At 49.3% G+C, this 57671-nt stretch carries 54 protein-coding genes and 1 pseudogene (2 of these 55 cut by a window edge); 30 read left to right on the plus strand and 25 right to left on the minus strand.

The genetic code is table 11. The features are described from left to right. Nucleotides 1-99, minus strand: the beginning of a protein-coding gene (locus tag RIF25_RS01100) for a branched-chain amino acid ABC transporter permease (RefSeq protein WP_407682292.1). Its footprint begins 843 nt before the window's first position; 99 of the gene's 942 nt are visible here — the first part of the coding sequence; the start codon lies at nucleotides 97-99; the stop codon falls past the left edge of the window. 190 nt (nucleotides 100-289) lie between these two features. Here RIF25_RS01100 and glyA point away from each other — a divergent pair, with 190 nt between their 5' ends. Beyond that, complete coding sequence (glyA, locus tag RIF25_RS01105; RefSeq protein WP_322876726.1) at nucleotides 290-1573, plus strand: serine hydroxymethyltransferase; 1284 nt, start codon at nucleotides 290-292, stop codon at nucleotides 1571-1573. Between the two features lie 133 nt (nucleotides 1574-1706). Here glyA and RIF25_RS01110 read toward each other — a convergent pair whose 3' ends face one another. Further along, a complete protein-coding gene (locus tag RIF25_RS01110) occupies nucleotides 1707-5576 on the minus strand; it encodes a DUF4114 domain-containing protein (RefSeq protein WP_322876727.1) in 3870 nt (1289 codons plus the stop codon). A gap of 372 nt (nucleotides 5577-5948) precedes the next feature. Between RIF25_RS01110 and RIF25_RS01115 the strand changes: the two genes are divergently transcribed. Beyond that, nucleotides 5949-6995: a glycosyltransferase family 4 protein gene (locus tag RIF25_RS01115; RefSeq protein WP_322876728.1), complete on the plus strand. Its 1047-nt coding sequence runs from the start codon at nucleotides 5949-5951 to the stop codon at nucleotides 6993-6995. Then, complete coding sequence (locus RIF25_RS01120; RefSeq protein ID WP_407682293.1) at nucleotides 6992-8263, plus strand: competence/damage-inducible protein A; 1272 nt, start codon at nucleotides 6992-6994, stop codon at nucleotides 8261-8263. Before RIF25_RS01115 ends, RIF25_RS01120 begins: the two co-directional genes overlap by 4 nt. A 21-nt stretch (nucleotides 8264-8284) precedes the next feature. Here the strand turns inward: RIF25_RS01120 and RIF25_RS01125 are convergent, their stop codons facing one another. Further along, nucleotides 8285-9478, minus strand: coding sequence for a glycosyltransferase (locus tag RIF25_RS01125; protein ID WP_322876730.1), 1194 nt, complete (start codon nucleotides 9476-9478; stop codon nucleotides 8285-8287). Between the two features lie 19 nt (nucleotides 9479-9497). Continuing rightward, the gene (gene cruF, locus RIF25_RS01130; RefSeq protein ID WP_322876731.1) at nucleotides 9498-10433 is read right to left on the minus strand and encodes a gamma-carotene 1'-hydroxylase CruF; all 936 of its coding nucleotides are present in this window, start codon (nucleotides 10431-10433) and stop codon (nucleotides 9498-9500) included. 305 nt (nucleotides 10434-10738) lie between these two features. Here cruF and RIF25_RS01135 point away from each other — a divergent pair, with 305 nt between their 5' ends. Both RIF25_RS01135 and hppD read left to right on the plus strand, forming a co-directional pair. After that, entirely contained in the window at nucleotides 10739-11992 is a 1254-nt protein-coding gene (locus RIF25_RS01135; RefSeq protein ID WP_322876732.1) for a F420-0:Gamma-glutamyl ligase, read from the plus strand. 95 nt (nucleotides 11993-12087) lie between these two features. Next, entirely contained in the window at nucleotides 12088-13146 is a 1059-nt protein-coding gene (gene hppD, locus RIF25_RS01140) for a 4-hydroxyphenylpyruvate dioxygenase (protein ID WP_322876733.1), read from the plus strand. On the opposite strand, the gene RIF25_RS01145 is transcribed toward hppD, so the two are convergent. The 5 genes from RIF25_RS01145 to RIF25_RS01165 form a co-directional block, all read right to left on the minus strand. Then, the gene (locus tag RIF25_RS01145; RefSeq protein WP_322876734.1) at nucleotides 13138-13644 is read right to left on the minus strand and encodes a YfbM family protein; all 507 of its coding nucleotides are present in this window, start codon (nucleotides 13642-13644) and stop codon (nucleotides 13138-13140) included. The genes hppD and RIF25_RS01145 overlap by 9 nt on opposite strands. Nucleotides 13645-13725: 81 nt before the next feature. Next, nucleotides 13726-14559, minus strand: coding sequence for a helix-turn-helix domain-containing protein (locus RIF25_RS01150; protein WP_322876735.1), 834 nt, complete (start codon nucleotides 14557-14559; stop codon nucleotides 13726-13728). 179 nt (nucleotides 14560-14738) lie between these two features. Beyond that, entirely contained in the window at nucleotides 14739-15524 is a 786-nt protein-coding gene (locus RIF25_RS01155; protein ID WP_322876736.1) for a pseudouridine synthase, read from the minus strand. 24 nt (nucleotides 15525-15548) lie between these two features. Next, nucleotides 15549-17003: a PAS domain-containing sensor histidine kinase gene (locus RIF25_RS01160; protein ID WP_322876737.1), complete on the minus strand. Its 1455-nt coding sequence runs from the start codon at nucleotides 17001-17003 to the stop codon at nucleotides 15549-15551. Then, a complete protein-coding gene (locus RIF25_RS01165; protein WP_322876738.1) occupies nucleotides 16919-17704 on the minus strand; it encodes a response regulator transcription factor in 786 nt (261 codons plus the stop codon). Before RIF25_RS01165 ends, RIF25_RS01160 begins: the two co-directional genes overlap by 85 nt. A 65-nt stretch (nucleotides 17705-17769) precedes the next feature. Here RIF25_RS01165 and RIF25_RS01170 point away from each other — a divergent pair, with 65 nt between their 5' ends. Both RIF25_RS01170 and ilvN read left to right on the plus strand, forming a co-directional pair. After that, nucleotides 17770-18450, plus strand: a complete 681-nt coding sequence (locus tag RIF25_RS01170) for a hypothetical protein (protein ID WP_322876739.1) — start codon at nucleotides 17770-17772, stop codon at nucleotides 18448-18450. 104 nt (nucleotides 18451-18554) lie between these two features. Then, nucleotides 18555-19073 (plus strand): acetolactate synthase small subunit, encoded by a 519-nt coding sequence (gene ilvN / locus RIF25_RS01175; RefSeq protein WP_322876740.1) that lies wholly within the window; start codon nucleotides 18555-18557, stop codon nucleotides 19071-19073. Between the two features lie 286 nt (nucleotides 19074-19359). Here the strand turns inward: ilvN and RIF25_RS01180 are convergent, their stop codons facing one another. From RIF25_RS01180 to RIF25_RS01190, 3 genes are all read right to left on the minus strand, one after another. Beyond that, complete coding sequence (locus RIF25_RS01180; protein ID WP_322876741.1) at nucleotides 19360-20211, minus strand: metal ABC transporter permease; 852 nt, start codon at nucleotides 20209-20211, stop codon at nucleotides 19360-19362. 72 nt (nucleotides 20212-20283) lie between these two features. Continuing rightward, on the minus strand, nucleotides 20284-21024 hold the full coding sequence (locus RIF25_RS01185) for a metal ABC transporter ATP-binding protein (RefSeq protein WP_322876742.1): 741 nt from the start codon (nucleotides 21022-21024) through the stop codon (nucleotides 20284-20286). Then, a complete protein-coding gene (locus RIF25_RS01190) occupies nucleotides 21021-22007 on the minus strand; it encodes a metal ABC transporter substrate-binding protein (RefSeq protein WP_322876743.1) in 987 nt (328 codons plus the stop codon). Before RIF25_RS01190 ends, RIF25_RS01185 begins: the two co-directional genes overlap by 4 nt. Nucleotides 22008-22269: 262 nt before the next feature. Between RIF25_RS01190 and RIF25_RS01195 the strand changes: the two genes are divergently transcribed. The 4 genes from RIF25_RS01195 to RIF25_RS01210 are packed head-to-tail and all read left to right on the plus strand — an operon-like array spanning nucleotide 22270 to nucleotide 25786. Beyond that, entirely contained in the window at nucleotides 22270-23598 is a 1329-nt protein-coding gene (locus RIF25_RS01195; RefSeq protein WP_322876744.1) for a sensor histidine kinase, read from the plus strand. 20 nt (nucleotides 23599-23618) lie between these two features. Next, nucleotides 23619-24158 (plus strand): GIY-YIG nuclease family protein, encoded by a 540-nt coding sequence (locus tag RIF25_RS01200; RefSeq protein ID WP_322876745.1) that lies wholly within the window; start codon nucleotides 23619-23621, stop codon nucleotides 24156-24158. After that, nucleotides 24155-25006, plus strand: a complete 852-nt coding sequence (locus tag RIF25_RS01205) for a 3'(2'),5'-bisphosphate nucleotidase CysQ family protein (protein WP_322876746.1) — start codon at nucleotides 24155-24157, stop codon at nucleotides 25004-25006. The genes RIF25_RS01200 and RIF25_RS01205 overlap by 4 nt, the downstream gene beginning before the upstream one ends. Nucleotides 25007-25021: 15 nt before the next feature. Further along, nucleotides 25022-25786: a uracil-DNA glycosylase gene (locus RIF25_RS01210; protein ID WP_322876747.1), complete on the plus strand. Its 765-nt coding sequence runs from the start codon at nucleotides 25022-25024 to the stop codon at nucleotides 25784-25786. 12 nt (nucleotides 25787-25798) lie between these two features. Here RIF25_RS01210 and RIF25_RS01215 read toward each other — a convergent pair whose 3' ends face one another. From RIF25_RS01215 to RIF25_RS17045, 6 genes and pseudogenes are all read right to left on the minus strand, one after another. Then, complete coding sequence (locus tag RIF25_RS01215) at nucleotides 25799-26176, minus strand: PadR family transcriptional regulator (protein ID WP_015125821.1); 378 nt, start codon at nucleotides 26174-26176, stop codon at nucleotides 25799-25801. 396 nt (nucleotides 26177-26572) lie between these two features. After that, the gene (locus tag RIF25_RS01220) at nucleotides 26573-26710 is read right to left on the minus strand and encodes a hypothetical protein (RefSeq protein ID WP_322876748.1); all 138 of its coding nucleotides are present in this window, start codon (nucleotides 26708-26710) and stop codon (nucleotides 26573-26575) included. A 60-nt stretch (nucleotides 26711-26770) separates the two neighbouring features. After that, on the minus strand, nucleotides 26771-27307 hold the full coding sequence (locus RIF25_RS01225) for an RDD family protein (RefSeq protein WP_322876749.1): 537 nt from the start codon (nucleotides 27305-27307) through the stop codon (nucleotides 26771-26773). A gap of 408 nt (nucleotides 27308-27715) precedes the next feature. Further along, nucleotides 27716-29272 (minus strand): B12-binding domain-containing radical SAM protein, encoded by a 1557-nt coding sequence (locus tag RIF25_RS01230; RefSeq protein ID WP_322876750.1) that lies wholly within the window; start codon nucleotides 29270-29272, stop codon nucleotides 27716-27718. Between the two features lie 172 nt (nucleotides 29273-29444). Beyond that, complete coding sequence (locus tag RIF25_RS01235; RefSeq protein ID WP_322876751.1) at nucleotides 29445-29666, minus strand: hypothetical protein; 222 nt, start codon at nucleotides 29664-29666, stop codon at nucleotides 29445-29447. A gap of 414 nt (nucleotides 29667-30080) precedes the next feature. Then, nucleotides 30081-30323, minus strand: a pseudogene (locus RIF25_RS17045) (hypothetical protein); the annotation flags it as partial. Between the two features lie 620 nt (nucleotides 30324-30943). Here RIF25_RS17045 and RIF25_RS01245 point away from each other — a divergent pair. From RIF25_RS01245 to RIF25_RS01275, 7 genes are all read left to right on the plus strand, one after another. Continuing rightward, nucleotides 30944-31984 (plus strand): hypothetical protein, encoded by a 1041-nt coding sequence (locus RIF25_RS01245; protein ID WP_322876753.1) that lies wholly within the window; start codon nucleotides 30944-30946, stop codon nucleotides 31982-31984. A gap of 32 nt (nucleotides 31985-32016) precedes the next feature. Further along, the gene (locus RIF25_RS01250; RefSeq protein ID WP_322876754.1) at nucleotides 32017-32598 is read left to right on the plus strand and encodes a thioredoxin family protein; all 582 of its coding nucleotides are present in this window, start codon (nucleotides 32017-32019) and stop codon (nucleotides 32596-32598) included. A 46-nt stretch (nucleotides 32599-32644) separates the two neighbouring features. Next, nucleotides 32645-32815 (plus strand): twin-arginine translocase TatA/TatE family subunit, encoded by a 171-nt coding sequence (locus RIF25_RS01255; RefSeq protein WP_322876755.1) that lies wholly within the window; start codon nucleotides 32645-32647, stop codon nucleotides 32813-32815. Nucleotides 32816-32836: 21 nt separating this feature from the next. Continuing rightward, entirely contained in the window at nucleotides 32837-33607 is a 771-nt protein-coding gene (gene larB / locus RIF25_RS01260) for a nickel pincer cofactor biosynthesis protein LarB (protein ID WP_322876756.1), read from the plus strand. A 191-nt stretch (nucleotides 33608-33798) separates the two neighbouring features. Then, on the plus strand, nucleotides 33799-35673 hold the full coding sequence (locus tag RIF25_RS01265; protein WP_322876757.1) for a tetratricopeptide repeat protein: 1875 nt from the start codon (nucleotides 33799-33801) through the stop codon (nucleotides 35671-35673). A 25-nt stretch (nucleotides 35674-35698) separates the two neighbouring features. Continuing rightward, on the plus strand, nucleotides 35699-36322 hold the full coding sequence (locus RIF25_RS01270; protein WP_322876758.1) for a TMEM165/GDT1 family protein: 624 nt from the start codon (nucleotides 35699-35701) through the stop codon (nucleotides 36320-36322). A 48-nt stretch (nucleotides 36323-36370) separates the two neighbouring features. Further along, nucleotides 36371-37450, plus strand: a complete 1080-nt coding sequence (locus RIF25_RS01275; protein WP_322876759.1) for an energy transducer TonB — start codon at nucleotides 36371-36373, stop codon at nucleotides 37448-37450. 20 nt (nucleotides 37451-37470) lie between these two features. Here the strand turns inward: RIF25_RS01275 and era are convergent, their stop codons facing one another. Continuing rightward, nucleotides 37471-38385 carry a GTPase Era gene (era, locus tag RIF25_RS01280; RefSeq protein WP_322876760.1) on the minus strand — a complete coding sequence of 305 codons (915 nt, stop codon included), beginning with the start codon at nucleotides 38383-38385 and terminating at the stop codon, nucleotides 37471-37473. Between the two features lie 116 nt (nucleotides 38386-38501). On the opposite strand from era, the gene RIF25_RS01285 reads away from it, so the two are divergent. From RIF25_RS01285 to RIF25_RS01320, 8 genes are all read left to right on the plus strand, one after another. Next, a complete protein-coding gene (locus tag RIF25_RS01285; protein WP_322876761.1) occupies nucleotides 38502-39314 on the plus strand; it encodes an ABC transporter permease in 813 nt (270 codons plus the stop codon). 9 nt (nucleotides 39315-39323) lie between these two features. Further along, a complete protein-coding gene (locus RIF25_RS01290; protein ID WP_322876762.1) occupies nucleotides 39324-40676 on the plus strand; it encodes an ABC transporter ATP-binding protein in 1353 nt (450 codons plus the stop codon). A gap of 17 nt (nucleotides 40677-40693) precedes the next feature. Continuing rightward, nucleotides 40694-41356 carry a TylF/MycF/NovP-related O-methyltransferase gene (locus RIF25_RS01295; RefSeq protein ID WP_322876763.1) on the plus strand — a complete coding sequence of 221 codons (663 nt, stop codon included), beginning with the start codon at nucleotides 40694-40696 and terminating at the stop codon, nucleotides 41354-41356. Then, nucleotides 41356-42255 carry a class I SAM-dependent methyltransferase gene (locus tag RIF25_RS01300; RefSeq protein ID WP_322876764.1) on the plus strand — a complete coding sequence of 300 codons (900 nt, stop codon included), beginning with the start codon at nucleotides 41356-41358 and terminating at the stop codon, nucleotides 42253-42255. The genes RIF25_RS01295 and RIF25_RS01300 overlap by 1 nt, the downstream gene beginning before the upstream one ends. 389 nt (nucleotides 42256-42644) lie before the next feature. Continuing rightward, nucleotides 42645-45164, plus strand: a complete 2520-nt coding sequence (locus RIF25_RS01305) for a glycosyltransferase (protein ID WP_322876765.1) — start codon at nucleotides 42645-42647, stop codon at nucleotides 45162-45164. Nucleotides 45165-45230: 66 nt separating this feature from the next. Beyond that, the gene (locus RIF25_RS01310) at nucleotides 45231-46622 is read left to right on the plus strand and encodes a hypothetical protein (protein WP_322876766.1); all 1392 of its coding nucleotides are present in this window, start codon (nucleotides 45231-45233) and stop codon (nucleotides 46620-46622) included. Nucleotides 46623-46787: 165 nt separating this feature from the next. Continuing rightward, nucleotides 46788-47432, plus strand: a complete 645-nt coding sequence (gene msrA, locus RIF25_RS01315; protein ID WP_322876767.1) for a peptide-methionine (S)-S-oxide reductase MsrA — start codon at nucleotides 46788-46790, stop codon at nucleotides 47430-47432. A gap of 4 nt (nucleotides 47433-47436) precedes the next feature. After that, nucleotides 47437-47646 carry a hypothetical protein gene (locus RIF25_RS01320; RefSeq protein WP_322876768.1) on the plus strand — a complete coding sequence of 70 codons (210 nt, stop codon included), beginning with the start codon at nucleotides 47437-47439 and terminating at the stop codon, nucleotides 47644-47646. A 46-nt stretch (nucleotides 47647-47692) separates the two neighbouring features. On the opposite strand, the gene alr is transcribed toward RIF25_RS01320, so the two are convergent. Then, nucleotides 47693-48844 (minus strand): alanine racemase, encoded by a 1152-nt coding sequence (gene alr / locus RIF25_RS01325; RefSeq protein WP_322876769.1) that lies wholly within the window; start codon nucleotides 48842-48844, stop codon nucleotides 47693-47695. 174 nt (nucleotides 48845-49018) lie between these two features. Between alr and RIF25_RS01330 the strand changes: the two genes are divergently transcribed. Further along, the gene (locus tag RIF25_RS01330; RefSeq protein WP_015125798.1) at nucleotides 49019-49516 is read left to right on the plus strand and encodes an HNH endonuclease; all 498 of its coding nucleotides are present in this window, start codon (nucleotides 49019-49021) and stop codon (nucleotides 49514-49516) included. Between the two features lie 44 nt (nucleotides 49517-49560). Here RIF25_RS01330 and RIF25_RS01335 read toward each other — a convergent pair whose 3' ends face one another. The 3 genes from RIF25_RS01335 to RIF25_RS01345 form a co-directional block, all read right to left on the minus strand. Next, nucleotides 49561-51282 carry an ABC transporter substrate-binding protein gene (locus RIF25_RS01335; protein WP_322876770.1) on the minus strand — a complete coding sequence of 574 codons (1722 nt, stop codon included), beginning with the start codon at nucleotides 51280-51282 and terminating at the stop codon, nucleotides 49561-49563. A gap of 114 nt (nucleotides 51283-51396) precedes the next feature. Further along, nucleotides 51397-53148 (minus strand): RDD family protein, encoded by a 1752-nt coding sequence (locus tag RIF25_RS01340; RefSeq protein ID WP_322876771.1) that lies wholly within the window; start codon nucleotides 53146-53148, stop codon nucleotides 51397-51399. Between the two features lie 12 nt (nucleotides 53149-53160). Next, on the minus strand, nucleotides 53161-54048 hold the full coding sequence (locus RIF25_RS01345) for a DUF2092 domain-containing protein (RefSeq protein WP_322876772.1): 888 nt from the start codon (nucleotides 54046-54048) through the stop codon (nucleotides 53161-53163). Between the two features lie 268 nt (nucleotides 54049-54316). On the opposite strand from RIF25_RS01345, the gene RIF25_RS01350 reads away from it, so the two are divergent. Together RIF25_RS01350 and RIF25_RS01355 are read left to right on the plus strand one after the other, a co-directional pair. Further along, the gene (locus RIF25_RS01350; RefSeq protein ID WP_322876773.1) at nucleotides 54317-54649 is read left to right on the plus strand and encodes a Mo-dependent nitrogenase C-terminal domain-containing protein; all 333 of its coding nucleotides are present in this window, start codon (nucleotides 54317-54319) and stop codon (nucleotides 54647-54649) included. 58 nt (nucleotides 54650-54707) lie between these two features. Then, on the plus strand, nucleotides 54708-54956 hold the full coding sequence (locus tag RIF25_RS01355) for a hypothetical protein (protein WP_322876774.1): 249 nt from the start codon (nucleotides 54708-54710) through the stop codon (nucleotides 54954-54956). 22 nt (nucleotides 54957-54978) lie between these two features. Here RIF25_RS01355 and RIF25_RS01360 read toward each other — a convergent pair whose 3' ends face one another. Together RIF25_RS01360 and RIF25_RS01365 are read right to left on the minus strand one after the other, a co-directional pair. Continuing rightward, the gene (locus RIF25_RS01360; RefSeq protein ID WP_322876775.1) at nucleotides 54979-55749 is read right to left on the minus strand and encodes a potassium channel family protein; all 771 of its coding nucleotides are present in this window, start codon (nucleotides 55747-55749) and stop codon (nucleotides 54979-54981) included. Between the two features lie 2 nt (nucleotides 55750-55751). Next, on the minus strand, nucleotides 55752-56834 hold the full coding sequence (locus tag RIF25_RS01365; protein ID WP_322876776.1) for a potassium channel family protein: 1083 nt from the start codon (nucleotides 56832-56834) through the stop codon (nucleotides 55752-55754). Nucleotides 56835-57105: 271 nt separating this feature from the next. Between RIF25_RS01365 and pdxH the strand changes: the two genes are divergently transcribed. Next, nucleotides 57106-57671 carry the 5' portion of a pyridoxamine 5'-phosphate oxidase gene (gene pdxH, locus RIF25_RS01370; protein ID WP_322876777.1) on the plus strand. Its footprint extends 82 nt past the window's final position, so only the first 566 of its 648 coding nucleotides appear in the window; it begins with the start codon at nucleotides 57106-57108; its stop codon lies beyond the right edge, outside the window.

Genomic DNA, 57671 nt, shown 5'->3' on the forward strand with positions numbered 1-57671 from the left:
GTAGCCCCCCAAGGCATAGAAGCCGGGACTGGCGAGAGATAACTGCCCGGCCATGAGGGGAATATACAGGGATAAGCCCAGTAACGCCCCGAGGGTCATAGATACCAATAAAAAGCCGTAGGTCTCTAAGAGCAATTTTTTGATTCCTAAAATACTATGTCTTGCGGAAATGATATAAGATCTGGTTAAAAACCTGGCAGAGTTATGGGGACAATCCCAGAGATAGCTTGCCCTGGTTATTGCCCCTCTCCCTTGCTCTCCTGTAAGACTATTAGACTAGGATAACTCTGTGACCAAAACTAATTGGGATTACCTCCTTGCTTCAGATCCGGCAGTTACGGCAATTTTGGATCGGGAACTTCACCGGCAACAAAACCACTTGGAATTGATTGCTAGCGAAAACTTCACCTCCGCCGCCGTCATGGCCGCCCAAGGCTCAGTGTTAACTAATAAATATGCCGAAGGGTTGCCGGGAAAACGCTATTACGGCGGTTGTGACTATATTGATCAAGTTGAGCAGTTGGCCATCGAGCGGGCCAAAGAACTGTTCGGAGCAGCCCATGCCAATGTACAACCCCATTCCGGTGCCCAGGCCAACTTTGCGGTCTTTTTAGCTCTCCTCAACCCTGGCGATACGATCTTAGGGATGGATTTATCCCACGGTGGACATTTAACCCACGGCTCGCCGGTCAATGTTTCCGGGAAATGGTTCAACGTGATCCACTACGGGGTAAGTCCAGACACCGAGCAATTAGATTTTGAGCAGATTCGGACATTAGCACTGGCGCACAAACCAAAATTAATCATTTGTGGTTATTCTGCCTATCCACGGGTGATTCCATTTGAGAAATTCCGGGCCATTGCTGATGAAGTTGGTGCTTATTTACTGGCAGATATGGCCCACATTGCTGGCCTGGTGGCCTCTGGACATCACCCCAATCCAGTCCCAATTTGCGATGTCGTCACAACCACTACCCATAAAACCCTGCGCGGGCCAAGGGGCGGCTTAATTCTGACCAAAGATGCAGAACTGGGTAAGAAATTTGATAAGGCGGTCTTTCCCGGAACCCAGGGTGGCCCCCTTGAGCACGTCATTGCCGCCAAAGCGGTGGCCTTTGGAGAAGCCCTCAAGCCCGACTTCAAAGCCTACTCAGCCCAAGTCATCCGCAATGCCCAGGCCCTAGCCAGTGGTTTACAAGCGCGCAACTTACGAATTGTTTCCGGGGGAACAGATAATCATCTCCTCCTAATTGATTTACGCTCTGTGGGGTTAACAGGCAAAGTCGCCGATCAACTCATGGCCGACATCAACATCACCACCAACAAAAACACAATCCCCTTTGATCCGGCCTCCCCTTTTGTCACCAGTGGCCTTCGGTTGGGTTCGCCGGCCTTAACCACCAGGGGCATGACGGAAATTGAATTCCGGGAAATTGCCGAAATTATTGCTGACCGTTTACAACACCCTGAGGATGAAACCATTGCCCAGGCCTGTCGTGATCGGGTAGCCCAACTCTGTAGCAAATTTCCCCTCTATCCCCACTTGTCAATACCAGCCCCCCTACTCGTTTAAGGTGACCTATTTCCTTTCATCTCAGGCCTGGTTCATTGCTCAACTTTTTCCAGAAAATTTAGTCCAGGCCTGGGGGTGAGATTTTAGCCCTGTCGGTGGTTTAAGAGATGGGATTAGATGGACTGTACCAAGCCTAAACGGGACTGAGCCGCACAACCATATCGTTAAAGTCAAAGTCACTAGTGCTGCCACCGGGTAAGTCCTCGATCCCAAAAACCCCATCTCCAAATAAGCGGAAGTGGGCTTGGTTGCCAGGATTTGCATTGCTACCGATGAAGAAGATGTTGCCTTGGGATGTTTCCAGGAAGGGGGCATAGTAGCCAGCGGTTTGAATCGCTAAATTTTGGGTGATATCAAATTTATCCCCTGTGCCTCCCCCTATGAGGGTAAAGTTTAGGGCATTTTCCTTGAGGGCATTGCGAAATTCAGCGGTATCTGCGGCCACCACACCCCCGACCCGCTTTTGTCCAGTCAAGGGATCAAGCTCTAGGGGGGCCCACTTGAGGGTATTAGTGAGGGCGCAACTACCCGAAGCTCCAATTTGGATGGTTGAGTTGGCCTGGAAAAAGTAAATCGGTTGATCCTGTTGTAGTTGGGCCGTAGCAAGCCAGTTCATAGAGCTGAGGGTATGGGTAAGTTTGCCCTGGAGAATGAATTCTTCGGTACTTAAGAAGGCAACATCCTCTTCACCATCCGCCACAACTTTGTTATCAACAGGCAAATCTTCAATCACCGTGCCATCACCGGCGAGAACAGCAAGACGTAAAAACTGTCCAGTGCGTAAATAGACTGAGGCTTGGCCTTCTTGTATTAAGGTGCCATTGTCCGTGACCACAACTCCAATTTTGGCTAAGGTGGCTTCGGTGAGGGTAACAGTGCCGCCAACTTTCGTTTGATCCCGACTGATTAATTCTCCAGCGGCGTTGGTAGCGTAGAGCACAAAGGTAGAATTGTCAGATTTTTGCCAACTGTCAATCGTTATATTCAACCATTGCCCAGATGCCGTGGAGCCTGACGGGGGGACAAGGGTCAACCCTGGAGAACTGGCCTGGAACTGAAGGTTAGTGGTTTGATTAACAGTAAATGTGGTGCTGTAGCTACTGCTGAGATTTCCGGCATAACCTACGGTTAAAGAGTTACCTTGAGGATCTGTCAGGGCCTGGGTGAAGTTAATGGTGTAGGTTCCGTTGGGCAGCGGCGTGGAGGGATTGGTTTTGACGGCCCACTGTCCATCAATGTCGGACTGGAAGGGTAGCGGGGTGATGCCATTGGGGGCGTTGATAAATTGAATATTCCCCGACGCTAAAGCAAAGGTTTTGTTGTTAGTCCCAGAAAGGTTACTAATGAATGCACCTGGGAGAGTATAGACACCACCAAGGGAATTGGGGCCACCTAACCAACTAAAAGTGAGATCGCCTGAGGTTAATGGGGTGGCCAGGGTGTAATTGGCGGGGCTTGGGGCTGTGGTACTGTAGTCGCTGGGTAAGACATAGCTGGTGCTGTTTTGTATCCAGACGATAGGGGCCCAGGGTTGGGACAAGTTAGGGTTGTTGCCTAAGACCGAGCTATTGTAATCCCAGAGTTGGGGCGGAAGTTGCGGCGCGCTACTGGCAATTGGGGTGAGGGTGAGGGCGTTGAGGTAGTTGCCATAGACCATGTTTGAATTACTAGGGGTGGTTGGTGATGTCCCAAAATCGCTGCTGGTCAAGGCAGATTGGGTATAGGGGACTGAGGCGGCCAGGTTATTTGCGGCGGCAGTGGGGCTTTGAGTCAGGGGAAAATAACGCTGTTGAATTTGTTGCCCTGATCCGGAGCCGACTGTGGCGTTGTAGTAGTTGCCATCACCAGTTAGGAAGAACTTGGTTTCATAGAGAGGTTTTTGATCCTGATCAAGGAATTTAAGAGTATAACCTGTGGTTCCGGCTGCATTGGGTAGGGGAAAGTTGACAAGGTTAAATACACCATTGGGTTGGCTGGCCTGGTTGTAGCTGGGGTTTGGCTGGCCTGGGATATATTGATAGTTGCCCCACCCTTGAAACGTCTCGGCTGTCCCGGTAAAGCGGCCATCGGAGGACTGCAAGCTGACAAATTTAATCTGATCCGAATTCAGACTAATCATCTGGCCGCTAAAGTCAACGGTTACGCCGAAGCTGGAGAAGTTATTGGCCGCAGGTGGCGTGGCAAAGCTGGTTGTGGGTAATTGGGATGGGGCCGGTTGGACTGGGGGTTGATAGCCATTCCAGGCAAAGTTACCGAAGCTTGTGCTGATGTCGGTGCTGGGGGGTGTTGTACCGGTGGGTAGATTATTAATATCTAACAGAGAAACATAGATGGCATTATCGGTATTGGCTTCACCCACAGTTAAAAGCGGCGCACCCAGGCCAAGGCTTTTTTCCAAATTGTCGGTATAGTTACCGCCGTAGCTGTTGCTGTTGTTGGCAAAGAGTTTAGAGTAGGGATCAAAGAAGCCCGCGGTAGTGTTGCTAAAGGCTTTGGGTGTGCCATCCGCGTTAAAGAAAGACCAGAAGTTTGAATTGTTAAATACAGCCGTATTTTGGACTGAATCATTTTGCCGCCAATACCCCGCCACAAACCCCGTCGCTAAGTTGGCAAAGACTGGCCCCCACTGATTATTTGAGCCAGTATTGATCGTGGTGCTAGTGGTGGCTGCGTTGGGCGTGCTACCAGAGGGAAATTGAGTGGTGTAATTGTAGGGGGTATTGTTGGCGTAGTCGCTCAGGCTGGCATAGACCGAATAGGTTCCGTTAGTGGCAATAATACTGTTTTCTAAGTTTGTAGTGCTAATGGCCAGAATCCCTTGGACTTGACTCACGCCAGCATTGGTGATCTGGGTGCCAGGAATCAGAACAACATTTTGCTTAGTGGAGTCGTAGTAAATTTGATAGTTATAAAATCCACCATTATGCCAAATCTGCTGACCAGCATCATCACTCGGAGCTCCATTGAAATAGCCTGAAATGGAGTAGGGAGATTCGGTGGAGATGCTGTTGCCGGTAGGTAATGCCGGGAGCCAACTAATAAAGTCGTTGACGTAGGTTTGAAAGCTGCCATAGACCTCAGTGGGATAGTCGGGGGTGGTGATGGTAACAGTTAGGCTTGGGGCATTACTGCCAGTGCTTGTGTATTCGATCGGCGCGCCCCCCAGGGAATCAGAAACCTGTAAGACCCCGGTGGAATTGTTGTAGCTGAGGACATAGTAGTTGGTGTTCGGTTTCAGAGGATCGGGGAGGGTACCGCCAGTGTTTTGGGCGAATTGGACGATCTGGTTGGGGTAGTAATTGAGATTTTTGGCGACGGTAATTTCTGTGGTGCTGGCAGCAGGGAGAGATATCCAAGCAAAGCTTTGATTTGAAAAGGGTGTGGTGGTGGGAGAGGCTGCAATCAGAAAGTTTCCGGCGGCATCTTTAAACACATTTGAGCCATTGGGCACCAGGCCTTGGAGGGCTTCTACCCAGTTTTGTTGATTCGGCGAGGCTTGAAACCCGCTCTGATTACCGCTGGTGGTATTGCCGGGAACCCACATCCGCATTGGAATACTAAACCAGTTGACTGAGGTGAGGTTAGCCGCGTCAAAGGGGGAGTTGGAGAAGGTAAATTCAAAGGAGTCGAGATTGACTTGGTAAAACAGGGCGTTGGCAAAACTAAAAAGACCTTCATCGTATTCCCCGGAACTGTTTTGAAAGGCGTTGGTGGTTTTCCAATCGAGTTGGCCGGAGAGCGCAATATAGGCCTTGCCCCCAATAAAGGTTTGCCCAGGCCCCCCAAAAGAAAGCCCGTCTATAGCAGTGCCACTGGAATTAACGAGATTCCCTTGGGCATTGGCGTAGATTTCCGTAGATTGGGGCGAATTATTACTAAAAACAACCGCAATTCCCACTTGGGCAACACCATTTTGAATGGCACTGAGGGGGGACTGGTTGTACAGTCGTTGAAGCAAGGACTGCTGGGCATTGAGAAAAATGGTGTTGGTGGGGGATGCCATGGTTGAAAGTCTCTAGTAGGGGAAGCAGGGAGAACTAACAATAGGAGTGAAAAACCATGATTTTGCTTGCACTTGGGTTGACTGCTTTACAGTGATCTTCTATGTCTATTGACCACCTAGCTCAAAACTCTTGCACGATACCAGAATTGTCATAAAGATTACAGTTGTCTTAATATCTCAACATAACTAAGATCGGGATTTAAAAAGTTTACCCAGACCTTTCGGAAGCAACTGTCCCAACTCTGTAGCAAATTTCCCCTCTATCCCCACTTGTCTGCACCACAACCAGTGTTAGCCTAAGAGGTGTTTAAGGTGTTTAAGGTGTTTACTACTCACCCACCGTCTTAATCCGTTCTCAATCCCCTGAATCGGATGCCCTATCACCTCATTGCGTTTATTGCTTCTTGCCTGGTGGTTCTCTGGGTTACGCCCTTTGTCCAAACCATAGGCTTAAAAATTGGCTGTGTGGATAACCCCAATGCCCGCAAAGTCCATGCCCAGCCGATGGTGCGTTTAGGGGGGGTAGCCATTTTTTTGGGGAATCTCGTCGCGCTCCTCTTGGTTTGGAATGCTGGGGGGTTTGGCTGGTTGCCGACCTCGGAGGAATACCGAATTTGGGGGGTAACGGTTGGGGGAATTGTCTTTTTCCTGATTGGCCTGGCGGACGACCTGTTTACCTTACCTGCCTTGGTTCGACTAGTGGCTCAATTCGTGGCGGCCAGTTTGGTTTGGGTGGCAGGGGTGCGAATTGAAAACTTTTCAATGCCATTTTTAGGCACGGTCACTTTAGGGGCCTTAAGCTTACCCCTGACGACCATCTGGTTAGTAGGCATGACCAACGCGATGAATTTTATTGATGGCTTAGATGGCCTGGCGGCGGGGGTAGCGGCGATTGCGGCGGCGGTCATGCTGTTTGTGAGTGTCTTTCTGAACCAACCAGCAGCGGGCCTGTTAGCGGCGGCCTTGGCAGGGGGTGCGTTGGGGTTTCTGCGGTATAACTTTAATCCAGCCAAGATTTTTATGGGGGATGGTGGGGCCTACTTTATGGGCTTTACCCTGGCCGGAATTGGCGTAATTGGCCTGGTGAAGGGGGTGACAACGGTGGCAGTGGCTTTGCCCTTTTTAATCCTGGCAGTGCCGATTATTGATACCTCCACGGTGGTGATTGAACGACTCCGGCGCGGGCTTTCTCCTTTTCAACCGGATAAACGTCATTTACACCATCGCCTCTTAAAAGCCGGTCTATCTCAGCGGGGAACCGTTCTGTTTATTTATGCTTTAACCCTTTGGGTCGGCAGCTTGGCCTTGGGCTTTGCGGGGATTCCCAGTGGTTGGGGCTATGCCATTGGAGCTTCCCTGTTAATGATTTATGCGGTTTGGATGGTTTGGCAACGGACAAGGGGCCTGGGGGACGAATGACGGCATTGGGCTGGCAGCAAAGTGCGGAAATTCTCTGTATTGGCACAGAACTGCTTTTAGGGGAAGTGGTCAATACCAATGCCAATTATCTCGCGGCTGAATTGGCCCGCTTGGGGATACCCCACTACTACCAAACTGTAGTTGGCGATAACCCAACACGGATTAAACAAGCCATTGCCATTGCCTGTGAACGGGCGCGATTGTTGATCTTCACTGGGGGCCTGGGGCCGACCCCAGATGATTTAACGACTGAAACCATCGCCGATTTTTTTGAAACACCCCTGATTGAACGCCCTGAAATTATTGCCGATTTAGACCAGAAATTTGCCCAGCGGGGTGGTTATAGCCCCAGTAATCGGAAACAAGCCCTTTTACCCAGCGGGGCTGAGATCCTTCCCAATCCAACGGGAACTGCCCCAGGCCTGATCTGGCAACCCCGGCCGGGTTTAACCTTAATGACTTTCCCCGGTGTGCCCTCGGAAATGAAAGCCATGTGGCAGCAGACCGCAGTTCCCTATTTACAGGCCCAGGGGTGGGGACAAGAGATGATCTACAGTCGGGTCTTACGGTTTTGGGGCATCCCGGAGTCCGTATTGGCAGAAAAAGTTGCGGCCCAAATTGCCTTAGCTAATCCGACAGTAGCCCCCTATGCCGGAGAAGGAGAGGCGCGTTTACGCATTACAACGAAAGCAAAGTCGGAAATAGAAGCCAATCAACTGATTCAGCCCATTGAACAGCAAATTCGGAACATCACCGGCCTGGACTGTTACGGTACAGACAATGACACATTGGCCGCAGTGGTGGGGAAGCTATTACTGGCCCGACAACAAACCCTAGGGGTAGCTGAGTCCTGCACGGGTGGGGGCCTAGGGGCCATGTTGACAACCCTGCCAGGGAGTTCTGCCTATTTTCTGGGTGGAGTGATCTCCTATGCCAATGCGATTAAAATCAATGTCCTGGGTGTGGATGGGGATGTGCTGGCCAAAGCAGGGGCTGTCAGTGCCATAGTGGCTGGTCAAATGGCCCAAGGAGGCAAGGAACTTCTCGGTAGTGATTGGGCCTTGAGTATTACTGGAATTGCTGGGCCAGGGGGCGGATCAGAACTAAAGCCTGTGGGTTTGGTGTTTATTGGCCTGGCGGGGCCGGAGAATTTCCTCGAAACCTTTGAATATCGGTTTAGTTCCCAACGCGGCCGTGATTGGATTCGTTCCCTCAGTAGCCGGGCAGCACTGGATAAACTCCGCCGTCAGTTGTTAAGGGGGTCTTAAGCAGATTGGGATATATGCCCCTTAAAAGCTCTGATAACTGCGGCCCCGCCAAGATTTAGGTTGTTGCATTGATGATTGGATAATTCGCCAGACTGCCAAGGTATCGGCCAAAGGAGATAGCCATAATAACCCCTGGCCCGGGCCGGGAAGATAGGAACCGGATACCGCAGCAACCATTCCCCAACGCATCGCCAGCAATCCCAGGTTCAGGGCTAAGAGAATATCCAAGGTGAGCCACTCAACGCCACCCATTTTCAAGCCCAGGCCCATCAGACTCATAATTAACGGCAAACCCTGAACAGCGGTCAAAAACCAGAGATCGCCCCAGAGTTGCCCCCTTGGTGTTGCGTCTTTTAAGTCCAAGGAACGGCCCCACTCTTGCCACGTTTCCCCCAGGCCCTCATACATCCGCACTTGAATTAAGTTTTTCCCATCCCGAAATGCCACCTTTGCCCCTACAGCTACACAGGCCCGGACTAAACTGACATCATCACAAAAGGACTGTTGGGCGCAGGTATAGCCATTCAGTTGTGTTAAGAGCGACCGCCGAATTAGTAAACATTGCCCATTGGTGAGGGCCCGCTCTGGTTGGGTTTCCACCTTGGCTGCGGCCCCAAAGCGATAAATGAGGGTCATCAACAGGGCCGGCTGCAACCACCATTCCCCCGGATATTTGAGAATAAAGCGCGGTGATAGGCCGATGACATCTAGGTTTTCAGCTCTGGCAGTTTGGACTAAACTTGCAACTAACCCGGTCTGGGGACGAATATCCGCGTCAATCCCTAAAATCCATTCTGAATCAGGACTACTGAACAAATAGCCATTATGCAAGGCCCAGGGCCGTCCCACCCAATCAGCGGGCAAGGGAGGATCATGTTTGAGTCTGATGCGAGGATCCTTGGCTTGAGCGGCCTTAACCAGCGCATCTGTCCCATCTTGGGAGTGACTGTCCACAACCAAAATTTCGCGAACTTCATAGCCCTGACGACTTAAACCCGCTAAGCAAGGCCCCAGACGTAGAACCTCATTGAGGGTCGGAACAACAATAGTAACTTGGGCTAAATCTTCGGGTTGGGATAAGGCGGGCTTGAGGGGGGCCGGACGGCGGATTCCTGGTAATAGGCGTGCCAAAAGAATCAAGAAAGCTGGAACCTGGAGGAGTAAGATCACGGCCAGGCCTGGGGCAAGTAAATATAGGAAGTTGGGGTTGGGCAATGGTTTAAAAATCTAAGCGTTATTTGGAGGCCAGCGTCACAGGTAAGCTGGGGGTGGATTCGTTTAAGGAGCCTGACGGAACTGGCCCAGAACTAACTAAGGGAGCCTTAACCCACAAGACAATCACGGGCAGAACACCCACGACTAAGCCAATAACAGTCGGAATAATAAATCGCTGATCCAGAGATGTCAGGGTAATCACCGCTCCAAAGGCAAAGTTGACTAAGTAAACAATTAAGGGCAACACCAACTGGGCCTGGGTAATGATGATCGGCTTTGAACGCCAAAAGACCATCCCCACAGCCATAAACACGGCTCCAGTCCCCGTCCAACCCAAGATGTTGCGATAGGGCATGCCAAAAAAGGCCCCCACCTCTTGAAACTGCCAGAAGGGGATCGAGGTTTGGCTCATGGCAGGATCTAAAACAAAGTCCCAGGCCGTCAGAAGTACCGCCGCTAAGCCCACTGTCCCAATTGTCGCCAATACCCCAGCCAATTTCCCGCCCATTAGGGGCCTCGAAATGAGACCAGAGTAGGCAAGGACAAAGGTGGCCAGGCCCATATAAAACCACGACAGGGGAATCGTAAAGGGGACTAAGCCCGCAATCTTATAGCCCAGGCCACTGAGGTAGCCATAATGGCCAAAGGGAAAACCAGTGCTAGTGCCTAAGAGTTCACTACCCAGGGAAATACCCACGGCTGGAATTAAAAAAGTCCAGAGTTTACTGGCCCCAAAATGTCGATAGGCGTGGAGGGCAATGGCGGCGGCTCCAAAAACAATGTAAACCACTCCCCCTGTGCCCATACTCAGTTGAAAAAGCTGCTGTCCCCAACTTGGTAAGGACAAAATAAATTCAGGATGGGGGACAACCAAGAGCAAACCCGCCAGGCCAAAGGTCATTGAGAGGACATGGGTGATCAGGCAAATCCGTTCAGCAATTACGAGGGGCTTCATAGGGCGAATTCCACAAAGGGCGGCAGGCAGTTAAAGGCCGTTGCCAGAAATTTTAGTCTCTCATTAGTGTAGCGGCAATGTTTACAAATGTTTATAACTATCCCTGCTAATCTGGCCTGACTCAGGAAGCAAAATGAGGGGGGGTATAATGCCGGCTCCATTCCCAAGGCACAAAACTGCTCCGTCTTTTCGGCCATTGGTTGTCCGTCCCTGTCGGGATCAATAACTTCGGCTGGGGTAGAAACTGGCATCAACGGCCCCCAGGTTAAACTTAATTTTGCTGCTATTGCCTGTCTCACCTGTGCATGAGTGATGAGGCCATTGCCGTTAGATGGTTTGATAGAGGTGAGTTGGAACTGTCGGGAGTGGTGGGGATGGGGACTGGATTGGGAATTGTCTTATGGGCTGTGGTGGCAGTGATCCTGTTGATTGCCCTCGGCCTGGAATGGAAGTATCGGACGCGGGCCGCCAACCCCCTGGAAATTATTCCGACAACTTGGCAGTTAGAAATTTATGAACCCCATTATTACAAGCTAACGGGGGAAATCGGCCTGAGTAACCCCTCGGCGGGCATCGAGGTGATGGTGACGGATCTCCAGGCCAGGGTTCTGCTTTTGTCCGGGGGCAGCACCCAAGCTCTGAGTTCTTTAATCACCGTTACCCCCAACCATCCCGATGCTGAAGCCCGTCCCGATGGCTATTGGTTTGCCTATATTGTCAAATCCCAAAAACAAACCCAAGCCCAACTCACCCTTGATATTACGGGCCCCGATCTCACGGCCCTAAAGGCGGCCTGGGTGAAGGTTGACTATGTGGTCTATGGCCCCCACGGCCGGGAAGAGCGCACCCACCATGACGTGATTCCCTTAGCCTTTCCCAGTAGCGAAATGTCCCGGAATTGGCGACCCGTAGCCCAAGGGGATGTGTTACCGATTCATACCCATTTACTGACCCCTCTGGATAACCCAACTGAAATTGTCAAACGCTATGTCATGCCCCATGCCCAGGCCGGCGATATTGTCACCATTGGCGAAACTCCGGTGGCCATCATGCAAAGTCGTTGGTTTGATCCGGCCCAGTTAAAACCCGGTTGGGTGGCGCGGCGGGTCTGTCAGTTTTTCTTGCCCACCTCTAGTTTGGCCTCGGCCTGTGGAATGCAAGCCTTAGTGGAAGTTGTCGGCCCCACCCGAGTCCTGTTGGCCTTTTTGGGTGGTTCGGTTGCCAAGCTCTTTGGCCATGCGGGCGGTTTTTATCAGTTAGCTGGAGACCAGGCCCGCTTAATTGATGATGTCACTGGCACCTTACCCCCCTACGATCAATTTATTGTCCTTGGCCCGGCCAATCCCCAGGCCGTAGTTGAGCAAATTAAAGCGGAAACTGGACTCGAAGCAGCAATTGTGGATGTCAATGACTTGCAGCGGGTCAAGGTATTGGCCAAAACCAGCGGGGCATCGGAGGAATTTTTACAATCAGCCTTGCGGGCCAATCCAGCCGGAAATGCCGATGAACAAACCCCAGTCGTCCTGTTACGGCCCACCGCCTCGGAAGCGCAACTTTAGCCTGCCCATGGAGACTGTGTCGGTCAAAGCCTGAGCAAGTTCATTATCCTAAAACAGGGCCGGGAGAAATCATCAGAGGCTTGAATTAGGTCGCAATGGATTTCGATCATGTGCATTTTTATTTGAGGAGTCGGGCGCAGTCATACTATTTTGCTCAACAACTCGGACTTCAGGTTTGCGGAACTTGGGCCAGGCCTGGGCAAGAAACCCTACTCTGGGGACGGGATGCGTTGTCACTCCTCATAACCTACCCCTGCAATTCCCCCAGGAAGGCTGAACCCCTCCTCATGAGCCACTTCCAGAATCATCCAGATGGGGTTGTGGATGTTGCCTTTCGGGTTAAAGATATAGGGGCGCAATTAAAAACTATCCCTGAGTCCGCTATTCTCAGCCCTCTAAAAACCAAAATAACGGCATCCGGTGGCTGGGCCTGGGGGGTGGTTCGGGGCTGGGGCGACTTACGCCATAGTTTAATTCAACGCTGGGGGGATGCAGCTGGTCATCCGGAATACCCTGGACTGTTACCAGAATCCCAACACATACCGACTGCGCCCCAATTATTAGGGGTTGATCATGCGGTTTTAAATGTCAGTGCCAGTGAGTTTGCAGGGGCCGTGGCCTGGTATCAAGAGGTATTGGGCTTTGTGCCGGAACAACGGTTTACCATTCAAACCCCTCATTCTGGCTTAATTAGCCGAGTGATGGTACATCCCTTGGGTTCGGCACAGTTGCCAATTAATGCCCCGACCTCAGATAACTCCCAGATTCAACTCTTTCTAGATGACTATGGTGGGAGCGGTATCCAGCACATTGCTTTGCAAACAGGCAATATTCTTAGCCTTGTAAAAGATCTGCGTCAGCGGGGCCTGGAGTTTTTGAATATTCCCGATACCTACTATCACCAGGCCAGCCAGAATCATCCCCAATGCTTTGCCAAACTGGACTTAGACCAACTCCGCCAGGCCCAGGTTTTAATTGAGCCGCAAGATGAGACGGGCAAGCAGCTTTTACTGCAAATTTTTAGTCAGCCTGTTTTTGATCGGCCAACATTCTTTTGGGAATTAATCGAACGCCGTCACCAGGCCTGGGGCTTTGGGGCCGGAAATTTTCAAGCCCTGTTTGAAGCCATTGAGCAGCAGCAACGTTCAGAGTAAATACAACAGCATCCCCTGACCTTGGGCGGCCGCATCTTGATAGTAACTGGCCACATTTTCATAACTCTCCGCCAGACCGGGCCGATCTGCTTCTTCCCAGTTTCCCGGATAAATATCTGCCTCATTCAGTTGGGAGGGATTAAATTTTGCAGCGAATTCATCGGTAGATAAATGGGATAGGGCCTGGGCAACCACCTGGACTTGTTCCGAGGTTAATAACCGCGCCGCCCCATAGCCTAGGTCATCACCCACTTCCTGACCACCTAAGATCACCTGCCCTAAAATCCCTGGACTCTCCCAGGCCTGGCCTGTTAACAGATAATGCAGACCATGCCAGTCTTTATCAATGTCTAAGGCCACCGTTGCTGTTGCTGACAATTCCTCAGTTTCTGGGGTCTCGGTGGCCGAATCAATCAGTGTTTCTAGCAGGCTTGGATTCCCTTGGATGGCCTCGACTAGGGCGGGTGAAATTTGTTGGAGGTAGGCAATCATAGACATAATTTATTTCTCCAATAATGAAACTCTCAATGATCCTGATATCAGCACTGGAAGCAAGGGGAGGGGAACGGTCAAACTGATCTAAGGGCTAGGGAGAGGGGAAGGACTGGCTAAACTGGCATCGGTGGCTCCACTGGGGTCTGAAGCGGCATAGATTTTCTCTTCAATGGCCCCAAACTGTCCCATGGCCTGAGCAGGATTATTATTGAAGGACACCATAACGGCCCCAGCATTACCAGTACGGAGAACAATTTTTTCTTTTGCTGTCCAAGTTTTATTGTCGCCGCTGACTAATATCCCCTCATAGACCACTTCGCCATCCGCAAGAACTTCCAACCAGGCATCTTGGGTAATGTTCACGCCAACTTTGATAGGTTCAGCTTGGGGACTGGGGCTAGGCGTAGGCGAGGCGGCAACTGGGCTAGGACTCGCGGGTGAATTTTGGGGACTGGCAGGGGCTGCGGGGGTGGGACTGGCCTGGGGTCGCACTCCATTGGGTCCGCTGGCTGGTTTCAAAAGGTAAGAGAGGGCGGCAATGGCCCCCACGACCAAGACTACATACAAGAGATAGAGGTGAATCGGCCGAAATTGAAAGCTGGGGAGCGCAAGTTTTTTATGAGCCTGGGGCTGCTCAACCATTGGGCTTAAGGTATGGGCCGGAAATTGTTGGGCAATGGCTTGTCCGTCCAGGCCCAGGGTTTCCGCAAAGCGGCGAATGAAGCCTTGGGTATAGACAGGTTCGGGTAAATATTCAGATTGCCCCGCTTCGATGGCCTCCAGAATAGACTGGCGGATCATGGTTTTTGCAGCTACAGCTTCCAGACTCAGGGATTTTTCCTGTCTGACTTGCTGGAGGTACGCCCCAATTTCGGCTAGTTTTTCCGCTTGTTCCGGCGCAAAGGTCATAGTTCCCATAAACTCCCTACTCAAATCCCATTCGGCCTGCAACTATAGCGTTACACGGACTCGTCTGAACCAGCCGAAATCTGAGAGATAGTGTCTGTATCCCTACGGGTGGCTTGGCCCACAACTACTATCTAAACTTGCTCTGAGCCGATTTGCCATTTAGAGCGCGAGACCTTGATTCACAATCCCTATTGAACAACTGGATGCCCTCCCTCAGGATTATATCGGTTCTGTAAGGCAGTGACTTCAGCAGGGGTAAGAATGCGAACTGCACCTAAGGGGAGATAGGTGGCTGCTTGGGGATTTCCCAATTCAATGGGGCCAATGGCGGCGCGATGGAGTGAGATGACAGGATGCCCCAGTTGTTTGGCGACCCGGCGAATTTGACGGTTTCTACCTTCACAAATCACGATTTCTAGCAAGGCTTCGGCCTGAGGCTGGTTTTTAGTCAGACACAGTTTGACCTGGGCCGGTAAAGTCATCTGACCGGCTAAGTTGACCCCTGTTTGCCATTGGGTCAGAGTTTCTGGGGTGGGATGGCCCCGTACCCAGGCCTGGTAAGTTTTCGGGAAATGCTGGCTAGGGTGGGTTAACTTAAAGGTCAAATCCCCATCATTGGTCAAAATAAACGCGCCAGTGGTGGCAAAATCTAACCGCCCGACCGGATGCAGCCCCGGTACAGATCGCCAAGGTTCTGGCAAAATATCCAATACCGTTGGCCGCCCTTGGGGATCTGCACAGGTAGAGACGACTCCGGCCGGTTTGTGTAAGAGGAGATAGACCAATTCCGGCGGGGTCTGGGGATTGAGACAACGCCCTTGATATTCAACCCGATCTTGCTCTGGATCCACCTGATCCCCCAGGGTTGCTATTTGTCCATTAATAGAGACCCGGCCCGCCCGGATTAAGTCCTCGGCCCGCCGCCGTGAAGCAATCCCCCAGCGTGCGAGAAGTTTTTGCAATCGTTCAGCCATAGCTACTACAAAACAGTCTCAAGGTCAGGGTTTGGATAAGTTTAGGGGGGTTGGGGTGAGGGTCTGGGGTAACCAAATCGCGACGGCGGCCCCACCTGTGATCGGATCATTGCTGGCGAAAATCTGCCCTTGGTGACAATCCACAATTTGCTCCGCAATGGCTAACCCCAGGCCACTGCCACTACTAATGGGTAAGATCAGCCCCGATGAATCTTGGCCCGTTGATGCACTGAGCGGCAGGGGGGAGCGAGATCGGGCTGGATCCGAACGAAAAAACCGATCAAAAATGTAGGGCAAATCTTGGGGGATAAAGCCAGGCCCATGATCAATAATTTCTAATCTTAGACCGGCAACTCGCTGCCCCGTGGGGGGGGTCAATTCCAGACGGGCAAGAATGGCCTGGGCCGGGGGGCTGTACTTAATCCCATTGTCTAAAAGATTCATCAGTAACCGAAAGAGTTGTGCCTCATTGCCCCAATACAGCAGTTGACTGGGGCCAACATAATTCAAGCTGATCTGCCGGGGGCTGGCGAGGGGGTCTAAATTACTCCAGGCCCGCTGTAATAAGGCGACTAAATCCAGGGATTGCCGTTCCATCTGCTCAACGGGGGCCAGGGACAGCCGATTTAACTCTAAAAGCTCCTGCACCAATAAACTCAGGCGTACTGTTTCCGCCAATAGCCGATCTACCCAAGAGCGGAGGTTGGGATCGACCCGTTGTTGTAAGGTTTCTGCTACCAAGCGCAAGGAGGTTAAGGGGGTTTTCAGTTCATGGGCCACATCCGATGCCCAGCGATCCCGCTCATCTCGCAAGATCTTCACTTCTTGACGATTTTCTAAAAACACCCCCACATGGCCATGGGGTAAGGGAATAGCAAGGCCGCGCAGAGGCAGACGTTGGGTTTGTCCAGAGGGCTTAAGGACGCTGTGGAGCCATTCCCGCTGACAAGGAACCTGGGTTGTTTGGACATCATCCACTAAACAATCCAATTCATAGGAGCGCACCACCTCAATTAAGAGCCGTCCGGGTTGTGGGGCCGTACCCAGCAAGTTGGCCATCGACTGGTTAGACCACTGACATAAACAATCTTGATCCACTTCAATGTAGGAAACTGGGGCCTGGTCAAGAATGTTTTGCCAGTAAAGGATTTTGGCTTCCAGGTGAGCGATTTGGGCTTGATAATTTTTCAGAATCGTGCGCAGGCGAACCGGGAGGGGGGAACGAACCGGAACAACATTAAATTCCTTCAGCACTCGCAGCCATTGTTGCCGTTGCCAAGCGGAGGCGATGCCATAGAACACCAGGCCTAGGCCTAGCCCCAAGAAAAATCCTAACTCGGCTGAAATGACCACCGTAGTTTGCCCCCAGGCCTGGATGTGACCGAACCCAACTCCTAACCAAACCGATAGCCAAAGCCCCGCACGGTAATGATGTAGGTGGGATGGGAGGCATCCGGTTCGATCTTTTCTCGCAACCATCGAATATGAACATCAACGGTCTTACTATCACCAACAAAATCTGGGCCCCAAATCCGATCTAAGAGTTGCTCCCGCGGCCACACTCGGCGGGGGTAGCTCATAAATAGTTCGAGAATCCGGTATTCCTTAGGCGATAAGCTAATTTCTTTCGTCCCTAAGATCACCCGGCATTCTTGGGGATAGAGAGTTAATTCTCCATATTTGAAGGACGGCCCATCCTCCTCATTGGCGGTTTGACTGGTGATCGCCCGCCGAATTAAGGCCCGACAGCGAGCAATCAACTCCCGCATCCCAAAGGGCTTGGTTAGATAATCATCGGCCCCCACCTCCAGGCCCACAACCCGATCAATTTCACTCCCCTTGGCACTGAGCATCAAAATTGGTACCCCACAGCCTTCCCGGCGCAGAAACCGACAAATGTCCAGGCCATTGACGAAGGGCAACATCAAGTCCAGGATGATCAAGTCAAATCCCCGCACCCCCAAAACCGCCTCAGCAGCCAGGTTATGATCCAAAAGTTGACTATTGATTTGATCCAAGGCCTGGCGACCATCACTGGCTGTCACCACTGCATAACCCTCATCCTGTAAGGCCAGGGTAATGGTGTCCCGAATCAAGTCTTCATCTTCAACTAAAAAAATCGTAGCTGGGCGGCGTTTTCCGAGGTCTAGAGTATCGGTCGCATCAGTGAGCGTTAGCATAACAATCTGGCCTATCAGGCATTTAGGAAGGATTTTATCACTTTCCTTTCGGAGGTTCCCAGACCATGCTGTATTTTACCTGTCCGCCCCTAACCCGCCTGAGTCAACTGCGGGGCGCGCTGGGGATTGGTTTGGGGGCGGCTGCTTGGGGACAATGGCAAACCGAGACGGCTCAACCCTTACCAGAAAACTTTTACCACCTCCCGTTACCTGCTGCTGCCGATACCCTAATGGCTCAGTATCTCCAGGCCTGGGGGAATCCCCAACAATTTTTGAATGTCAACCCCGCAGAGTTATCCCCTGAACAGCTTCTCCTCTGGGGACTTGGCAGTTCTGATCAGGCCTGGGCTAAGGCGGGTGTTCTGGCACGATTATGTCCCGATTTACGGAGATCGCCACCGTCCAACCTGAGCGCGCTATTTCTGGGGGATTTGCACCAGGCCCTGCATGGACATCTAGCAATTTCAGCAATTCTGAATCACTGGCTCAGCGCAGGCCTGAACTCAATTCCAACTCAACTGGCCTGGGCTTCACTCTCGGGAGAATTACGGGGCTTACTCTGGGGCAGTTTGTACGGGGCGAGGTATGGCTGGAGTTGTTTACCTCCCTTCTGGATTGTTAAAATGCCGCCGGAATTAGAGACACTGGCTTATCAGCTTTTGGGGGCCTGGGCTGGACAACTAGGGAATCTTGCCCCAAAGCAGTCCGGCCCGATTACAACTGCTGGTTATCTTTATCCGCGCTAAAAGTTCGACCGGGAAAGCCTTGGCCTAAAATAGAAGATCGCCCTCATCCGTTGTTTTGCTGTTTTACACCCCCATTCCCCCTCATTGTTCGTTGATAATCTCCTATGAAACATACTCTTTCTGTTTTGGTTGAAGATGAAGCAGGTGTGTTAACCCGGATTGCGGGATTGTTTGCCCGGCGGGGTTTTAACATTGAAAGTCTGGCGGTTGGCCCGGCCGAACAACTGGGCATCTCCCGAATCACGATGGTCGTGCCTGGGGACGATACCGTCATTGAGCAAATCACCAAGCAACTCTACAAGTTAATCAACGTCCTCAAGGTGCAAGACATTACCACCACCCCCTGTGTTGAGCGAGAATTAATGCTCCTGAAGGTGAACGCCACGCCGGCTAACCGCTCTGAAGTTTTGGAGTTGGTACAAATTTTCCGGGCCAAGGTGGTGGATGTGTCCGATGATTCTGTCACGATTGAGGTTGCAGGAGATCCCGGTAAGATGGTGGCCATTGTCCAGATGGTCAATAAGTTTGGCATCCGGGAAATTGCCCGCACCGGAAAAATTGCCCTCGTTCGGGAATCTGGAGTCAATACGGAATACCTCAAGTCTTTGGAAGCCCGTCTTTAAGGAACCTGACCCTGTGGCAGTTTTTGCAGGAAGCATGATTCTAGGCCCATACTCCGCTCCAGCAGCCCCCGGCCGAACTGACCTCAAACCTATTGGTGAACGCCCTGCACTCATGTCCAACCAGCTTCAGGCCTTGTCCTTCAGACAGCTCGATAAAATCGCTAGGGTTAGCTTAGAGTTTGAGAACTTGACAGAATTGGAGCAACGAAGTAGCGAAGTGGACTCCAATAACAGAAGTGGACTCCAATAACAATAGACATTTTACTGAAGAGTTAATTTTTGCCAATTAGTCACTAGACTTGAGTCTTTGCGCGATTAGCCCATATTTAGGCGCCAGTACCATTGTCAGGACAAATAAAAGGGTTTGAAAGACAACGATACATCCCCCGGTCGACGCGTCTAGATGATAGCTAATATAGGTTCCGGCCACATTGGATAAGACCCCCGACCCGGCTGCAATCCACACCATCTGATCAAAGCGATCCGAGAGGAGATAGCCAATAGCTCCAGGGGTCACTAACATGGCAACGACTAAGATAATCCCCACAGTTTGCAGAGCCGCGACAATCGTTAGCGAGAGTAGGATTAAAAATGTGTAGTAAAGAGCCGTAATATTCAGACCGATGGATTGAGCATGAATCGGATCAAAGCAAAAGAGCAGTAGGTCTTTCCGGAGGCAGAGAATAACCATTAAGGTGATTGCACTAACAACAGCCGTTTGGATAATGTCAGCTTGAGATATCCCTAACACATTGCCAAAAAGAATATGCTGTAGATCAATATTACTGGGGCTTTTAGAAACCAAGACCAGGCCCAGGGCAAAGAATCCCGTAAAGACTAAACCAATGACCGTATCTTCCTTGACGCGGGTATGAGCTTTAATAAAGCCAATGGACAAAACAGCCATTAAACCAAAGATAAAAGCACCAATCGCAAAGGGAATGTTTAATAAATAGGCGACGACTACACCGGGCATGACGGCATGGGACACCGCATCTCCCATTAAGGCCCAACCCTTTAAGGTCATATAACAGGACAGGACCGCACAAACCAGACCCACCACTGCACTAACAATAACGGCTTTCAGCATAAAGTCATACTGCAACGGGGCAATGAACCAATCCCAAATCAGGGTCATAAATCGTTAAAGCCTAAGAGAAAACTAAAGTTGCTGTCAATCTACCAACAAGATCATGAACCCAAGAGGAATTTACTTTTTAATCCGATGAGGCAAAATACCGCCAAACGTCCGAGTTAAGTTCTCTTCTGTAAACACATCTGCGGTCGAACCATAGGCCAAAACAGTTTTATTGACCAGAACGACTTGATCGCAAAACGTTTCAATAGAGCTTAAATCATGGGTGGAAATTAAAATCGTATAGCCCTGTTGCCGCAATTCTAGGAGCAGATCAATCATCGCTTTTTCTGTGCGCACATCCACCCCGGTAAAAGGTTCATCCAGCAATAAAATTGAACTATCCTGTGCCAAGGCCCTGGCTAAAAAAGTGCGTTTCCTTTGTCCCCCGGAAAGTTCGCCAATTTGCCGATCCCGAAATTCCCCCATCTGCACCCGTTCTAAACTGGCTTTTACCCGCTGATCATCTTGTTTTTTGGGAATTCGCAGCCAGTTCAAATAGCCATGTCGGCCCATCATCACCACATCCGCCACACTGACGGGAAATTGCCAATCCACTTCCTCGGCCTGGGGAACATAGGCAATCTGATGGCGTTTTTGGGCCTGGCGCACGGGTAAGCCGTTAATTAAAATCCGACCGGCCTGGGGTTTGACAAATCCCATCATCGCCTTGAAGAGTGTGGATTTACCGCTGCCATTCATGCCGACTAGACCATTGATCGAACCGGGGGCGAGTTTAACACTGGCCTGATGGAGGGCAACATTACCGTGATAGCGGACTGTGACATTCTCAACATCAATGCTGGCGGGATTCATGGTTTTGCTCCTGGGGGCTGAATAGGGAGTTGAAAGCCCTGTTGAATAGTTTTTAGGTTGGTGGTCAGTAAATCCAAATAGGTTGGGGCGGGGCCATTGGCATCTGTCAGGGAATCCACATAAAAAATTCCGCCGAATTGGCTGTTGGTTTCTTGGGCCACCTGTCGCTGGGATTTATCACTGACGGTACTCTCGCAAAAGACGACTGGAACTTGCTTAGCCCGCACCGCATCCACCACCTGACGAACCTGTTGGGGTGTGCCATTTTGATCAGAATTAACGGCCCAAAGATAAAGCTCTTGCAACCCATAATCACGGGTGAGGTAGGAAAATGCCCCTTCACAGGTGACAAGGGTACGCTGCTGGGGGGGAAGTTGCTCAAAGACGGCCCGGAGTTGCTGATCGACAGCCTTAATTTTTTCGCTATAGGCGGTCGCGTTTTGGTTGTAGGTACGGGCATGATTGGGGTCAATATTCACGAGGGCCTGGCGAATGTTTTCGACATAGATCAAGGCATTTTGGGGCGACATCCAGGCATGGGGATTGGGTTGATTGGCATAGGCCCCTTCAGTCAGAGGAATGATTTCTACACCCTGACTAATCGTAATGTGGGGGACACCCTGGAGATTGCCGTAAAACTTTTGGGCCCAACGTTCCAGGCCCAGGCCATTGTCGAGAATTAAATCTGCCTGTTGAGCCCGAATAATGTCGCTCGGGGTGGGTTCATAGGTGTGAATCTGTGTCCCTGGTTTTGTCAGGGATTCAACAACCGCTTTATCTCCGGCAACGTTTTGGGCCATATCAGCTAAAACCGTAAAAGTGGTCAAAATAACTTTTTTGCTGTCAGCCGGACGCGAGGAAACAGATGTCCCAGGGGGTGGTGATTGCTCCGGTAATGGGGCTTGACAAGCGGCTAACCAGGGACTCCAAAGCAATGCCACCAGGCCCAGTCCCATAACCCGACCTAGCTTTGATCGGGACATTGGGGCATTGGTCAGGAACGAAAGTTGCATTTCATAATCTTTTCACTTTTCTTAGTGTACTGTAATCCCATGATTATGAAAGAACTATGAAACAAATCTGGCCTGGAATGGGTGAACCAGGGGCTGATCATTGGTGGTCAGGCAATAGTTGATGGAACAGAGGTTTGCATCTTTACCGCCAGGCCTGGAGTTCGGTTATAACCCTAGCGAGATCCTTTTTTGTCCCTTAAGGTCGAGGAGAGAAGCCCAGGCCACTGTTGTGATGAATTGGTTCCTGTCCCCCCCTCTTGATCCAGATGCCAAACCAGTTGTTAGGGCGGGCGAGGATTTGAGTTGGCAATGGTCAGCGGCCATCCAAGCCTTAGAAAAACTCTCGATCCTCTCTTGGCCGGTTGAAGAGGGATTTCTCTTGGCTGGCCCGGCCCCGATCTTTGCCCACCCCCAACTCATCCCCTGGGTATTTGCTCCCTTAGCCAACTACCAGGCCTGTTTGCCGCCCACTTTCGCCACCACCGCGCCAGAACCCATTACCCTGATTCCCATTAGCCCAGCAGATCCCTTAGCAACCCACCCCTTTTGCCTCCTCCTCAGCCCGGCCTGGAACTTAGTTTTAAGCTTCGATGGAGAGTTGGGGCTAAACTTTTCTTTTGATCCGGCTGATATTCTCCAGGCCTGGCAACAGTTAGAACTCCGCCTCAAGATGACCGCGCCCCACTGCCTGTCTGTCATGGCGGATTGGTTACTAGCCCACCCACCCCAGCCCCCGGATTATCGCTTGGTGACAGACTTCAGCCAGGCCCTCCTGCGGGAACTGATACCGCCCCAACCCCGGACTTTGGGGGAATTAGATCTATCGAGTCGCGCGCCGGATCTATCCCCAGGCCTGGAGACGGAAGAACAGCAGTTTCTGGATATTGAATTGCTCCAGGCCCTCACCCATGAAGTCCGTACTCCCCTGACGACGATTCAAACCCTGATTCAACTGCTGCTGAAACGGGCCGACCTACCCGCCGATGTGCATCACCGTCTCCAGGCCATTGCCCAGGAATGCCATGACCAAGTGGATCGCTTTAGCTTGCTCTTTCATGCTGCGGAAATGATGGCTTGTCCGGCCCCCACCCCCCTGACTGGTTTAAGTTCCGTCTCAGTGGAAGAAATTCTTCGGGATAATATTCCCCGCTGGCAAAAGCAAGCCCAACGCCGCCACCTCGCCTTAGAAATGCAATATCCGGCCAAGCTCCCCGCCGTCACCAGTGATCCCAATCTCCTCGATCAAGTCCTGACGGGCCTGGTGGAGCATTTTAGCCAGACCTTACCGCCCTTGAGTACCCTGGAAATGCGCTTTAGTTTGGCCGGTTCTCAACTTAAAGTCCAACTGAAATCCAGTGAAAAACATCGGAGTCAAACCCTGGCCGCAGTCGGAAAAATGCTGATGTGGCAACCGGAAACCGGACATTTAAGCCTCAACTTGTCGGTGACGAAAACCCTCTTTCACGCCCTGGGGGGCAAACTCACCGTCCGCCACGATCACCGTTGGGGGGATGTTTTAACGTTATATTTACCCCTAAACCAAGAGCATCAGGCATACTAGGGAAAGTATTTCAGGCAATCATGGCCAGATCTGTGACGGTTCCTCCTTTGGCAGAACTCCCCCTTATTCCCTATTTAACGGCCACTGGCCTGGTGGATCCGAGGGCAATGGGGCAAATTGGGGTCTATGCCATCTGTGATCAAGGCCTGGCTGTGCAGTATATTGGCTTTTCTCGGGATATTTACCTGAGTCTGCGGCAACATTTAGTCCGGCAACCCCAGGCCTGCTATGGCTTTAAGTTCTATCCTGTTGAGCGTCCCAATCGTACCCAGTTAGAGGAAATCCGCCAGCAATGGCTCAATGAGTTGGAGGCTATTCCACCCGGTAATGACACACAACAGGGGGCCTGGGAAAATGCAATTGATGTCAAAACCCGGATGTCCCCAGCGATGCAGCAGGAATGGGCTGGCCTGGATGAAATGGGACAAATGAAATACCTCAAGGACTTAGCCCGTCAAGCTGAACAGGAAATATTCCAAGTGCTAGAAGCTCGGCACGTGACTGAACTCCTGAGATTTAACCCTAAACTCAAAGAGAACGGCCTCCTGGACTTGAAATGACTCCCGTATCCTTAGCAGAACTAACTCGCATTAACCAGGCCCTCCGAGATGCAGGACAACTGGCCCAAACCCTCGCCACACAGCCCTTTGAGATTATTGAAAAAGGCAAGCATGATTTTGCCACCAGTATTGATTGCCAACTCGATGATATCCTCAGCCAACAGTTCCAGGCCTGGTTTCCAGCCGATGGGATCATCACCGAGGAAAATCCCGACTCTCGAATCCAATTTCATCAAAACTATGAACGGCTCTGGTTAATTGATCCCCTCGATGGCACTGATGACCTGATTCGCCTCCAACGGAACTATTCAGTCATGGTTGGCCTATGGCAAGAGGGCGCACCCCGGGCAGGCTGGGTTTATGATCCGGCGGCTGATCAACTCTTTTATGGCGGGCCAAGCTGGGGCCTGTGGCAAAGTAATGGCAACGATCCTGCTTTTCCCTTAAAACCTAGTCCCCCACCCCACCCCACCCCCGACCAGGCCCCGTTGATGATTGGTTACAAAGATTTCCAGGCCTATGGGGCAGCGATTCAACAGGCCATTCCCGAAACCCAGTTTCATTTTCTTGGTAGCTTTGGTCTCAAGGTCTTACAGGTCATTACCGGCCAAGTGGGTTTATATCTCTATCTCAATAAGCGAGTCAAACTCTGGGATACCACCGCCCCCCTAGCCTTGGCCCAAGCCGCCGGCCTGATTTGCTGTGACTTGACGGGAGAACCCTTGCGATTTAGTGCCGATAGCTTGGAGCATGAAACCCTGACCCATGATCAAACCATTCTGGTCGGTTGGCCCAACTATATTGATTGTTTCCGGGAACGCCTCCAACTGGCCATTGAATCTGTCTAAGGGAGTGTGAATTGGATGAGTGAACCTGAACCCCTGCAAACGAGCCTCTTTGATCTAGTTACCCCATCCCCAGACGTTCTAGATCAACCACCAATCACGGCCGTTACACCAAATTCACCCCAAATTCCTCCCACCGACTACGCCCAAATTCCCAACTCTGCCACAATTGCCATTCCCCCCGGAACCTATGCCAGCCTGAACGAATTAACCACCCATTGCCAGGCCTGTCAGCGGTGTGAACTCAGCCAAACCCGTACCCATGTGGTGATTAGTCGCGGTAACCCCGAAGCAGATTTAATGATCATTGGCGAGGGGCCTGGGCAAACGGAAGATGAAACCGGACTCCCCTTTGTCGGGCGGGCGGGACAACTCTTAGAAAAAATCCTCGCATCCGTGAATCTAGACAGCGACAAAGATGTGTATATCTGCAATATCGTCAAATGTCGTCCGCCGGGAAATCGGGTTCCCACCCTGGCCGAGTCCAACGCTTGCCGCCCCTACCTTTTAGAGCAAATTCGCCTCGTGGATCCCAAAATTATTTTGCTGACTGGAGCCACTGCAGTTAAGGGAGTGACCGGGGATACTCGCGGGATTACCAAGATTCGCGGCACCTGGATTGAATGGGAGGGCCGTCTCTGTATGCCCATTCTTCACCCTGCCTATCTGTTGCGAAACCCCAGCCGAGAGGTGGGCGGGCCCAAATGGTTAATGTGGCAAGATATCCAAGCAGTCCAGGCCAAGTTACAATCCCTCAGCCCAGACCACTCTGTTAATCACTAAGACATCCAAGCATTACTTGCGGCTTTTTGAGGACTTTTCAAACGTGCTTTCATCTTGGAGATAGGTCAACCAGAGTTTGGCTAGATCTTTGGCTAACTCGTCTTTTTCTGGAACCACATGATACATCCGCCGCGGCCGCCCCCGCCCTTCAACTTTTTTCCAATAGCCACTGATAATCCCGTCATCCTCCAGAAACTTTAAGGCACTGTATAGCACCGTATCAGAGAGACGATAAAGGGGATAGTCAGTTTCGATGGATTGAATCAGGGCTGTGCCGTAGGAGTCACCTTTTTCCACCAAGGTGTAAAGCACATAACAGACCGCGACTTCCTTGCTCAAATACACCGGCGGCGGTTGCTTAAAAAACTGATAAATGTCATCCAGTTTCATGATCTGTATTCCAAGTAGGTGTTAAGGACAAAAACAGATGGAACTACAATCTACCACTACCATGAAATCCAAGGAAAAAACACATGACTCCAAAATAACTGCCGTAATGGTAGCGATCTTTCGTATGTCTTAGTATAGCTCTTAGAAAAATCACCAACTGCTCTTGTTTCAGTCTCGTTTACGAGTTTTTACAAATTGTTTCAGTTTGACTACAGAAACTCAGAAAAAATTCATGATGTCCCCTAAAGCCTTATTTTTCATGGTTTTGCCATCACTCGAGGCAGTTAAGACAGATTCGATATGACTTGAATTTGGCATTACATCCCACCGCTATATAAGTCAGGTGAGTCCGTCTTTATTAATATTCGATTGTTACAATTTATCACAACTCTCAATTTACCCACTCCATAGGTTATCGGTCTGGGCAATATCTCTGGGATTATCAGTTAAATCTAAAATTAGAATTCTCGATGTCTGCAACATATCCGCCAGAGACCCCAGCAACCCGAGGGGAATCCGGGGCGGCTCTAGCATTTCCTAGATGTAACCCATTGGCTGGAAAGGGTCACTGAGCAATTAAAAATAGGGCTGGGCTTATTTACTGCGTTGTGCGCGAATCTGTTGACTTAGGCGAATGAGTTTACGATCAAGGGAAAACCCCCGATAGGCGACCACGATCTCTGTCTGTGAAATTAAGTCGTGGAGAGTATTATGACGGGGATTAATCCAGGCCCAGCTACAGTCCACAATCACCGGCGCGACCAACAACAGGATGGCAAACCCCAGGCCACTGTCCACTGCCACCAAGGCTAATAAAACCAACCCGCCTAAGATTCCCTCCCGTTGGGTCAAGCGTTGCAGCAGCGGCGTGCGTCCCCGTTGATCAATAACCCGCAGATCCATTAACCAATGCCCCAAGCTCTGGCCCTTATTGCGGTAAACCACCGCGACCCGTAAGACCCACCAGGCGAGGAGAAAGACCAAGATTTGCCCCCATTGAATCGCTTGGCCTGGAACCGCGGCAACCGCACTCAAGACCCAGACCATGGCCCCATCAATCCCTGTGGCAATGACCCGTTTCCAAGGCCGGGCGGGAAAATAATCTGGATATTGGCGGGCAAGTTCACTCATTGATAAAATCAAACCTTTTTTCCAACAGATGGCCCCTTGGTTTGGCCCATGACCACCTTGGAGCGACTTTAATTCCACCCTATCAATTTTCAATCCTGATCGGGCTTAGCCCCAGGCCCAATTTATGTGGCGTTGGGCAAGTTTTCATGAATGTCTAAATAAACAGGGATGATTGGTACGATTTTTAAAGCCTGCCCTATCTCATCAGGATATGTCTCTCACCCATGACATCATTTTCCAATGTGATCACTGATTAAGATTCCAGAAATTGTTGAATGCAAACTCCTCAACCAATTGGGCTGCCGACAAGTTGCTCTTGATCGGAGCGGCAAGGATGAGCGGCGAGAAATTTTTATTTTCAACACAAAATATCTGCCATGCAGGGCTAAGTTACCTTGAAATGTTAAGTTACGTAGAAAAATTTACTGCGATTGGGTCATAGCCCAACTGTTGGGTCAGGCGTTGGCGGGCTAATTCCCGATAGTCCCAAAAATGTTCCCCAGCAGCACAGAGGCCAAGATAGAGATGCAACACTTCTGGCTTTTTGGAGATAATAATCCAAAGTTGTACCCAAAACTGCCCCCGAATTTCCGACCGGCGTAGCCCTTGATGCCAAATGAGTTGCATGATCAGTCGCAGGCCTTGACTCAGGGAAAATTGCATCACCTGTTTCCGATTTTGGGGGGAACGAATCTGGAGGCATTGGTATAAACAGCGTCTGAGGTAATGTCTGGGTTCGTACATTGTCCAAAAACCAGAAACATATTCCCGAGCAATATCCGCTACGGGGCGAGTCGGGATAAAGTTCATCAGAGTATTTTGATCCCCGGTCAGAGGGCTATTGCTTTCTACTAAGCGATGCTCTTGTTTGAGGCGATCCCAGAGGGCTGTGTTGGGTAAGGCCTGGAGAATCCCTAACATTGGCTGGGGAATGTTGGTTTGGGCAACAAAGGCCTGGATCCGCTCACCGGCCCCGCTGCGTTCCCCATCAAACCCCAAAATAAATCCGGCATAAATCAACAAACCTGCCTCGTTAATTTTTTGGCAAGCTGCAATCAAAGGGTTACGGGTATTTTGGACTTTACGCGCGACCTGTAAACTGTCTTGATCTGGGGTTTCAATGCCGAGAAAAACCGCATAGAATCCGGCTTCCCGCATCAGTTGGAGTAGTTCATCATCTTCGGCCAGATTAACCGATGCTTCAGTAATAAAGGCAAAGGGATAGTGGTGTGACTTCATCCACGGAATCAAGGTGCGGAGAAATCGTTTGACATTTCGCTGGTTGCCAATAAAATTATCATCCACCACAAAGAGCGAGCCCCGCCAACCCAAGTCATACAAGGTTTGTAACTCCGCCAGAGCTTGTTCCGGTTCTTTGGTGCGAGGTTTACGGCCATAGAGGGAGATAATATCGCAAAATTCACAGTTAAAGGGGCAACCGCGGGAAAACTGGATGGCCATCATTAAATAAGCATTTCGTTGCAGCAGATCAAAACGGGGCCGGGGACTTTGGCTAACATCGGGTTTTTCTAGAGACCGAAATACACCCTGGGTTTCCCCCCGATTCCAGGCCGCGAGAAACTGGGGCACCGTCATTTCCCCTTCATCTAAAACGAGGAAATTAGCGCCTGCGGCCAAGGCATCTTCAGGGACAGAGGTGGGGTATGGGCCACCGACGGCAACGGGTTTTCCCAACTGCACTGCCTTATGAATCAAGGCCTGGAAATCGGGTTTTTGCACCAACATGGCCGAAAGAATCACTAAATCACACCAGGCCCAGTCAGCCTCCGATTCACAGCCAACATTCCGATCAAAAAATCGTATCTCCCAGTCTTCAGGTAAGAGCGCGGCAACGGTAATAATTCCCAAGGGTGGAATCACAGCCTTCAAGCCCGCCAATTTCATAAATCGGTCGTATGACCAGAAGGACTGGGGAAATTGAGGATAGAGTAACAGAGCGTTCATGCATTCCCTCCCACAGAGCTATTGCTGTTGATCAACAAGGAAGCATGATCATCACTCAATGATGAGTTAATGACAAATAAATCTTATTTCTGAGTCGTTTCTCATTACCTCAAATATAAGTCAGGCCAGCTGGGTGACTGAGGCAAAATAATCTGAATCAAGTAAACGTTATTTATTCATGGAAATGGGATATAAACTGACTGGACAGGCCTGGGCCGTCATGGCGTTTGGGGTCTTTTTTCGGTTTCTTAGAGCCATCTGTAGGAGCTTTAGGCTTTTTGGTTTCTTTATTTCCCTTTTTTTCTTTTGGCATGATATCACTCCAATGAATCGGTTGTGCTTGAACTGATGTCGTTAGGCAGATATAAAAATTAATAACTCTTAAATCAGGCATAACACTAGGCTACCATTCGGATCCCGTTTAAGGGGTAACAACCTGATTAATCCGATGGCCAATGTTGTGAAGTAGATTGTGGGCCTGGATAATATTCGCCTCACTCCCAACGAGTAAAACCACAAACTTACCCGCTTTAATTTCAGCTTCATAATTTGTTGCTTCGCTGCTGGTAATACCCAGTTCGACCAAGGCAATCGCTAATCCACCCGATTGATAAATATGCGGCCAATTCAGTACACCTATACCAGCATCGGGAGATTGGTAGTTCTGACCAATAATGGCAATTTTGTCCGCACCTAAACCTGCTGATTTCATCTCTGAAACCATCCGCTCTGCTTCTGGAAGGGTGGCGAAAATATCAATAATTGTGTAAGTATTCGTCATGGTTGAACTATTGCAGCTAGCGAAGAGATCACCGGGTGTTTCAGCGTACATTTCCGGTTCCGAGGCGTAGTTATTGACCAATCCTTCTTTATCAACGGTGTAGCCACCGGTTGTATCAATGCTATCGAGACCTTCAGTGTTCTCAGGAATACGTTTATAAACATCGCCTTCCCGATCCTTGCGAGCCGCAGTTTCGGCTGGAATGAGGTGAGCATCGTAGGAATCAGGCGTGGACTCGTGCAGGGTTGGATTGTTGGTTGTAGCACTCATAATTATTCTCCCATAGATTAGAGATTAACTGTTTTTACAAGTGAGCCAGAGTAAAGGTTTTTGAAAAATCTTTTCATCAGCTCAATGGGAGGAAGAGAGACAGAGATTAATTCTATCTCTCTAGCCAGGAAATTGCGTAAAGGCTGGAATCACACCAGGCAGTGCTTGCAATTTCAGTAGTAACTTACACAGGGATTAATACAGAGTTGATAGGATTGACACTGCATTGAACCTGGTAGTTGTTATTAGTCATTAAGTATGACAGCCCATTGTTCTAAATCGAGTTGATGTTATTGTTTGAATTAATGTAGTAGGCTTGATTTAGATTACCTATCACGATAGAGAGTGCCAATCTAGTCATGGTTAATTATCCTTGGATAGTTCTACACAAGTGATGATGCATTGTCGTGATGAATAAACTGGTAATGCCTCAGAATATTGTGTTCAAATGGATGTAGAGAGATATTGCGTTTAATGAAGGACTTGCACGCTGTATTACCGTCGTCGTGTGAGAAAAGACCCAATCCGGTCAGTACTACAGTCGCGTTGTCCGAAGGATCGTATCTGATGTTATACAGTGATCCTTAGCGGTACTGGCTATTTACCCTGAAGCTGAGTCTATGAGTAATTCCCCACCGGCCCCTCCTAAGACTGCCTGGATTAGTCGAGTCTGGACAATAGCCCAACCAGTTCTGGTGCGAGAAAGTATTGTCATTCTCCAAAGTGTGATCAAAGGGGGCGAAATTCTCCTCAGTCGTTTAGAAACTCGCTCCGGTCAACTCCAATTACCGGCCCCTAGCCCTGAATCCTCCTATCTTCTCAAGGCTCAACCCTGGTTCCAAACTCTCGGGGCAAAGTGGTGGCAATTGATGGCCTGGTTACGGGGCAAACTCCCCTCGGCCTGGCAAGGAAAACTGACCGAAACAGGCTTAACGGCAATTTTTATCGGCATTCTTTTAATTTTCCTCTGGCCTGGCCCCAGTCAATCCCCGGCCACACCCCCGCCCCCGAAAACTCGCCCGACTCCAATCCTCGCGCCGCCGCCAGCCCAAACCACCGTCTTGGTTAAACCCCGCCCGGCCCCCAATGCCCTGCCCCCGGTTGAGTTAGCCCCTGAACAGACCCCATCAGAAACTCCTCCCACAGAAATCATTGAGCCTGAGCCGCCCCCGGAAACTAACCTGATCGGGACTGCTCCACCAACCATCAGTGATCAGCCAGACCTTGAGACTCCAGTAGAGCCAACCCTGACCCCTGCACCCGCCGAAGCGATCCCCCCTGGAGGAGCAGCAATAGAAGTACCTGAACCTGTGATTGCGGTTGAAGATGCTCCCATTGTTCCCCAACTTAGCCCTGCGGAAGCTGCCTTAGCCGATGCTCAGAATCAACTGCTGGGGATTAGTGACCGCTATCGGCATGGCCTGGTGGCAGATTTGGTCTTGGATCAAACCACAGGGGCAGCCCGATTGACCTTCAACCCGGCCTGGTATGACCTCTCTCCCTCAGCGCAGGATGGCCTGGCCCAAGAGCTTTGGCAGCGAAGTCATGAACTGGAATTTGCTAAGTTGCTGATTACAGACACAGCCGGACAAGTACTTGTGCGCCCGCCAATTATTGGGCAAAAACCAGTGATTGTGCATCGGGTGGCCACCGTTCCCTAAAATAAAGACATTTAAGACTTCAGGAGGACATGATGGCCCGGACAGAATCAACCATGCTGGAACTCGGCATCCCAGCCCCAGATTTTGCCTTGCCTGATGTTGTGACGGGAAACATCATTAGCCTCAGTAGTTTTGCCCATGAAAAAGCCCTCTTGGTGATGTTCATTTGCCGCCATTGCCCCTATGTCAAGCACGTGGAGGTAGAATTGGCCAAAATTGGCCTGGATTACAAGGGCCAGGGCCTGGGAATTGTGGCGATCAGTGCCAATGATGCGGCGGCTTACCCGGATGATAGTCCTGCTTCTTTGAAAGAGATGGCCGAAACATTAGGCTTTGTGTTCCCCCTCTGCTATGACGAAACCCAAAAAGTGGCCCAGGCCTACACCGCCGCCTGTACTCCAGATTTCTTTCTCTTTGATTCTGACCGGAAGTTAGCCTATCGGGGACAGTTAGATGAGAGCCGCCCCCGCAATGACGCGCCTGTGACGGGGAAAGACTTACGAGCTGCCATTGATCAGGTCTTAGCCGATCAAATCCCCGATCCCCATCAAATTCCCAGCCTGGGGTGCAATATTAAATGGATTCCGGGCAACGAACCTGATTACTACGGTTAAACCCGAAACCGCTAGACTAAGCAAAACACGAGGATACAGAAGCACTATGTTTAATTTGGGTTGGCCTGAGGTGGCGATTGCGGTGGTGGTGGCCATTGTTATTTTCGGCCCGCAGAAACTCCCAGAATTGGGTCGCTCCTTAGCTAAGACTTTTTTGGGATTTAAGTCCGAAATTCAACCCGGCCCTACCCGTAAACCCGATGATGATCCGGCCTAAGAACCCTAGGGATTGATCAGAATGGGGCATCTAGAATCATTGCGGGAATTGCTGACGGCTGTAGCCCAAGGATCGGTGTCTCCAGACCAGGCCTGGGATAAGCTGAAATATTTATCCTACGAACCAGTGGGAAATTTTGCCAAGCTGGATCATCATCGGGCCATCCGTACAGGCTTTCCCGAAGTGATTTGGGGCCCAGGTAAAACAACTGCCCAACTGGTTGAGATTTTCCAGGCCATGCGGGCCCATCATCCCTGTGTCATGGCCACGCGGATCACGGCTGAGGTCTTTGGGGAACTCAATGCGATCTTACGCGATCTTTATTATTTTCCAGCGGCTCGGATTTGTAGCACCGCAGATGTGGCTATGCCGAGATTTCCGGGCACTATTGGCCTGTTAGCAGCCGGAACCGCAGATTTAGCTGTAGCCGAAGAAGCCGCCATCACTGCCGGGTTACATGGGTTTGCCATTCAGCGGTTTTGGGATGTGGGGGTGGCTGGGATTCACCGTCTCTTGAGTGTCCGCGAACAATTAAACCAGGCCCAGGTGTTGATTGTGGTGGCGGGGATGGAGGGGGCCTTAGCCAGTGTTGTCGCTGGATTGGTGGATGTGCCCGTGATTGCAGTCCCGACCAGTATTGGCTATGGGGCCAGTTTTGGCGGCTTGGCTCCGTTGTTGACGATGTTAAACTCCTGTGCACCGGGAATTGGGGTCGTCAATATTGATAATGGCTTTGGGGCAGCAGTCTTGGCAGGACAAATTATCCGAGCGGCAACGAAGCTCCCTCATTGATGATGCTCTTGATTTCCGAGCGAGAGCAATTGTTGTTAATGGGCGAGAACCGGATACAGCCGCGATATATGATACTGGGAAGATTCTTTGATGATTATTCAACCGTGCAAAGAACACTCGGGATCCTCACGGCCTGGCATTGTGATGATTCTGTTGATTATTTTGAAATACTCAGTTAAGTCCTAACGTCCATGTGGCCCAAACGTACCGATCTCCAAAAGGCATGGCGTTATTTCCAGGCCCAACGCTGGCAGGAGGCTGAACAAATTGCCCAAAAAGCAATCAAAGAACGCCCCCAGGCCGAGGCCTATTATTTGTTGGGGTTAATTGCCAGCAAAGCTGAAGATTGGTTAAATGCCCGCCGTCAGTTTCAAAAAGCGGTGGATTTGGATCCCTGGTATGCCCCGGCCCAATACTCCTTGGGATTACTCCTCCATCAGTTGGGTTTGACCGTAGCGGCGATTCCCCATTACACCAAGGCCGTGGAAATTAAGCCGGATTGGGCCGAGGCGCAGATCAATTTGGGAAATGCCCATCTAGATTTGGCCCAGTTAGATCAGGCGATTCAGAGTTACCAAGCGGCCTTAACGGCTCAACCCGATGCTGCCACAGCGATGTTTAACATGGGCACGGCCTTTCAGGCTAAAGGGTTATTGACGGAAGCCCTGGCCTGTTATGAACAAGCCCTGCAATTTAATCCCCAAGATAGTGATGCCCATAACAACCTGGGCAGTTTGTATGTGGAAATGAATCGCTATCCGGAAGCCTTGGGGCACTTTGACCAGGCCTTGACAGTTGATCCCCACCATGTCAAAGCAGCCTTTAATCGCGGGCGGATTTTCCAGCAACAGCAACAAATGGATCAGGCGGCCGAAATTTATCAACAGGTCTTGGAGCTTGAACCGGATTTGGTGGCGGCCCGCTTAGAACTAGCCCACATTTACCTTGGACAAGGTCGCTATGACTTGGCAATGGGGGCCTATCAAACCTGCTTAAAATATGACCGCAACTTAGCAATGGCCCACAATGGCCTGGGCACAACCCTCCTCGAACAGGGACATTTAGAACCCGCCCTGCAAGCCTTTGACCAGGCCTGTCAACTCAGTCCCGAAGATGGGGATATTCGCTTGAACCGGGCGATGACGTTACTCCTGAAGGGGGATTACAAACGGGGTTGGGCGGAATATGAATGGCGCTGGCAACACTCACAGGCAACCTTGCACAGTTTTGAGCAACCGGCCTGGGATGGGCAACCCCTAGAAGGACGCACCCTCCTGATTTATGCCGAACAGGGCCTGGGAGATGTGATTCAATTTAGTCGCTACTTACCCTGGCTGCAAACCTTGGGTGGCCCCATCCTCTTGGAAACGCCCTTACCCCTCTATCGCCTTTTGCAGCCCTTAAATTCTCACTTTACCCGGATCCCCCAGGGACAGCCCCTACCCAAATTTGACTGTCATGCCCCCTTGCTAAGTCTGCCGTTTCTTTTGGGCTTAGAAACCATTCCCCCACCCCTTTCTCTCTTGACAACATCGGGTTTAGAGGTCAGTCGGGTTAGCGGTTATCCCCAAGAAGCAGCCGAGAATCTCCGGGTAGGCCTGGTTTGGCAGACTAGTGCCCACAGTCCAACTGCCCCCAAACGTTCCTGCCCCCTGGAGTTACTTCTTCCCCTCGCCTCCATACCAGAGATCTCCCTGTTCAGTTTACAAAAGGACATAACATTGGCTGAAGGGACTCAATTGGCCCAAGCTGGAATCTTTGACTGTTCCCCCCACCTGGAGGATTTTGCGGATACGGCGGCCTGGCTGAGACATTTAGATTTAGTCATTAGTGTCGATACCGCAGTGGCCCATTTGTCAGGCTCTTTGGGGATGCCCACTGCTATTTTGCTGCCCTTTATCCCCGATTGGCGCTGGCAATTAAAACGTCCCGACTCGCCTTGGTATCCGACTGTGCAACTGTTCCGGCAAACCCAGGCCAATGCTTGGCAAACGGTCATACCTCAGATCAAAGACTTAATATTGAGGGGCATTTCTATGAAAAAATCGAGGATGACTAAAATTTAATGTCTCAGAAATTTTCTAGCCCCCCATGCTAACGGCTTTCACTGCGGGACTTTTGCTGATTACGGTTTCCGAAATTGGCGATAAAACTTTTTTCATTGGGGTGATTCTTGCGACCCGCCACCCTAAACGTTGGGTATTTCTTGGGGCCTGGCTAGCCTTATCCCTGATGACGATTCTTTCGGTGCTGATGGGACAAGTTTTAGCTCTGTTGCCGCCTCAATATACTCGCTATGGGGCAATTGGCTTGTTTATGTTTTTTGGCTTGCGGTTGCTTTACCAGGCCTGGAAAATGCCCGCCCAAGGAGTCGCTGCTGAAACGGCTGAAGCTGAAGAACTGGTGGAAAAGGCGGAAAAAGAGATGAGTCCGCGTCAGGCTAACTCGGCTTGGGCGATTGTCGGTGAGGCTTTTACCTTGACATTTCTGGCGGAATGGGGCGACCGGACTCAAATTGCAACGCTCACCTTGGCTGCGGCCCAAAATCCCTGGGGGGTGGCCTTAGGGGCAATTACTGGCCATGGAATTTCCACCTTGATTGCGGTGGTCGGGGGTGGTCTCTTGGCGGGGCGGATTTCCGAGCGGAACATTACCCTCTTGGGGGGCATCCTATTTCTTATCTTTGCTATGGTGATGTGGGTTGAGGGTATTTAGGTGTTGAGGTTTTCGTTGCCATCCTACGATTGGGGCCGCTTGGTACAGATGTTGCCGGGCCCATTACAAGATCCCCATCGCCTAGGCTTAATTGCCTCCTTGGGGTTTCACGGCCTGTTGTTTCTGACGGTGTTCATTCCCACGCCGCCTGAGCGCAGCCCAGAGATTGCCGAGACGGTGGATCTCGTGACCCTTTCTCCCACCCAAACGGCCCTGCTGCCGTCCTTAACGCCCCTGGTGCCAGACGAATTACCCAACTTGAGTCAAACCATTGCCGGCCTGGGTGAGGAATTTGCTTTACCCCCCATCAGCTTTGATGCCTTACCCCCACTGCCGCCGTTACCGGCCTTGACTCCCTTACCGAGCTTTAGCCAACTGCCCCCCCCCATCTATGCCCCCTTTCCCTCTGTGGTGACACGGCCCCGCCTCAGCCAATCTCCCCCCCTCCCCCCAACGATTCGCACCCTACCTGATGGCCCCAGTGATGTGGCTGTGGCCCCTGATTTAGTTGCCCCCAGTCCCAATGAAACTCCTAACGCGGTCACTTCGCCCACGGATGATCAGCAGGCCCTTTCCGGCTTGTCTCGGTGGATTTCCCAGGCCCGGAGCAGCATTAATGGGGCTGTGATTAGCCTAAACTTTACTGCCAAGTTGGAGCCGCCCTATCCCGCCGGGGCCTGTGCGGATCAGTTACAAGGACGGGTGGCTGTGGCTGTTCTTATCACTCCAGAAGGTCGGTTGGCCAGTACCTCCGCAGCCTCTGGGTTCAGTCAAAATCCCCAGTTAATTCGCTCCAGTGGCCATGGGGTGCTCGATCAAGTGGCAGTTCGCACGGTGGCAGCCCAAAGTTTTCCCAGTGGTGGACAATACCAGGCCCTACTTTATACCCTCGATTTTGTCTATAACCCAGCCGTTTGTGGACAACCTCCCCGCCCTGCCAGCCCAACTTCCCCAGAGGCTTCGCCCACGCCGACGGTTAGCCCCAGCATTGCACCCACCCCGACAACTCCACCTCTACCCGCCGCAGAAAATCAACTCGTCCCCAGCCCACCCCCAGCCGAGACCACCCCCACCCCAGAGGCCAGTCCCACTCCCCAAACGAGTCCGACCGAGAATAATCCGAATTAGTTGGTCATTGAGAGGTTGGCTTAGTCCGATTCAACCCGATAACCGAGTTCTGCTAGATGAATTTTGGATTGTCGCCAGCGAGTGCGGACTTTGACAAATAGTTCTAAATAGACTGGCCCAAGGATGAGTTTTTGCATTTGGGCCCGCGCCTCGGTGCCGATGGCCTTGAGCATTAGTCCCCCTTTGCCAATGATGATCGCTTTTTGGGAGGGCCGTTCCACATAAATGCTGGCCAGGACTTTGGTGATTTTGGGTTCTTCCACAACCTGCTCAATGGTTACAGCTACAGAATGGGGCACTTCATCCCGGGTTTGGGCTAAGATTTGCTCTCGAATTAGTTCGCCCATGATAAATCGCTCGGGTTGATCGGTGACCAGATCGGGGGGGTAATAATAGGGGCCTGGGGGTAAGAGAGTAACCAACTGCTGTTGTAATTCCGGTAAGCCAGTCTCTGTCAAGGCTGAAAAGGCTGAGGATTGCCAACCATAGGTTTGCGCGAGTTCCTGATAGGTGGCGGCAACGGGGCCGGGGTCCGTCAGGCGGTCGGTTTTGTTTTGGCCTAAAATCACTGGGATTGTCGCCGTTTTGAGCAACTCGGCAATGTAGCGATCTCCATTACCAGCCTTCACAGAACCATCCACCACAAATAAAATCACATCCACCGCGTTGATGGCGAGTTTGGCATTACTGACAAGGACTTGCCCAAGGGAATGGTGGGGTTTGTGGATCCCAGGGGTATCAACAAAAATCAATTGGGCTGCCGCAGTGGTTAAAATTCCTCGCAGGCGATTCCGGGTTGTTTGGGCCACCGGGGAGGTGATCGCGACCTTTTGACCAATGAGTTGGTTCATGAGAGTGGATTTGCCAACGTTGGGCCGGCCGATAATCGCAATAAACCCAGATCGGTAGTCTGGCGGGGCCTGGGGAATTAACACGGAGAGATTAGCTCTTGATTTACTAAGACGATCATGATAAACAACCTAGTTGCAGTTAGTTACAGCGATCCCTATCCTAAGATTCAATCAGAGACTTAGCATAGTATGATCACATAATGTTTTATCCCAGTTTTGCTAAAACCCTCCCTGCCCATCTCAGTCTGCTACATGCCTTAGTAAAACGAGAACTGGAAAGCTACTATAAAGGTTCTGTCTTAGGCAATCTTTGGTCACTTCTGAAGCAATTATCCCAACTGTTAATCTATACCTATGTTTTTGGGATAGTCCTGAAGGTTAAGCTGACCTTAGCAAATTTACCGGAAAACAATTTTATCTTTGGTCTCTGGCTTTTTGCGGGTTTAATTCCCTGGACAGCTTTTGTAACCGGGGTTTCCCAGGCCAGTACATCTGTTATTAACCAGCCAAACTTAGTTAAGAAAGTATTATTTCCTTTAACCCTATTGCCGTTAGTCCCAATTTTAGCTGCCTTTGTAGAAAGTAGCTTGGGGTTAATGGTCTTAATTATTTTGACTGGTTTTGCATTACACAATATTGCCTGGACATTGATTTTATTACCGCTGGTCTGGCTCCCACAGTTGTTGTTTACCGCTGGCCTGGGTTATTGGTGTGCTGGATTAACGGTGTTTATTCGCGATATTCCCCAAAGCTTAAGCGTTATTCTAAATGCTTGGTTTTACCTTACGCCGCTCGTTTATCCAGCCTCGGTCATTCCCGCTGGGATCCGGCCGTGGGTCTTTCGACTCAACCCTTTAGCTGCTATTGCTGAGAGCTACCGAGATATGGTCTTGGGGGGAAATGTTGAACATTGGCGGGATCTGGGCATGGCAACAGTCATTTCAGTCATTATTTTTTCCACAGGTTTATGGGTGTATCGGCGTTTACGCCCTGCATTTGCCGATGTCCTTTAGGGGTGAGTGATGTCCACAGACAGCCTAATTTCCTTAGACAACGTTTCTAAATGTTATCGCCGTTATGATCGTCCAGGGGATCGCTTAAAGGAAATCTTCTGGAAACAGGCCAGTCAAGCGCAGGAGTTTTGGGCCCTACGGGATATCAGCCTAAGGGTTCAACGGGGTGAAACACTGGGTATTATTGGCCGAAATGGCTCAGGTAAGAGTACCCTGCTACAAATTATTGCCGGTACCCTAGCCCCCACCAGCGGTATCCTCAAGGTTCAAGGACGGATTGCGGCTCTGTTGGAATTAGGTAGTGGGTTTAATATTGAGTTTACGGGCCGGGAAAACGTTTATTTTAACGGGCAGGTTCTCGGCTTAAAGCCAGTTGAAATTGAGGAAAAGTTTGCAGAGATTACGGCATTTGCTGACATTGGAGACTTTATTGATCAGCCAGTCAAAACCTATTCTAGTGGAATGATGGTGCGGTTAGCCTTTGCCGTTGCCACAAGTGTAGAACCCGATATTCTCATTGTTGATGAAGCTTTGGCCGTTGGGGATATTCACTTCCAGGCCAAGTGCTTTAAGCGGATGCGAAACATGATGGATCGGGGCATTACTGTTCTTTTTGTTTCCCATGACACCAGTACCATGACTGGCCTGTGTGATCGTTGCCTTTGGCTTAAACATGGGCAAATTGCTATGGAGGGCAAGCCCAAAGATGTTACCCAGGCCTATCGGCAAGAAGTTTGGGAAGATCAAGGGTTTTTAGCTGCCACCTCAATGACATCAAAGGTTGCCTTGGATCAAGAAAGTTCATCTGAATTTGAAGGTGATGTAGCGCAATCTTCAGCAATTCCAATTCACCAAATTACAGAAAGTGAGCGAATTGGTAACGGCGATATTCAAATCATTGACTTTCAGCTTTTGGATGCTCGAGGCCGCTTTCGACAGGATATTGATCACGATGAACTAGTAACTGCGGAATATACCCTTAAAGCTAATCGAAATGTTGCAGTTTATGACATCGGTTTAATTGTGAAGGACTTGAAAGGTAATGAGGTATTTTCAATTTTAGATCTACAACCTCAAAACTACCCAGTTCTCAACCCTGGACAAGTGATTCAGGCCAAAGTGACCCTCTGTTTTCCGCTCCGGGCCGGGGCCTACTATATGACCTTAGGGGTAATTGGGTATCAGGACAATCAACGGTATGATTTACAACGGGTGATTATCTATGATCATCTAGAGTATGGCTATTTCTTTAATGTCAATCTCTACTCTAAGCGGGTGATTCATGGGCCAGTTCATTTTGAGGTTAAGTTTACGGTTAACTTATTAGAAGCAGCTTGTTCGGAGTCATTAGTCAGTCCCTAAGATGAGGAATTAGTTTAGTGATCGGCCTATCTCTACCTAACCAGAATCAAGACTCCTGGGAAGATTTGGTGCAGCTTGTCAGCCCTTATACTCTCTCAGATTCTCAACGATTAGGCTCTCTTTATCACTTAGCTGAAACATTGAAAACCCAGGGAATTTCTGGAGATTTTGTTGAATGTGGCGTTTACAAAGGCGGTAGTGCGGCAATCTTGGCTCGATCCCTCAGTGAAAATACTCGGATTTGGCTATTTGACAGCTTTCAAGGAATGCCAGAAACCACAGAAAGAGATGGGCATGAGGCGGCTGAATGGGTGGGAGCTTGTGTTGGCCAAATTGAGGATGTCAACACGGTAATGAATACTCTAAATATTTCCCAGGATCAATACCTGATTCGGCCAGGTTGGTTTGAGGAGACTTTTCAAGACACACTTCCCGACCAGGTGTCCCTCCTCCATTGCGATGCTGATTGGTATGATTCCGTAACATTAGTTTTAGAAACATTTTATCCCCGTATGCCCAGAGGAGGATGTGTTGTTTTAGATGATTTTGGCTACTGGGAGGGCTGTCGGGAAGCATTTTATGATTTTTGCTTCAGACATAATGAAAAGCCCTTGTTAGAGCGTGTGGGTACAACCCAGGCCTATTGGATTAAAGGTAAAACTCATACACGGCATGGCTAATGGTTTATAGTCCTTTAACAGGTTCCAATCAAGTTAAATTACTTCAAACATTTCAGGTAGAAGAACTGATCCAGGCCTGGCAATACACCTTTCAAATTGACATCTCTCTTGAGTTTAAGAGTTACAAAGATATTTATTTATATGAATGCTTAGAAACTCATCTACAGTTCTTCTATCCCTTTGATATTGAAGGATCAGCAAGGCTTTATGCAGAGCTAATGAAGTTTAATTGGTATTACATGAGTGATAAATGGGAATATCAGATTGCCTTGGCTGATATTCAAGGTAAAGAGGCCATTCTCGAAGTCGGCAGTGGTTTTGGAACATTTGTTCGGGTCGCACAGCAACAGGGTTTGAACATTCAAGGTATTGAACTGAACTCTCAAGCAATTACGGCTGCTCAAAGTCTAGGGCTTCCCATTAGCTCAAAGACATTCACAGATTTACAGCTTCAAGGAGAATCCTTTGACTGCATTTGTAGTTTTCAAGTTCTTGAACATATCTCAGATCCAAGTTCTTTTATCACCAATTGCCTAGCATTACTGAGACCAAAAGGGACGTTGATTTTAGGATTGCCTAACGCTGAAAGCTTTCTAAAATATCAATATAATCTTTTGGATCTTCCGCCTCACCATATGCTGCGCTGGTCACTGAATAGCTGTAAAGCCTTAGGGAAACTATTTAATCTCAGTCTAGAGAAATACAAATATGAACCCTTAGCTTCTTATCATATATCTGGATATCTCGATAGCTATATTGAACACTTTAGGGTATCGTCACCTCTGGGTCAGATCTGGCTTAACGCTCGAACTCGTTCCCTATGGATGTGGCTGCTTCAAGCAGGTTTGCGACAGTATTTAAGGGGCCAAAGTTTTTATACCCTATATCGAAAAACCTAAGTCTATTGAATTCAGACTACCAGCATAATGATATTCAAAGTTGTTAAGGAATACGGACATTAATGTATCAGCCAGTTCACTGTACTATAATGCTGAAAATATTGAATTTTAATCCTGCAAGATTATTTAATTCCTAATATCTAGAAAATTTAGTAATCTTATTGGAAAATAACCTTAATTCAATATTTGGATTTTAACTCGAAATTAAGATGCTTCTAAGTGTTAATATCAGAAAAAAATTAGTTGTATCGCGTTAAGGAAGCTGTTCTGAGACGGTAGAAATGTCAAAAAGGTTAGTCACAAAGTATGTTTTAACTTGTTCCCCTCTCACCCTCAATGAGTAACGCTATATTAGAATCACTTCGATTGCCTAAGGTGGATGTGCCCTTGTGAATTTTCTGAATTTAGGATGTGGTTATAATTTTCACCCGGATTGGATCAATATTGACTTTATAAGCACCGGGCCTGGGGTTATTGCCCATGATCTTAAGCTGGGAATTCCCTTTGCGGATGCAAGTTTTGACTTAGTGTATCACTCCCATGTTTTAGAACATTTTCCCAAGGCTTTGGCCGACAATTTCCTGAAGGAATGTTACCGCGTCCTCCGGCCTGGTGGCGTTATTCGAGTTGTGGTTCCAGACCTCGAACAGATTGCTCGTCAATACTTAAAGTTTTTAGAACTTGGCCTGAATACAGTTGCTACTGCTCAGGGGGCAGAATCAGAAATTATTGCGGCTGAATATGATTGGATCATGCTAGAGCTGTTGGATCAAGCTGTCCGTCATTGTTCTGGAGGAGACATGATCTCCTACCTCACTAATTTAAACCCTGAAGGAGAACAATTTGTTTTAAGCCGAATTGGGAGGGAAGGCAAAGAATTAATTAACAAGATTAAAAAGGGAAAGCCTGTCGTTGAATTAAACGATCCTAGCTCTCCTTTGGATGTAGGTCAATTTCGGTTAGGAGGCGAACCGCATCTTTGGATGTATGATCAATACTCATTGGGGCGATTACTTAGGCAGGCTCAGTTTGAGGCCGTCTGTCAAAAATCCGCAGATGATTCATATTTTCAAAATTTCAAGGAATATCACCTAGATATTGAAATAAATGGTGAAGTAAAAAAGCCAGACTCTTTATTTATGGAAGCTATTAAGCCACGACAAAATGGATGGGATCAAATTATATTTAACGCACAAGAAAGTTCTCTGAAGATTATTCACCTCAGTACTTTCGACATTCAAGGTGGTGCAGCCAAGGCTGGTTATCGTTTACACCAGGCCCTACTTGGTTCAGGGCATCGTTCTTTAATGATTGTGAAGGAAAAGCTGTCTGATGATCCAACTGTCTTGCAGATTAGTCAGCCCTCGGACTTAGATTGCTATACTCAAAGCTTACTAGCCATTCAAACACACGGGATTAATACACACCGTACTTCAATTTCAAACACATTGTTTTCGCTTCCCTACCCAGGCCTAAATCTGAGTCAATTACCAGAGATTCAAGATGCGGATATTATTAACCTCCATTGGGTTTCCTATGGTTTGTTGTCGCTAACATCTATCCATCAATTACTTCAACTCAACAAGCCAGTCATTTGGACGTTGCATGATATGTCAGCGTTTACTGGTGGATGCCACTATAGTGCTGGCTGTCGAGGCTATGAGGAAACCTGTAGCAATTGTCCTCAACTGAGTTCTGAATGGTCGGAATTACCAACTATAACTCTGCAAGATAGGATTGAACTTCTAAACTCAAAAAATCTGACGATTGTCACCCCTAGTCAATGGCTATATGAATGTGCAGTGGCTAGTCAAGCCTTTAGAAATCAAACTATTAAATGCATACCCTATTCTATTTCGACAGATGTGTTTAAGCCAACGGAAAAAGTGATTGCGAAACAAATCCTAGGCATTCCTCCAGAAGCTTGTACCCTCCTTTTTGTTGCTCACAATCGAGATGAAATTCGTAAGGGCTTTGCCCACCTGATTCAGGCTCTAAAATATTGTTTAGATGATCATTTATTTTGGACTAAATACAACCAACAAGAAATAAAGTTAGTTTGCCTAGGAGCTGGTGAATCTGATTGGCAAGTACCAGGCCTGGAAATAACTTTTTTAAAATATGAAGAAGATGAAACTATTATAAGTCAAGTGTATAGTGCAAGTGATTTATTACTTCTTTCTTCCCTAGAGGACAACCTGCCAAATACAGTTTTAGAAGCAATGGCCTGTGGCACTCCCGTCTTAGCCTATGAGGTTGGTGGTATCCCTGATATGGTTGAACATCTAATTAATGGATATCTGGTTCCCCGTGGAAATATCAAGGCATTTGCTGAGGGGATTATAAACTTTATTGACGCGTTTTTCCTCAACAGCAACAATTCTATGGCGATGGGATTGAATGCTCGAAAAACAATTACAGAAAAATTTACATCATCTTTACAAGCACAAGAGTACCTGAAGCTATATCAAGAACTGCTCAATTGCGACTCCGGTAAAAATAATGCTTGTCAAGATGACCATCAGCAGAGTTCATTGTCTCCCCATCTACCACTATTTGAGCAGACCCTAGGAAATAATTTTCAATCAGTTTTTAGTCGATTCTCAGCCCAGTCTCTCCATGGGAAACTACTGGAAATAGAGATGAAAACTGAGTTAAGCCTTAAATCTATTCAAGAAAATTTGGAACAGACACAGACGGCCCTTAATAATTTACAAATAGAGCACAATAGTAGCCAGGCCCAATTAGCTGAAACTCAATCGGCTATGACAAAGTTACAATCTGACTTCAAGGACGCTAATTTAGAACTAGATCAACTTCGAGGTCTGATAACAGAAATGGAAACCAGTAAATTTTGGAAAATTAGGATTGCTTGGTTTAAGCTTAAGGAGATTTTTAAGATCAATTGAGAAATCAGGAAAACGACTACGGCATAGATTTTATATTTTTCGTAAATTTACTGATGGAATTCACCTATGACCTTAAACGTAGCAGATGTAATCATTACTGGTTCTGAAGTCAATCATAGACATGGGACTGGAATTTTCTTAAAGAGAATTTTCCAGGATGACTCTCAGATTATCTCCATTCGCTCTAGTGATGGCTACAACGGCGAGCAAGACTTTGGTCACGTACACTTTTGCTATAAACATAATCAAAATAATTTACTGACTTATTTTGAGGGGGTTCAGGTTAGACGCATTTTATGTATTCCCTATAGTTCTGATGATGTGCTAACTGCTTTGGAGTTGAAGCGCGTCTTCCAGGCCCCCCTTTGTACCTATGTTATGGATGATCAAAATATCTTAGCAGCAGGTATTTCAGATAAATTAATGCATGATCTCTTAACCCTTTCCGAGCTAAGACTAGCTATTTCTCAGGAAATGCGGGATATGTATAGTACCAAATATCAGGTTCCCTTTACTTTTGTCCCTCCCCTTGTTGAATCAAAACTGTTTGGCGGCTCGTTGGAGATATTAAATACAAGTCAAGCTCAAAATAGGATTGGTATTTTGATTGGGAATATTTGGAGTCAAAAGGCGTTTCAACTTCTATACTCAACTTTAGAATCCTCAAAGCAACAAATTCATTGGTATGGTCAAGCCAGTTTGGAAGCCTTTGCATATGCATCTGAAAACAACAACTTAGATGATTCTAAAATTCAATTGTTTGGATTTCTGCCAACGGAACAGGATCTAGTCCAGAATATGCGCCAATACCCCTATGCAATCATTCCTTCGGGCACCCTTAACAGGCAGGATGACCGACCTGAGATTTCTCAATTTAGCTTGCCTAGCCGAATTCCATTTATCATTGCAACATCCCATACACCGATCATTGTTTTAGGTAGTAAGCGCAGTGCGGCAGCTCGGTTTGTAACTCGGTTTAATGTCGGTGTTGTCTGTGAGTATCAATACAGTACGTTTACAGAGGCAGTTCACTATATTTGCCAACCACATATCCAAAGAATAATGCGACAAAATGCTGCCAACATCAGTTCCTGTTTTAGGGTTGAAGGCTTCTCCGAATGGCTTTGGAAATCCTTAGAATTACGCCAGCCATGGGATACAACCTTTGAAAACTTGAGTGATCATCCCGATATTGAAGCTCTGATGCCAACGCTCTTTTTCTACGCCAAGCAGGCCTTTGAATCGGACATTTATCAAGGGCTACTCGACCAAGTTGCAAATTTACGGTTGGAAAGAGATGAAATGCATCGGCAACTTGTCAATGCCCAGGCCACGATCAAGCATGTTGAAATTTTCCGAGATATTGCTGAAAGGGAAATTCTAGCCATGAAAACTAGTAAATTTTGGCAGTTGCGAGAAGCTTGGTTTAAGCTCAAAGGCCAAATTAAACGCGGGTGATTGCGCCACCGGGATCAGGAGAACATTGATTGGTCTAGGATGACTTTCTTGTCCGTGGATGCTTTAATACCCCAGGCCTGGGCGCAACTGTTACAATAAATTAAGCTGTTTAAGCTATGCAGTCCCCCGAAAATCTCAAAACTTTTCAATCAGCTAGAGGTGGTTATGGCATTGTTTGGTCTTGGTAAAAAATTAACCCTCCCCACCCTAGAGGATGCCTTTCCCGGCCGAAGTCAGCCCATCCCGATTCCCGCAACTCATTACGTTAATGGCAATCCCCTGGCTCCCCCGTATCCCCCAGAGATGGAAATTGCTCTGTTTGGCCTGGGCTGCTTTTGGGGCGCAGAGCGCAAATTCTGGCAAATTCCCGGAGTTTATGTCACAGCGGTCGGCTATGCAGCTGGAGTCACCCCTAATCCCACCTATCAAGAAGTTTGCACAGGGATGACTGGCCATAATGAAGTAGTCCAGGTTGTCTATGATCCAGGCCAAGTCTCCTACCAAACTCTCTTAAAAGTCTTTTGGGAAAGTCATAACCCGACCCAAGGTATGCGGCAAGGCAATGATGTCGGCACACAATATCGCTCTGGAATTTATGTCTTTAACGAAGCCCAACGCCAAGGGGCAGAACAGTCCTTGCAACAATACCAACTTGCCTTAGATACCGCCCGTAAAGGTAAAATCACCACTGAGATCTTAGATGCCCCACCATTTTATTTTGCCGAAGCTTATCATCAGCAATACCTAGCTAAAAATCCCAACGGCTACTGCGGCTTGGGCGGAACCGGGGTATGTTATGAGGAAGCCTAACGCTGTGGATTTAGCTCAACGGACGCTGATCGGAATGGCCATTGGCATTTTCATCGTCTCCATCCCTATCTCCTTCAGTGATTTGAGTCAACTGAATGCCTCACATTTGATCGTTGCAACCATTTTCCTGTTGTCAATAATGATGATGTACCAGTTTTGGGGTAATCGTTTTCTTGATACCCTGAGCAAAATCCTGAATGGCTTTGGTGGCTAATTGCTAAACAGTACTTATTGAGCTTCTTTCGGCCATTGCTTCTTAGTTAATCAACCGGAATACGGGGAAGGCGATGTTTAAACCCGCAAAGAATTTCCCAGGAAATTGTCCCCAGGGTATCAGCCCAGCTATCTACACTGATTTCTTGATCCCCATCTTCTCCTAGGAGCGTGACAATTTCTCCCTCTTGAACATCCGGCAAATGGGAAATATCAATCATTAACTGATCCATCGTAATCGCCCCCACCTGCTGCACCCGTTGTCCACGGACAATCACCGTCATTTGATTGGATAATCGGCGCGGGACACCATCGGCATAACCAATGGCCACCACAGCAATTCGCATCGGATGGGGGGCAATAAATTGATGACCGTAACTAACTCCCGCGCCAGTAGCCAGAGATTTAATTAAGGTAATGCGGGCGCGGACTTGTAAGACGGGGCGGAGTTTAATTTGATGGGCCAGATGGGGGGCTGGATAAAGTCCATACAAGGCCAGGCCAACCCGAACTAGGTCGTAATGCAAGGCCTGATCCCGTAAGGTTGCTGCTGAATTAGCCAAGTGGAGACGGGGAATAGGAATCCCATTGGCCTGGGCCTGGTGAATCACGGTTTGAAATTGGTGATGCTGGACTTGTGTTAACGCCGGGTCTAGGGCATCGGCCCCAGCAAAGTGGGAGTAAAGACTGGCAATTTGGAGATTCGGTAAGCCCCGGACAAATTGCATAAACTCCAGGCCTTGCTCCCAGGGACACCCCAAACGAGCCATCCCCGTATCCACCATTAAATGCACAGGTAAGGGATGGGGGGCATCATCCAAATGGCGTGAAAAAATTAGGGCTTGTTTGGGGGAAGAGAGGGTAGGCTGTAACTCCCATTGGGCCATAGCTCGCACCAGGGAAGGAGTGTTAACAGCACCAAGAACCAAAATGGGAGCTTGAATCCCCTGCTTGCGTAACTCAATCCCCTCTGGAACAGTTGCAACCCCTAGCCAATCCACCCCATTGTCTAACAGGGTCGGGGTCACGAGGCTTGCCCCATGGCCATAGGCATCGGCTTTGACAACTGCCATTAACTCCGTTGGAGCTTGGAGTAACCGCTTAATTTGGCGGGCATTGGCGGCCAGGGCGGCTAAATCAACCTCAACCCAGGCCCGTTGGCATTCTTGGGCAACAGATAATCGTTCTTGGCTCAACATCTCCCAACATCCTCACCCACACCTCTTGCAAGCCAATGCCAGACTCAACATCATTCTTGAGTTAGATTAGACATTGCTAGGATTACGGTACACTAGGTTGCCCCATGCAGCCTAATTACTAGTTTTCCTGGCTTGCTATGTTAGCATTTGTGGGAATCCCTGCTCTACAGCCATATGGGGAAAGTTCTGGTTCTAAATGCATCCTATGAGCCGCTCAATATTACGAGCTGGCAGCGGGCGATTGTGCTTTTGATCAAGGGCAAAGCAGAACAGGTAGAGCATAATGGCAAGTTAATCTACAATGATTTTCCCCTCCCGACCGTCATTCGGCTGCGTCATTACGTCACGATGCCCTACAAGGAAATTCCCCTAACGCGGCGTAATATTCTTCACCGCGATGGACATGCCTGCCAATATTGTGGCTACAGTGGCGATGAGTTGACCTTGGATCACATTATTCCCCGCTCTCGGGGGGGGGGAGACACCTGGGAAAATATTGTCACGGCCTGTGTTCGCTGTAATGTGCGCAAAGGTAGCCGAACTCCTCGGGAAGCCAATATGCCCCTGAATCAAACTCCACGCCGCCCCTTTAGTAGCCTTTATTTTGAAGTGACTAAGCATTTACGGAGTGGCACCCATCAAGAGTGGCGTAAATATGTGATTGGGATGTAGCTGGGGCTGGGATAACCCTCTGATTGTCAGCCCAAAGGCCCTTCTTAGTTGACCGCTTTTAATTCAGCAATATTCCAAAGTGTCCCTCCCAGGCCAGTGGGTTCAGCCCCCTGAATCCTATTCCGAAAAGCAGCCAGGGTGAGGGGATTAACGAGATAGATAAACGGGACATTGGCCTGGGTAATTTGTTGGGTTTCAAAGTAAATTTCTTTACGGCGGTCTTCATTGAGTTCCTGCGCCCCTTGAATGTATAAATCCCCAATCCGTTGCTCCCAGGCCTGGACTTCTCGCCCCCTTAAAGCCGCATCTGCTTGATTGAAAACATGGAGCCGCCCATTGGGAGACCAGATATTAAAACCATTATTGGGTTCAACGCCCCCTGTAAACGCGCCAATGTAAGCTTCCCAATCGTAACTGTTGGCTAGTTTTTCAACCAAGGTACTAAAGCTGATAAAAGTGAGGTCGGCCTGGATACCAATCGCAGCCAGATTTTGTTTAATTTGAGCACTGATCGCCTCACGTACCGGACTGCCCGTGGTTGAAAGCAGCGTAAACTGGACGCGGTGCCCCTTGGGGTCGAGTAATTGGTTTTCCTGATTCCAACTAAAACCCGCTTCTGCCAAAAGTTTTCTAGATTGGTCTGGGTCGAAATCATAGACCTTTAGGCCCGCCTCTGGAGAGAGATAGTAGGGACTTTGAACCGAGAGGGGAGAATTTTGCGTTGCCCCCAGGCCACGGTAGAGGTTATTGATCATCGTTTGACGGTCAATGGCATAGGCTACGGCCTGGCGAAAGGGAATCGAGTTAAACCAGGCTGATTTAATTGGATCCACAAGGGGTTGCCCATTGCGACTGCCTTTATTTTGATTGAAAGATAAGAAGGTCACTCCAGATGCTGGCCCGCCGTTGTAAATCCGAAAATTCCCGCTCTCCTCTTCTCGTTTCAGAAGCGAAAAATTCATCGGTGCCACATCTAAGACATCCAGGCCCCGTGACCGAAATTGAATCAAAGCTGTATCCGTAGAGTCCACAATCTGCCAGACAAATCGTTCTAAATAGGGTTCTGGGCGTTTCCAATAGTGGGGATTGCGCCGAAAAATAATCCGTTGATTGGTGGTGTAGCTCTCAATCGTGAAGGGGCCATTGGCAATGATCAGCGTTGGATTCGTTTGCGTCCCCCACATCGTCAAGAATTTTGGATTCCCATCCCGATCTAAGGTTCTGATTCCCTCGGCTAAACTGTGTTCCGGTAGAATTGGCAGGCCAGAAGTCCGAAAGAAGGGGGCAAAGGGTTCCGGCAAGCTAAACTGAACGCGGCGGGCATCCAAGGCCTGGATTGTGGGTAATTGCTTTTGTTGACCAACTCGCAGAATATCTATCGTACTGCTGGGAATTTTCGGATTCAGGTAAATTTCGTTATAGGTAAAAACGACATCCGCGGTGGTTAAGGGGTGGCCATCAGACCATTTCAAGTTTGGCCGGAGGGTGTAAATAATGCTCAAATTATCCGGAGTAATCTCCCAAGACTCTGCGAGAGCGGGTTCCAGTTCCCCAGTTAGACCATTTTCGCTAATCAGCCCTTCATAGATAAACCCAAAGACATTAGGAGATTCCTCATTGAGGGCATAGTTAAAGGTCTTAGGGTCAACCGTGATACTCGCAATCAGTTGGGGAACTTGCGCCGTTGGGTTCCTGAGTCCATCGAGGTTACATCCTGTCAATCCCAGACCTACGCAAAAACTCAGAATCACAGCCCACAAACGCATGGGGATAACCACGAATCAAGACAAGCCTATTATATTCCCCAGAGATGTGAGACTCGAATGAGTCTGGAGGGTGGTCAATCAAGCCAAGTTAACGATGAAGGTCAAGTCCCGACCCTAGCTGTGTTGCTGCTGTCGGTAAGCCAGATAAACCGCCTCAATAAACTCTTCAGCACTAGCCTGGGCCAGTTCAGAAGGTATATCTTCCTGAACAAAAAGAAGTTCTTGGAGACTATGGTGTAAGCGTTGACTCGTTTCAAAGCGGCCGGCTGGCTTCAGCTGTTGGCGGTTCAGCAAAAAGTTACGAACGAGCAGATAGTGATCCGGTTGGAGTCCCCCCAGGCCTGGTAAATTCTGGATCAGCGGGGCCAATTCCCTTGCAACGAGTGAAATTGTTTGTCCAGTGGGAGCATTCCGGGTGGCCTGTTCATCTTGAATCACAAGAGTACCTGCGACCATATCGCCTAAGCGCTTTTCCGACGGGGTAAGAGCGACTAAAAACACGCCAATTCCGAAGAAAGGAATATCAATGGCTTGCAAAAAACTCCGCAGAGCCGCTTCCCGGACTCCAATGGGTTTGCCATTATCCTGCACAACTCGAATCTCAGCTAACCGTTTTCCGGGGGTTTGTCCCTGCCAGGCCGATTCAAAATAAATGTAATAGCCGTTGTAGATAAAGTAATTAATCAGCAAGTAAATCCCCAATGCCCAGAGGTTATAGGATTGATCACCGTTGGGAAATTGCTCCAGTAAAAACGGATAAATCCCATAGAAATAGAGATAGCCGACAATAATGGCTAAGATTAATAACCCCACATAGAGAATAACCTGATCCACCACCCAGGCCAGGGCCCGACTGCCAATTCCTGCCAGGGCAAAATCCAACTCAATACTTTCGGGGGTTTGTAAAATCACTCGCCGCATAAAGCGCATTGGGGAGGGGATTGTGGCCTGGAGGCGAAAACTCAGGCCTTCATTTCGGACGCGCAAGTCGTAGTACATGACCGCCTTAATCCCTTGCCAAACGGGCAGTAATAGCACCGCCGCAAAAAAGCCCGCAACGGGGATCACCATCACCGCATTGATAAGACTGGCGGCCAAGTTGGCAGGGATGACCAAAATGGAGGCAATAAAAAACACCGTCAGGGTATGCCAGGCCTGGCCCTGGGTTAATCGCCAACTGCGCTGAATGGCCTCCATTGCGGTCAGTTCCGGTTCAATGGCTAAAACGGCATCCACCAAGGACAACCGAGCCGCCACATAGGAGACCGTCACCATGGCGGCTAGAATAACTCCCAACAATAATAAAAGAATGATCAGGATTAAGGCCGTCCGCCAGGCCTCGCTCATATTGCCCCAATCTAAACTGTTGATCAGTGGCCAAAAGCCTAAATAGAGCAAATAACCAAAGGCTGCCCAGGCCAGGTAGATGAACAAGAGAATCAAGCCCGTCCCCAAGACCGTCCAGAGGTAAGACCAGAGCCGGGGATAAATGAACCGCCGCACCTCTGCTTCATCTTCGGTGGAGTCTTGAAGGGCATTAAAAATGAGCCGGGATAAAAGACCTCCACTGGCGGTAAAGCGAGCTAGGCCAAAGCCAAAGAGGGGCAACCCCAATCCCAACAGCAGAATCAAAAGGCCAAGAACTATCCCGAAATTTCCCTGATTACCGGCAATAAATACGGCTCCCACAACCCCGAAAATCAATCCACCCACCACCAGGCCCAGGCCAATCAAGAAAAACCAGGCATGGGCAATCAAACTAATGAGAAAATAGCGATTCCCGGCCTGGCGATAGATTTGCAAGGCAATGGTGATGATAGTCCCACTGGCAAGGGAGCGGGCTGGACGAGATTGAGGACGCATCATGACCCAAACCCATTAGGGCAGTTTCGGCGGTGTCAGTCCACCGGGCAGATTTAGATTGGTTCCGCCTATGTCAGGAGCAATCGGCGGTGGGCTTAAGCCATCGGGCAAGCTGAGGCCTTGGGGTAAGGGAGTTCTCAGAATCGCTGATTGATCTTGAATCGCTACAGCATTAGCAGGAGGGGTAAATTGAAACAACTGGGCGGGCTGACTGGGGGGAAATTCCCAACGGGTAAATTCAGCCGTGTATTGGGGCGCGCCGGGGAGGGTTTTGTAGGTAATGACCACCTTTTGGACAAGGGGTTGATCACTGGTGCTAACCCAAATTTGCCAGTTGGACTCCGGCCCGGTAACAAAGATGTTGTGGCAAGGTTCCCCATTCACCGTACTCAGACCTAAATAGCGACTGGTAAAAGTTTGGGGATCGTAGGCCGCAAAGGCATCGGAAGTGACAAAGGCTATCATCGGAATCGGGCTACTGCTGCGGGTTGTTAAACTGGCGACGAGATCATCCAAATTATTGGGAGCCGGGGCCTGGTAATACATATTCTGATCCACATCCAGCCAGGTAAAGGTTGTCCCGTTATAGAACACCTCTGTCTTTTGGAAATCCCCATCATAGCTAGCCCGGAGTTGGTTATTGCGTTGGACAGAGACCGTCTGGGTGGCGTGATAGGTGACCTTATCCCCCCCCGAAAGCACATTGTCGTAGGTGATTTGATTCGTAAAGGTAAAGGCCGGCTTGGTTTTCAAATAGTCAGCGGCAGCCCGGAGAATCCCTGCGGGAGAAACTTGACTGGTACTGGGGGGTGGGGCGGCCTGGGTTTGGGCCAAAGATGGAGCTAAGGAGACTCCCCAGCAACCCAGACAAAGGGCAAAGGCAAACCCAATCGGGCGATTCATAGCAGGCATAGCAGAGATTTCTACGATCACGACAATCATGACACAATCCCCTGAATATGGGACTCACCAGGCCTGGCCGTTTAAAATGCTTAATTTTTCTCCACTGTTCCTAAAACGATTCAATGGAACTGAACTACAAAGCTCCCCAAACAAAAGAGTTAAGTCGGACTTATATCACATAAACATTATTTATATCTTTGATCTCTTTGAATTGCCTAAGCTTATCGTTAACCTGAATATATCCCCCTGAATGATGCGAGGCTTTCCTATGCCAACAATCTTCACCCTGATCTATTTCCTATTGATTCGGACTGGCCAATCAGTCCAGACATCCCTAACGGCTCTCAATCCGTTACAACCTATTCGCCAATGGTTGAATACCATCACGATTCAGCATCCCGGCCAGGCCCATTTATTGTGCCAATTGATTCCGGCCCAATGTCCATTTGCACGGGATATTCATCTGTTTGGACGACTCTGGATTCATATTCCTCCCCTGTGTAAACTCAATCCTTTCTATGAAGAAGTCATTAGCTTAAGGTTTCGGGCCCTATGCTATCTTGCAGATGTGTGTGATCAAGATATTCATCGCTACTGTTAAGCTCAACCCAGAACGGTTTTGGAATTGCCCTTCTCCCTTCTTTCCAGGCACGCTTCCTATGCACAAAGTCAATCAGCAACCGGCAAATCTTGATTTAGGTTGGTCTATCCAGATTTACAGTGGTCAGCGGCGATTGGTTTGTGTTTTAGATGCCTCCCATGCTTGGAGCTTAATCACAGGCATTGGCTTGGGCTTCCTGTCCGCCCTCCTGACCATCCATGCCCCAATGAATCAAGCCCAGTCACCATCCCTGGGGAATCAGCCAATTAAGTCCCAGGATTTTGATTACTCCCATTGGCCGGGTTGATTGACTGCCCTTTGACATTTCATCAAATTTTTCGTCCCCGGTAGCGCATTTGATAGCGATAGGCATTTTGTTGGAGGAACAGTCGAATTTCTTCCTTCCGGCCAACTGTAATTAACGTATCTTCTGGCCCCAAGCGATCATCAGGTTTGAGGTGGGTTTGCATCTCATCATTGCGATGGCGGAGGGCAATCACTAACATCATTCCCTTGGCCTTAGCTTCCAAATCTTCTAAGGCGAGGCCAACTAGGGGGGAATCAGGTGGTAAGGTAAATTCTTCAATTTCCACTTCTAATTGAGTCAATAATTCAATCAAGTGACTGCGTTCGGCCCGTGCTTCTAAAAAGTTTAAAATTGTTGGGCGGGTAATCAGTTGGACCATCCGGTGGGCACTAATAGTGGCCGGTAAAATCACATGATCTGCACCAGCTAGCCGGAGTTTGGCCTCAGTTTCTGGTAAGTCTCCCCGGGCTAAAATTTGCAACTGGGGACTTAAGCCACGGGCTGTGAGGGTAATAAAGACATTACTGGCATCATTGGGTAAAACCGTCGCTAAGGTAGTGGCCCGATTGACTCCCACTGCCAATAGTTCAGTTTCATCCATCACATCATCGCCCACATAGGTGAGAAACCCCATTTCTGCGGCAATTTCTAAGTTTTCGACACTGGCATCAATCACCACAAAGGGGATCTGAGCCTGGGCCAACTGCTCGGCTAAACTGCGGCCAAGATAGCCAAAGCCACAGAGGATCACATGATTGTTCAGTTCTGCAAGGTCGGCAGGCAAGGTCTCCATTGCTAACTATGCACACCTCGATAGTGGAGTTTGCTCTTGATGGAAACTTCCCGCACATATTGGGGGGTATCACCGTTATGGCCGAGCACAATCAGCGTATCGCCCAAAATTAAAACCGGATTATGACTGAGTTTGGTCAAGAGTCGTCCATCGGGTCGGCGCACTGCCACAATAATAAAACTCCCCACCCCCCGGACTTCCAGATCATTAATGGCCCGCCCAGTATGGGGACAGTCTGAGGTAATCAATAATTCTTCCAGTTGAATATCAATTTGTCTAAGGAGTTCGTTAATACCCCCCCGGTCATGGGTTTGTTCGACAAAGTTTAAGCCCTTGGGCCGCAAAATTAGGTTGGCCATCTGGGCCGCACCAATGGCAGTGGGCAGGAGGACATGATCGGCTCCGGCTAGGCGTAGCTTGGCTTCAGTACTCGGATATTCGGCCCGAGCAATGATTTGAATGGCCTGGTTAATATTGCGGGCTGTCAGGGTAATAAACACATTCATCGTATCGTTGGGCAAAACTGTTGCCAGGGCTTTGGCCCGTTCAATACCGACAATTTTGAGGGAGTCTTCCTCGGCCGCACTGCCTAAGCTGGCGAGATAGCCCAAACCATCTGCTAAGTTAATCCGCTCGACATCCGTATCCAGAATCACAAAGGGCTGTTGAAGTTCCTTGAGTTGCTTGGCTATGACCTGCCCTAACCGCCCAAACCCACAGATAATGACATGCTGTTGTAGGTTACTGATTTCCCGAGAGGTCCGGTGAATATCCAGGGCCCGATTAATTTCTCCCTCTGTAAACATCTGCACAACGCCACCAATGGTATAAACCGCTGAAGATGTCCCGGCTACAATCACAAAGATGTTAAACACCCGTTGATAGTCTGCGGTGAGCGGCCTTACTTCTCCATAACCCACCCCAAAAATGGTGATTACATACATATAAACTGCATCAAGGAGTGTCCAACCAAAGCTGAGATAGCCGAGAATAGCCACGACCATCGTCAGAAAGAAAAAACTGACCCCAATCATGATCCGTTGGAGAGAACTCAGTTGAAAGTATTTTTTACCAGGCCTGGGCATAGAAGACGGGGGGCAATGAATGAGACTGAATCAAGTCTTGCTTAGGACTATAGCACTAGGGTTCATGGTCGCCAAAAGGGTCTCAATAGTCCTTAGGAGCAGAGAACTTTGGGCATTGATTGGTCTTAATCTATATTTTGCTGATTGCAACTCGAGGGTTAGTGAACTGAGTCTATGCCATCCCTGCTCCCCAATTTGCTACCTGGAAAACACTTCAACTAAAAAGTCATAATTAGGGGGATGTAGAGTCGGTTAGGTTGTGGCGTTTCCTATGGCGATCAAGATTGCAGATTTACGGCAGGACTACCGATTGCGACGATTACTCGAATCTGAAGCACTCGCGGATCCAATTCACCAATTCCAGGCCTGGTTTGAGGAGGCGGTTCAAGCTGAGTTACCCGAACCCAATGCCATGACCTTAGCAACCGTCACCGCCGGAAATACCCCCGCTGCCCGGATGGTTTTGCTCAAGCATGTCGATCAGCAAGGCTTTGTATTTTTCACGAATTATCTCAGTCGCAAAGGCCAAGAACTGGCTGGGAATCCTCACGCCGCCTTGGTTTTTTGGTGGGCAGAATTAGAACGCCAAGTCCGCATTGAGGGAGTTGTGAGCCAAATTGCGCCTCAAGAATCCGATCACTATTTCCAAAGTCGCCCGCTTGGGAGTCAGTGGGGGGCCTGGGCTTCTGAGCAAAGTGCACCGATTCAAAGTTATGCTACCCTTGAAGCCGCCCTGCAACAGATTCAAGCTCAGTATCCCGAACCGCCAATTCCCCGACCCGATCATTGGGGTGGTTATTGCCTCAGCCCAACCTTAATCGAGTTTTGGCAAGGACG

The organism is Pseudocalidococcus azoricus BACA0444 (assembly GCF_031729055.1).
Taxonomy (GTDB): domain Bacteria; phylum Cyanobacteriota; class Cyanobacteriia; order Thermosynechococcales; family Thermosynechococcaceae; genus Pseudocalidococcus; species Pseudocalidococcus azoricus.

Excerpts from the sequence above, each read along its gene's own strand:
- RIF25_RS01110 (WP_322876727.1), bottom strand. The coding sequence starts at position 5,576 with ATGGCATCCCCCACCAACACCATTTTTCTCAATGCCCAGCAGTCCTTG.
- RIF25_RS01115 (WP_322876728.1), top strand. The coding sequence starts at position 5,949 with ATGCCCTATCACCTCATTGCGTTTATTGCTTCTTGCCTGGTGGTTCTC.
- RIF25_RS01120 (WP_407682293.1), top strand. The coding sequence starts at position 6,992 with ATGACGGCATTGGGCTGGCAGCAAAGTGCGGAAATTCTCTGTATTGGC.
- cruF (WP_322876731.1), bottom strand. The coding sequence starts at position 10,433 with ATGAAGCCCCTCGTAATTGCTGAACGGATTTGCCTGATCACCCATGTC.
- RIF25_RS01135 (WP_322876732.1), top strand. The coding sequence starts at position 10,739 with ATGAGTGATGAGGCCATTGCCGTTAGATGGTTTGATAGAGGTGAGTTG.
- hppD (WP_322876733.1), top strand. The coding sequence starts at position 12,088 with ATGGATTTCGATCATGTGCATTTTTATTTGAGGAGTCGGGCGCAGTCA.
- RIF25_RS01145 (WP_322876734.1), bottom strand. The coding sequence starts at position 13,644 with ATGTCTATGATTGCCTACCTCCAACAAATTTCACCCGCCCTAGTCGAG.
- RIF25_RS01150 (WP_322876735.1), bottom strand. The coding sequence starts at position 14,559 with ATGGGAACTATGACCTTTGCGCCGGAACAAGCGGAAAAACTAGCCGAA.
- RIF25_RS01155 (WP_322876736.1), bottom strand. The coding sequence starts at position 15,524 with ATGGCTGAACGATTGCAAAAACTTCTCGCACGCTGGGGGATTGCTTCA.
- RIF25_RS01160 (WP_322876737.1), bottom strand. The coding sequence starts at position 17,003 with ATGGTTGCGAGAAAAGATCGAACCGGATGCCTCCCATCCCACCTACAT.
- RIF25_RS01165 (WP_322876738.1), bottom strand. The coding sequence starts at position 17,704 with ATGCTAACGCTCACTGATGCGACCGATACTCTAGACCTCGGAAAACGC.
- RIF25_RS01170 (WP_322876739.1), top strand. The coding sequence starts at position 17,770 with ATGCTGTATTTTACCTGTCCGCCCCTAACCCGCCTGAGTCAACTGCGG.
- ilvN (WP_322876740.1), top strand. The coding sequence starts at position 18,555 with ATGAAACATACTCTTTCTGTTTTGGTTGAAGATGAAGCAGGTGTGTTA.
- RIF25_RS01180 (WP_322876741.1), bottom strand. The coding sequence starts at position 20,211 with ATGACCCTGATTTGGGATTGGTTCATTGCCCCGTTGCAGTATGACTTT.
- RIF25_RS01185 (WP_322876742.1), bottom strand. The coding sequence starts at position 21,024 with ATGAATCCCGCCAGCATTGATGTTGAGAATGTCACAGTCCGCTATCAC.
- RIF25_RS01190 (WP_322876743.1), bottom strand. The coding sequence starts at position 22,007 with ATGTCCCGATCAAAGCTAGGTCGGGTTATGGGACTGGGCCTGGTGGCA.
- RIF25_RS01195 (WP_322876744.1), top strand. The coding sequence starts at position 22,270 with ATGAATTGGTTCCTGTCCCCCCCTCTTGATCCAGATGCCAAACCAGTT.
- RIF25_RS01200 (WP_322876745.1), top strand. The coding sequence starts at position 23,619 with ATGGCCAGATCTGTGACGGTTCCTCCTTTGGCAGAACTCCCCCTTATT.
- RIF25_RS01205 (WP_322876746.1), top strand. The coding sequence starts at position 24,155 with ATGACTCCCGTATCCTTAGCAGAACTAACTCGCATTAACCAGGCCCTC.
- RIF25_RS01210 (WP_322876747.1), top strand. The coding sequence starts at position 25,022 with ATGAGTGAACCTGAACCCCTGCAAACGAGCCTCTTTGATCTAGTTACC.
- RIF25_RS01215 (WP_015125821.1), bottom strand. The coding sequence starts at position 26,176 with ATGAAACTGGATGACATTTATCAGTTTTTTAAGCAACCGCCGCCGGTG.
- RIF25_RS01220 (WP_322876748.1), bottom strand. The coding sequence starts at position 26,710 with ATGCTAGAGCCGCCCCGGATTCCCCTCGGGTTGCTGGGGTCTCTGGCG.
- RIF25_RS01225 (WP_322876749.1), bottom strand. The coding sequence starts at position 27,307 with ATGAGTGAACTTGCCCGCCAATATCCAGATTATTTTCCCGCCCGGCCT.
- RIF25_RS01230 (WP_322876750.1), bottom strand. The coding sequence starts at position 29,272 with ATGAACGCTCTGTTACTCTATCCTCAATTTCCCCAGTCCTTCTGGTCA.
- RIF25_RS01235 (WP_322876751.1), bottom strand. The coding sequence starts at position 29,666 with ATGCCTGATTTAAGAGTTATTAATTTTTATATCTGCCTAACGACATCA.
- RIF25_RS01245 (WP_322876753.1), top strand. The coding sequence starts at position 30,944 with ATGAGTAATTCCCCACCGGCCCCTCCTAAGACTGCCTGGATTAGTCGA.
- RIF25_RS01250 (WP_322876754.1), top strand. The coding sequence starts at position 32,017 with ATGGCCCGGACAGAATCAACCATGCTGGAACTCGGCATCCCAGCCCCA.
- RIF25_RS01255 (WP_322876755.1), top strand. The coding sequence starts at position 32,645 with ATGTTTAATTTGGGTTGGCCTGAGGTGGCGATTGCGGTGGTGGTGGCC.
- larB (WP_322876756.1), top strand. The coding sequence starts at position 32,837 with ATGGGGCATCTAGAATCATTGCGGGAATTGCTGACGGCTGTAGCCCAA.
- RIF25_RS01265 (WP_322876757.1), top strand. The coding sequence starts at position 33,799 with ATGTGGCCCAAACGTACCGATCTCCAAAAGGCATGGCGTTATTTCCAG.
- RIF25_RS01270 (WP_322876758.1), top strand. The coding sequence starts at position 35,699 with ATGCTAACGGCTTTCACTGCGGGACTTTTGCTGATTACGGTTTCCGAA.
- RIF25_RS01275 (WP_322876759.1), top strand. The coding sequence starts at position 36,371 with ATGTTGCCGGGCCCATTACAAGATCCCCATCGCCTAGGCTTAATTGCC.
- RIF25_RS01285 (WP_322876761.1), top strand. The coding sequence starts at position 38,502 with ATGTTTTATCCCAGTTTTGCTAAAACCCTCCCTGCCCATCTCAGTCTG.
- RIF25_RS01290 (WP_322876762.1), top strand. The coding sequence starts at position 39,324 with ATGTCCACAGACAGCCTAATTTCCTTAGACAACGTTTCTAAATGTTAT.
- RIF25_RS01300 (WP_322876764.1), top strand. The coding sequence starts at position 41,356 with ATGGTTTATAGTCCTTTAACAGGTTCCAATCAAGTTAAATTACTTCAA.
- RIF25_RS01310 (WP_322876766.1), top strand. The coding sequence starts at position 45,231 with ATGACCTTAAACGTAGCAGATGTAATCATTACTGGTTCTGAAGTCAAT.
- msrA (WP_322876767.1), top strand. The coding sequence starts at position 46,788 with ATGGCATTGTTTGGTCTTGGTAAAAAATTAACCCTCCCCACCCTAGAG.
- alr (WP_322876769.1), bottom strand. The coding sequence starts at position 48,844 with ATGTTGAGCCAAGAACGATTATCTGTTGCCCAAGAATGCCAACGGGCC.
- RIF25_RS01330 (WP_015125798.1), top strand. The coding sequence starts at position 49,019 with ATGGGGAAAGTTCTGGTTCTAAATGCATCCTATGAGCCGCTCAATATT.
- RIF25_RS01335 (WP_322876770.1), bottom strand. The coding sequence starts at position 51,282 with ATGCGTTTGTGGGCTGTGATTCTGAGTTTTTGCGTAGGTCTGGGATTG.
- RIF25_RS01340 (WP_322876771.1), bottom strand. The coding sequence starts at position 53,148 with ATGATGCGTCCTCAATCTCGTCCAGCCCGCTCCCTTGCCAGTGGGACT.
- RIF25_RS01345 (WP_322876772.1), bottom strand. The coding sequence starts at position 54,048 with ATGAATCGCCCGATTGGGTTTGCCTTTGCCCTTTGTCTGGGTTGCTGG.
- RIF25_RS01350 (WP_322876773.1), top strand. The coding sequence starts at position 54,317 with ATGCCAACAATCTTCACCCTGATCTATTTCCTATTGATTCGGACTGGC.
- RIF25_RS01355 (WP_322876774.1), top strand. The coding sequence starts at position 54,708 with ATGCACAAAGTCAATCAGCAACCGGCAAATCTTGATTTAGGTTGGTCT.
- RIF25_RS01360 (WP_322876775.1), bottom strand. The coding sequence starts at position 55,749 with ATGGAGACCTTGCCTGCCGACCTTGCAGAACTGAACAATCATGTGATC.
- RIF25_RS01365 (WP_322876776.1), bottom strand. The coding sequence starts at position 56,834 with ATGCCCAGGCCTGGTAAAAAATACTTTCAACTGAGTTCTCTCCAACGG.